This is a genomic window from Mesorhizobium sp. Mes31 (assembly GCF_024519675.1).
Lineage (GTDB): Bacteria > Pseudomonadota > Alphaproteobacteria > Rhizobiales > Rhizobiaceae > Mesorhizobium.
The window spans coordinates 54,881-110,467 of record NZ_JALJRL010000002.1 but is presented as its reverse complement, the minus strand read 5'-3'; the positions used below and the strand labels follow the sequence as shown (position 1 = coordinate 110,467).

The window sequence follows — 55,587 nt, the reverse complement described above, 5'->3', positions numbered from 1 at the left end:
CGAGCAGGTCGCCCGCCTGCAGCGGCAACAGCTCGATGATGGCTTTGCGGCCAAGCGCATTTTCCAGCGCCTCGACATAGGCGGTCAGCTTCACCGGATTGTTGTTGCCGATGTTGAAGATGCGCCAGGGGGCGCTGCTCGTCGCCGGGTCCGGATGGCCGGAGTCCCAGGCGGAGTTGCGGGCGGCCGGGCTGTCGCTGGCCCGGACGACGCCTTCGACGATATCGTCGATATAGGTGAAATCCCGCGTGTGATTGCCGTTGTTGAACAGCTTGACTGGCTCGCCGGCAAGGATGCTCCTGGTAAATAGGAAAAGCGCCATGTCCGGGCGCCCCCAGGGACCATACACGGTAAAGAAGCGAAGCCCGGTCGTCGGCAGCCCGAACAGGTGGCTGTAGCTGTGCGCCATCAGCTCGTTGGCGCGCTTGGTCGCGGCGTAGAATTGCAGCGGGTGGTCAGCCGGCCGATGCTCGGAAAACGGCATGTCGGTGTTGGCGCCGTAGACGCTCGAAGTGCTGGCATAGGTCAGGTGTGCAACGCCGCTGCCGCGGCAGGCCTCAAGCATGTTCGCGTAGGCGACGATGTTGCTTTCGACATAGGCATGCGGGTTTTCCAGGCTGTAGCGAATCCCGGCCTGGGCGGCGAGATGGATCACCCGGTCGAATGCGTGGTCGGCAAAACAGCCGTCGACCACGCTTTTGTCGGCGAGATTGCCGTGGATGAAATGATAGCCGGCGTTGGTCTTGCGGCTCGCCTCCTCCAGCAGCCGCAGCCTCGCCCGCTTGAGCTGCGGATCGTAGTAGCTGTTGATGCTGTCGATACCGACAACCTCGTCACCGCGCTCCAGCAGACGCCTGGCCACATGATAGCCGATAAATCCAGCAGCGCCGGTGACCAGAACTTTCATTGGAAGCATCCGTCCGCGACATTGTCGGGCAACAGCCCCCTGATGTCATATGACACTTGGCTTCCTGCTTCTTGCAGACTTCAGGAGCGCTTCAGCAACGACCACACGGCCGGCACCAGGCTGGCCGCAAGGGCAACCTTGATCAGGTCGCCGACGATGAACGGCACGACGCCGAACTGCCACGACTTTTCGGGGCCGATCAGCAGCGCCAGCCAGGCAAAGCCCATCGCCATCATGACGACTTCGGCAACCAGCATCGCGTTGAAGAGCTTGATCGGATGGCGATCCCAGCCCCGATCGGCGGCCCAGCCGACGATCGCCGCCATGACCACAAAGCCGGCAAGATAGCCACCGGTCGAGCCGAGCATGTAAGCAATGCCGATGCCCTTTTCCGGGGTGCTCTGGAAGACCGGGAAGCCCATCGCGCCCTCCGCCATATAGAGCAGCAGGGTGGCGACGCCGAGACGCATGCCGAAGGCGGCGGCAATCAGAAGCACAGCCAGCGTCTGCATCGAAATGTCGACCGGCCCGAGCATCACCTTGGTCTTGGCGGACAAGGTCAGCACCAGCGTACCGGCGATCGCGAGGAAAAGCTGCGTCGCCAGCCGCGACATGCCGTTTTCGGGCAAAGCCAGAGACACAAGCGGACGCATCGTTGTTGCAATTGCCATGATATTCCCCATCCGATTGCCGCCATCTTGTATTCGCGGCCACGCGTTCTCCTATATTGGCTTGCGTGTTATGCGGCAATCGGTTTTGCCGTTCCCTGAAACAAAGCACCGATCCGCCATGGCTCTCAAATTCGACACCGGCTTCGATCCCGCCTACGGCCAGGGGGTGAGCGTCGCGCCGGACGTCCAACGCATCACAGCTCGAAATCCAAGCCCCTTCACCTTTCACGGTACCAACAGTTACATCGTTGGCCGCGATACGCTGGCGGTGATCGATCCGGGGCCGGATGACGAGACGCATCTGCGGACCCTGCTCGATGTGATCGCAGGCAGGCCGGTCAGCCATATCTTCATCAGCCACACGCATCGCGACCACTCCCCTCTGGCGGCCCGGCTGAAAGAGCGCACCGGCGCCATCGTGCTGGCGGAGGGTCCGCACCGCCCCGCAAGACCCTTGCATATCGGCGAGACCAATGTGCTCGACGCCAGTGCCGACACTGCTTTCGCTCCCGATATCTCACTTCCCGACGGCAGGCTGGTCGACGGCGACGGCTGGTCGATCAGGACCGTTCTGACCCCGGGCCACACCGTCAATCACGCGGCATTCGCGCTGGAAGGAACCGGCATCCTGTTTTCGGCCGATCATGTCATGGCGTGGGCGACGTCGATCGTCGCGCCGCCGGACGGGGCGATGGCTGACTACATGGCCTCGCTGGATCGGCTGATCGAGCGAGGCGACCGCTTGCTATTTCCTGGCCACGGTGGACCGGTGACGGCACCACGCAGTTTCATGCGCGGATTGAGGACGCATCGCAAGATGCGCGAGCGAGCCATCCTGGAGCGGGTCAGGGCCGGCGACCGGACGATCGCGGACATGGTCAAGGCGATCTACAGGGATACCGATCCGCGGCTTCATGGCGCTGCCGGATTGTCGGTGCTTGCCCATCTGGAGGATCTTGTGGCGCGCGGCATGGTCTCGACAGACGCCGCACCGGCCATTGACGGCATTTTCACGCCGGCCACATAGGCATCTGCCGATGCCTATTCGGCCGGAGCCGCGCCAACCTGGCCGGCGACTTCCTGGTCCAGTTCCGCGAGGAAATCGGTGATGCGCGCGGCATTGTCACCGAGGTCGTAGCGACCGTAGCGGGAAGCCGACCGCATGTCGACGATGATGGAATCACCGTCATCGGTCACGCGGATAGCCACGTCGGCGGGAAGACCGAGGACAAAACCCTTGGCTGTCGCGGCAATGGTCACCTCGCTTTGCCCGCTGAGATCGGGATAGGGTTCGGTTAGATCCCAATCGCGGCGATCGAGCACGGTTTCGACGGCATCCACGACAGTGTCGAATGGCAGATTGTAGCTGCGCCCGCTGACCATCGGATAGCTCTCGGTCTGCAGCCGCTGTTCGCCGGGCGTGGGCGGGGAGAGCACGTTCATGTCCTTGGTCCGGTCGCTGACGTCGAGCGCCGGCGGATCGTCGAAATCCGTCGAGATATCCCTGAGCGGCGGATAGATCGTCGCCCAGTAGGCGGCAACGCCATAGGGTGTGAGCACGAGCAGCGCCAGCAGGACGCCGAGCGTCAGGTCGCGACCTCCGCGGTCGCCGAAATTCCACAGCCTCGAAAAGGCAAATCCGGCAAACAGGAGCGCCAGGGCCGCCAGCAGCGCGACAATGCCCAGTACCCACAGGAAGACAGGTGTTTCGACGAGATCGAAGCGATGGCCGATGAAGACGGTCAGCAGCAACACCGCCGAAAAGGCGGCGGTGCGTCGCGACCATCCGGCCGCCTTCGACGTCTGCCGTTCGGGAATGCTGACCATTGTTTTCCGCGCTGCCCCAACCCGAACGGAGACTTAGCGCATGCCCCCGAAAATCGGAATCGATTTTCGGGGGCATGCGCCAGTTAAAAATGCCACGGCGCCCCTTGCGCGCCCCAAAAAAGGGCGCGCGGCGCTATAGTGCCTTTTGGCGGCGGCTTGAAGCCGAAACACGCAACACCCAGTCAATCCGTAGGCAAGTGATAATCCTTGAACTGCTGGCGCAGGGTGATCTTCTGGATCTTGCCGGTGGCGGTATGCGGTATCTCGCCGACGAAAGCGACATCGTCCGGCATCCACCACTTGGCCACCTTGCCATCCATGAAATCGAGGATGTCCGCCTTGGTCGGTTCCTTGCCCGGCTTGGCAACGATGACGAGCAATGGCCGCTCGCCCCATTTCGAATGCTGGACGCCGATGGCCGCCGCCTCCGCGACGTCGGGGTGGCCGACGGCCAGATTCTCGAGGTCGATGGTCGATATCCATTCGCCCCCGGACTTGATGACGTCCTTGGCACGATCGGTGATCTGCATATAGCCTCCGGCATCGATGTGGGCGACGTCCCCGGTGTCGAACCAGCCGTCCTCGTCGAACTGCTCCGCACCCGCGCCGCCATAGTAGGCGCGGGCAACGGCCGGGCCGCGCACTTTTAGCCGGCCAAACGTCTTGCCGTCCCAGGGCTGCGCCTTGTTGTCGTCGTCGGTCACCTTCATTTCGACGCCGAAGGGCGGGTAGCCCTGCTTCTGCTGGATGTCGAGCCGGGCCTCACCCTGGAGGCCGGCATATTCCGGCTTCAAGGTGCACAGCGTGCCGAGTGGCGACATCTCGGTCATACCCCAGGCATGGATGACCTGGACATCGTAGTTCTGCTGAAACTTCGTCATGATCGCGCGCGGACAGGACGAGCCGCCGATGACGACCCTGTTCAGATGGGGAAGCTTCTTGCCGGTCTCTTCGAGGTATTGCAGCAGCATCATCCATACGGTCGGCACGGCGGCGCTGAAGGTCACCTTCTCGGTGTCGAGCAATTCATAGATCGAGGCGCCGTCCATCTTGCAGCCAGGCATGACCAGCTTGGCACCGACCATCGGCGCGCTCTGGCCAAGGCCCCAGGCATTGGCATGGAACATCGGCACGACCGGCAGGATCGTATCGCGCGACGACAGCCCCATCGCGTCGGGCATGGCGGCGATCATGGCGTGCAGAACGTTGGAACGGTGGCTGTAGACGACGCCCTTTGGATCGCCCGTGGTCCCCGACGTGTAACACATGCCGGCGGCGGTGCCTTCGTCGAAAACCTTCCAGGCGAAGTCGCCATCCGCCTCATTCAGCCAGTCCTCATAGGCGACCACATTGGGCAGTGTGGTCCGCGGCATGTGCGCTCTGTCGGTCAGCACGATCACCTGTTTCAGCGACTTGACGGCGCCGGCGATCTTCTCGAGCAGCGGCACGAAGGTCAGGTCGACGAAGATTGCCTTGTCCTCGGCATGGTTCATGATCCAGACGATCTGCTCGGGAAACAGCCGTGGATTGAGCGTGTGATAGATCGCACCGATGCCCATGATGCCGTACCAGGCCTCGATGTGGCGCGCCGTGTTCCAGGCCAGCGTGGCGATGCGGTCGCCCAAGCGATAGCCGTCGCGTTCCAGCCGCTGGGTGACCTTCAGGGCGCGGCGATGGATGTCCGCATAGGTAGTGCGCACGATCGGTCCCTCGATCGAGCGCGACACGATCTCGCGCACGCCATGCTGCCGCTCGGCATTGTCGATGAGTTTGTGGCACAGCAGCGGCCATTCCTGCATCAGTCCCAGCATTCGTTCCTCCCCTACGCTTTTGCGTTCTTGCTTTTCGCTCCATTGTGGAGCGAACCGGCGGTTTGTCCAGTCACCGGCCCGGGCAAGCGCTGCATTGATCGACGGGACCGGGAAAACCGCCACAATCCGGCCATCGTCGGCGTTAAGGTTCGTTAATGGGCACGGGGCGATTGGCGACTGAAAGAGGTTCGCATGGACGCGCAGCTCGACGACAAAGCTCTCGAAAGTACGCTTGCCGAAAGCCTGGCCGATCTGGTGCCGGATACAAAGACTGTTTCCGAAGACGAATTTGTTGAAGTTGTCGGCGGCGCGCTCGAAGCGGTCGGCGGCACATTGCTGTTCAAGATGTGCGTCCAGAACGAAGGCGAAGGCCAGCACGTAGCGGCCGCATCCGTCGGCGACGGCGGCAATCGCCAGTTCCTGCTGCTCACCTTGCCGACCGGCGGTGGCTCCTTGAAAGTCGAGACCGCGTCGCGAAGCAGCAACCCGGTGGCCGGTATCGCAGCCGCCTATGCCGGGCTCATGGATGCGTTCAAGGCCGCTGCTTGACTCTCGGCCGGACAGGGCGGTCTCAAAGGCGCGCACAGTCGACCCCAGCCTTGTGCAGGCGGCCTTGTGTGCAGCATGGCGACAGCAGGCCTTGCGCAATGCACTTGCACGACACACTTTAAAGTCGAGGCAAGGAGACCCCCGCATGGATCAGATCGCCAACCCGGCACCCGGCTTTCAACGCAATCCGGACAAGGTCATTGCCATCGAGCCCTACGTCGGCACCGTCACCGTGCGCGCCGGGGACACGGTTATCGCCTCCTCCACGAAGGCCAAGGTGCTGACCGAGACGCCCTATCCCCCAGTCTTCTACATTCCGTTCGCCGACATCGATTTCAGCAAGCTCGGCGGCACGGAACATTCTACCCATTGTCCCTACAAGGGCGATGCAAGCTATTGGAGCGTGCTGCCTGCCGGCGAGACCGGCCAGAATGCGATGTGGGCTTACGAGCGGCCATTCGACGAAATGACTGAAATCCGCGCTCACGGCGCATTCTACGCCAGCAAGGTCAGCATCGAAGCCAAACCAGGCTGAGCGGGCGGCAGCCACTCTTCGAATCCGCGACTGCCGTTAGTCCGTGGTGCCGTGATTGCCGATGCCGTCGGCATCGTCGAGCCGCACGAAGGTCAGACCTTTTTCCTTCAGCGCCAGCAGGCCCTGCACCACGCCTTCGCCGGCGGCATGGGTCGGCTGGTTGATGTGGGCGATGATGACGTCACCATCCCTGGCCGCAGCGATGCGCCTGGTGGTTTCCCTGGCACCGAGCAGCGAACCACCGTCACCGTTTATCGAGAAGCCTGCAATCTTGAAGCCAAGCTTGCGGATCATCGCGATCGCCGACGGGCTGTATTCGGCGGTTGCCCCACGAAACCATTTTGGCGCCGGCTCGCCGGTCCTGGCAAGGGCAGCGGCACCCGACTCGACCTCGGCCAGTACCGCGTCCGGGCTGCCGGCGCTGCGGATGCCGTAGATCTTCTGCGGCGTGTCGACCGCCGGGACATGATGGCCGCCGTGATTTTCCAGTTCGAACAGATCGGGATGCGCCCGCATGATCTCGACGGCGGCGGCGTTTCGCTTCAGCCAGATGCCGGTAACGAAAATGGTGGCGGGAATCTTGTTTTCCACCAGCGCCGAGAGAATCCGGTTGTCGGTCTGTCCGCCGCAGGCATCGAGCGTCAGCGCAACGCGGCCCGCCCCGGTTGCATCCGGCTGGATGTGCAGCGTGGGCTCGACCAGCGTCGCGGCATTGCCGCTGGATACCACCGCCAACGAGATGGCGAGCATGCAGAGATGTTTTTGCAGCAGGTGCATCAGTTCCCGACCGGTATTTTCAAGTGAGTGTCCCAAGACCTGCATGAAGGCGGAAATCGGGATGGTGCATAGCAGAAAAGCGCAAGGCGCGACAATTTGACTGTCCGCGTGGTGAGACGCGACGCCCGCCACGCATGATCTCAGATGGCGCGCTCCAGCTTCACTTCGGTGCGCGAAAGGAGTTCAAGCACCGCGTCGACGACAGGCTTGACCTCCAGGCGCCACACGCAGCAAGCCTTGCTGGGATCCGGCCAGCGGCACAGACCCCTGGCGACGCAGTTGCAAGGCATTGGTGGCCGAAGCGCAATGCTGGATACGCCCACGGGCCCCCAGCGCGACGGGTCCGTCGAACCGAACAGCCCGACAACCGGGGTTCCCACCGCCGCGGCCATGTGCATAGGGCCGCTTTCGTTGCCGAGAAACAGCCTGGCCTGCGCCAGCACCGCCAGCAGCCTTTCAAGCGACAGCTGCCCAACCAGATTGACGACCGATGGTGCTGTCCGGGCGACGATACGTTCGGCAATCCCGTGCTCGTCCGGGCCACCCACCAGGACGACGTCCAGGCCGGTTTCGCCTGTGATTTCGACGATCGCCGCGGCAAACCGCTCCGGCTGCCAACGCCGCCCCTCGAAGCTTGCACCCGCATGCACAACCACAAAGGCGTTTGGCCGCAGGTGATTCTTGCCCAGGAGTGCCAATGCCTTTGCCGTCTCGACCGGCAGCGGTTGAATGCGCGGAACCGCCACACGGAGACCGATGCCAAGCGCCTGGAGCGGCGAAAGATAGCGGTACAGATAATGCTGGCCACCAAACCCATATGGCTTGGCAAAGACATTGGCGGGCTGCCGCTCCAGCAGGCGCAGGGGCCTCTCCGGAGGGTCGTAGCCGACGCGGGTCTTGGCGTTGACGAACCCGGTAATGATGCGCGACGTCTTTGAATCGGTCAGGTCGATCGTCAGGTCGAAGCGGAAGCGGCGCAACGCCCGTACCATGGCGTAAAGCTCCTTTGCTCGCTCCAGGGTGGTGCCGCGCATGCGGGCTCGGCTGAATGTGACCACCTCGGAAGCGATGCCATGGGCGAGCACGAAGCTCTCGAAGCGGGCCTCGCACAGGAACACGAGCCTTGCGCCGGGGAATTCAAGCCGCAGGTTTTCCGCGAGCGCCGAGGCGAGGACGAGATCTCCCATGAACTTCGTTTGAATGACCAGGATCGATCGAAACGGCGCGGGTGAAGTCTGCAACATCAGTTTCCGGGAGCAATTGGCGGGACGTCCGCAAATTGGCCGGGAACAATGTCGAGATTGCGCGGTGCCGTCAGCACGTTCGCGTGAATTATCTTACAAAACGGTAAGCTCGATCTGGACGGGGTCCTATCCGTGGCCTGCCTTGGCGACCAGCACTGCCGCCTGCGCTGCCGCCAGCCTGGCGATCGGCACGCGATAGGGCGAGCAGGACACGTAGTCGAGGCCGACCTCTTCGCAAAAGCGGATCGAAGCCGGGTCGCCGCCATGTTCGCCACAGATGCCGAGCTTGATGTCCGGCCGCGTCGCCCTGCCCTTTTCGGCAGCCATGCGCACCAGTTCACCGACGCCGTCGATGTCGAGCGAGACGAACGGATCCTGCTCGATGATGCCCTTCTGCCGATAGGTTTCCAGGAACGAGGCCGCATCGTCGCGCGAGATACCGAAGGTCGTCTGGGTGAGGTCGTTGGTGCCGAAGGAGAAGAATTCGGCCGTGGCGGCGATGACATGGGCGCGGATCGCCGCGCGCGGCAATTCGATCATCGTCCCGGTCAGATAGTCGATCTTGACGCCGGTCTCCTCCATGACGCTCTTGGCGACGGCATCGATGCGCGCCTTCACATAGTCGAGCTCCTTCACGAGACCGACCAGCGGCACCATGATTTCGGGAACCACCAGCGCACCGGCCTTGCGGCCGGCCTCGACGGCGGCTTCGAAAATGGCACGTGCCTGCATCTCGGCGATCTCGGGATAGGACACCGCCAACCGGCAGCCGCGATGGCCGAGCATCGGGTTGAACTCATGCAGGGCCTCGGTGCGCTGCCTGAGCTTGTCTGGCGACACATTCATGGCGGTAGCGACTTCGGCAATTTCCTCCTCGGTCTTGGGCAGGAATTCGTGCAGCGGCGGATCGAGCAGACGGATCGTCACCGGCAGGCCTGCCATGATCTCGAACAGTTCGAGGAAATCCGAACGCTGCATGGGCAGAAGCTTGGCAAGCGCGGTGCGCCGGTCCTTTTCCGTGTCGGCCAGGATCATTTCGCGCATCGCGACGATCCGCTCACCGTCGAAGAACATGTGCTCGGTGCGGCAAAGCCCGATGCCTTCGGCGCCGAAGGAACGCGCCATGCGCGCATCCAGCGGTGTTTCGGCGTTGGTGCGCACCTTCATGCGGCGCACCGCATCCGCCCATTCCATGATGGCGGCGAAATCGCCGGAAAGTTCCGGCTGCAGCATCGGCACGGCGCCCTTCAGCACCTGGCCGTTACCGCCATCGATGGTGATGATGTCACCCTTGCGAAAGGTCGACCCCATCGCCATCAGCGTGCCGGCCTTGTAGTCGACACGTAGCGAACCGGCGCCCGACACGCAAGGCTTGCCCATGCCGCGCGCAACGACGGCGGCGTGGCTGGTCATGCCGCCGCGCGTCGTCAGGATGCCTTCCGCCGCATGCATGCCGTGAATATCTTCTGGGCTGGTTTCGATGCGCACCAGGATCGCCTTGCGGCCTTGAGTCTTGAGCTCCTCGGCGTCGCCAGAGGAAAAGACAATCTCGCCGGTGGCGGCACCTGGAGAGGCAGGCAGACCGATGCCGACAACGTCGCGCGCCGCCTTGGGATCGATGGTGGGATGCAGCAATTGGTCGAGCGAGGCCGGATCGATGCGAGCGACAGCTTCCTCCTTCGTAATCAGCTTGTCGCGGGCCATATCGACGGCGATCCTGAGCGCCGCCTTGGCGGTGCGCTTGCCGGACCTCGTCTGCAGCATCCACAACTTGCCGCGCTCGATGGTGAATTCGAGATCCTGCATGTCGCGGTAGTGTTTTTCCAGACTGTCGGAGATGGTGACGAAGGAATGGAAGGCGTCCGGCATCAGCTTCTGCAAGGATGGCTTGTCGGAGCCGGCGGCGATGCGCGCCGCCTCGGTGATGTTCTGCGGGGTGCGGATGCCGGCGACGACGTCCTCGCCCTGCGCGTTCACCAGGAACTCGCCATAGAGCTGCTTTTCGCCGGTCGACGGGTTGCGGGTGAAGGCAACGCCGGTGGCCGAGGTTTCGCCCATATTGCCAAACACCATGGCCTGGACATTGACCGCCGTGCCCCAGCTTTCGGGAATGTCGTGCAGACGCCGGTAGGTAATGGCGCGGTTGTTCATCCAGCTTGAAAAAACGGCACCGATGGCGCCCCAGAGCTGTTCATTCGGATCCTGCGGAAACGGCTTGCCGAGTTCTTCCTCGACCTTGGCCTTGTAGAGCGCGATGACGCCTTGCCATTCGAGGGCCGTCAGCTCGGTATCGAGCTCATGGCCGAGCCCGCCCTTCTGGTCTTCGAGGATTTCCTCGAACACCTCGTGGTCGAGGCCCATGACGACATCCGAATACATCTGGATGAAGCGGCGGTAACTGTCATAGGCAAAGCGCGCATCACCGGAATCGGCGGCGAGCGCCTCGACCGTCTCGTCGTTCAGCCCGAGATTGAGCACGGTATCCATCATACCAGGCATCGAGGCACGGGCACCCGAACGCACCGACACCAGAAGCAGTTTCGACGGGTCGCCAAACCGGCGGCCGGTCAGCCGGCCGATGTGATCGAGCGCCACCGCGACATCCGCTTCCAATCCCGCCGGATAAGTGCGGCCATTGGCATAATAGGCGTTGCAGACCTCGGTGGTGATGGTGAAGCCCGGCGGCACCGGCAGGCCCAGACTGCACATCTCGGCCAGGTTGGCGCCCTTGCCGCCCAGCAGATTCTTGTCGCCGGCACGGCCTTCCGCCGCACCGTCGCCAAAGGTGAAAACCCATTTGGTCATGCTTTGCTCTCCGGTTGCAGGAGATTGGAAAGATTGGCGAAACGTAAAGTTCCGCCGCGTCCGACTTCGGAGCGATATGATGCTGCAGTGCGAAAGGCAAGGCGTCAGGGAAGCCGTCCGGCCGCTACAATCGATTAAGAAAAAGTTGTGTCGGAAGATGCGGCAAAAAGACTTGCCACTCCAGAGCCTCGGGACTAGAACATACAGGGAACAAAGAGGTGCGCCATGAAACTGTCTGGAAAACTCGACTATCTGGAAATGCCGGCGACCGGTGGAACGCTGGACCGGCTCAAGGCTTTCTACAGTGCTGCCTTTGCCTGGTCTTTCACCGACTATGGGCCGACCTATTCGGCCTTTGCCGAGGGCCTGGACGGGGGGTTCCAGGCCGACACCGCGGAAGCGCCCGCCAAGCCACTGCCCGTGCTCTATAGCCGGGATCTGGAGGAAACCCTCAATGCCGTCGAGAATGCCGGCGGCACGATCGTCAAGCCGATCTTCGCGTTCCCCGGCGGCCGGCGCTTTCACTTTGTCGATCCGGCCGGGAACGAGATGGCGGTCTGGTCCGAATAGCCCGCTCGCTTGCCATCTGGGGACGACGACAGTTAGCGCATTCGGGCGTTCCCACCATCATTCATAAGCATTGTGCTTTTTGGCTGCTCTGCTAATAACGCGCCGCACAAGCGACTCTGACGGCAATTGGGGCGTCGCCAAGTGGTAAGGCATCGGTTTTTGGTACCGACATTCCCAGGTTCGAATCCTGGCGCCCCAGCCATCATATATTTTCATTTTTGATAATATAATCAGATACTTAAAGTGATGTCCACGCGGGCCTCCATTTGGCTGTTTTGCCCGCAAGGCATGATGCTGGCGGGCGTCTCGCAGGGTCCGTTGCTTTTCGAAACATCCGATGCAATCGTGGCGCGACGGCACCGCCCTGCCCCATCGGGTATTCCCGCAAAGGCCCGCCTGGATCTTCGAGCCGGCTTCGGCCTTCTCGGCGGTCAGGCACAGATTTGTTGTTGGAGCAGAATGGAATCTTATTCAGCCGCCGGACGGATCGCCTTTGTCGTTACCCTCATTGTCGTTCTTGTGCTTGCGCTGTTGCCGGTACCCCGTCTCGAGGAATTCGGCATCGACGTCGGTTTCCACTACGACAAGCTGAACCATGCCAGCGCATTCGCCGTCCTGACATTCCTGGGAAGCCTCGGCTGGCCCGAGCGCAAGGCAAGGCTGATCATCTTCCTTGCCCTGATTGGAGCCGCGATCGAAATTCTCCAGGGCACGACGCTGATAGAGCGTGATCTCGACGTGTTCGACTGGGTTGCCGATTGCGTCGGCATGGCGTTCGGTCTCGCGGTCGCGATGTGCGCAAACTGGATTTTGCGACGCGGAGACTGAAAATGGCCAATCGCTGCCAGATCGCCCAAGCGATCCAGGCAGCCGGGATGGTTCAGCTTGCCTCGCGCATCGCCTCGGCGGCCTGCAGATCGACCGACACGAGCTGGCTGACACCCTGCTCGGCCATGGTCACGCCGAACAGCCGGTTCATGCGCGCCATGGTGATCGGGTTGTGGGTGATGATGACGAAGCGCGTCTCGGTGGTGTTGGCCATCTCGTCCATGAGATTGCAGAAGCGCTCGACATTGTGATCGTCGAGCGGGGCGTCGACTTCGTCGAGCACGCAGATCGGCGCCGGATTGGTCAGGAACACGGCGAAGATCAGCGACATCGCCGTCAACGCCTGCTCGCCACCGGACAGCAGCGTCATGGTCTGCGGCTTCTTGCCGGGCGGGCGGGCCAGGATTTCGAGCCCAGCCTCGAGCGGATCCTCGGACTCGATCAGCTGCAATTCCGCCGTGCCGCCGCCGAACAGATGCGAGAACAGCCGCTGGAAATGGCCGTTGACCACGTCGAAGGCGGCGAGAAGCCGCTCGCGGCCTTCACGATTGAGGCTCTGGATCGCCTGCCGCAGCTTGCGGATGGCTTCGATGATGTCCTCGCGCTCGGAGACGATGGTCTCCAGCCGGTCGGACAGCTCCTTCTGCTCTTCCTCGGCGCGCAGATTGACCGCGCCAAGTCGCTCGCGCTCGATCTTCAACCGATCGAGCTGACGCTCGATCTCGGCCATTTCCGGCATCGGGCTGTCGGCTTCCAGACCGGTATGGCGGATGACCAGATGCGGCGGCGTGTTCAGCGTTTCCTGGATGCGCGCCTCGACTTCAAGCCGGCGTTCGTCGGCCGCCGTCAGCCGCTCCTCGGCGCGAACGCGCGTCTCGCGCGCCTCGGCCAGCGACTGGATGGCGCCGGTGGCCGCCTTGTCCAGTTCGGATTGCCTGTTCTCTGCCTCCTGCAAACGGTCGGCGGCCGCCATGCGCAAGGTCTCAGCCTCGGTGAGCTGCGACAGCAATGCACGCCGTTTGGCGTCGATTTCGTCTGGTGCATCGGCCAGTCGCTCGCGCTCGGCCTCGGCCTCGGCCTTGCGTTCGCCTAGCGATGCGATCTGCGTCGAGGCATTCTCGGCCCGCTCCAGCCAGTTGCTGCGCTCGGCGCCAATGGCCTCGAGCCTGCGTATGCGTGCCTCGGCCTCGCGCCGCAAACCCTCGTGCACGGCTCGCGCATCGGCAAGCGTGGCGCGGTCGCGCGCGACATTGGCCGAGGACTGTTCGAGCTGCAATTGCAGGTCGCCGAGATCGGGCGAGTCTTGCAGAAGCATCTCGGCCTCGACGAAAGCCGCCGACGTCTCCTCATGGCTGTCGACGATGCGGGCCCGCGCCTCGTCCAATGCGGCGCGCCGGCTCGACAATTCGCCGCCGGCCTTTTCGGCCTCCGCCAGTGCATTGCGGGCTGCGTCCAGCCGATGCTGGGCGTCACGTCCGGCCTGCCGCGCATTGCGCTCGGCCTCGCTTGCAAGGCGAAGCGTCTGTTCGGCCTGTGCCAGCGCCTCCTCGGCCTGGCGCAGGACAAGCGTCGCCTGCACGGCTTCGGCATCGAGTTCGGCCAGCCGGTTCTTCTGCGCCAGCCTTTGCGCGGCGGCGGTCGGCGCGTCGGCGCTGGCGGTAAAGCCATCCCAGCGCCAGAGCGCGCCCTCGCGGCTGACCAGCCGCTGGCCGGGCGCAAGAAGCGCCTGCAGCCGGCGGCCATCGCTGTCCGCAACGATACCGATCTGCGCCAGCCGGCGGGCGAGCTGCGCCGGCGCGTGAACCACGCTGGCAAGGCTCTTGACGCCCTCGGGCAAAGCCGCATCGCCGGGCTGGATCTGGCTTTCGCCCCAATGCACCGGCGCGCTGCGGTCGAGCGGCACGTCAAGATCTTCGCCAAGGGCGGCGCCCAGCGCCGTCTCGAAGCCGCGCTCGACGCTGATCTGTTCCAATACGGCCGGAAAGAGATCGCCGCTGGCTGCGTTGAGGATCTTGGCCAGCGTGCGCGCTTCCGTCTCGATCCGCGCCAGCTCCGCCCTGGCATCCTGGAGTGGCGGCCGGGCAGCGCTTTCGGTGGCGCGGGCATCGATGACCGACTGTTCGGCCCCCGATACCGCAGCCTCGGATTCTTCCAGCAGCGCGATGGCCTGTTCGACCAGGAGCTGTTTCTCGGCCGGATCTGGCAGTCCGGCCACCTTCGACAGGATGTCCGACAGCTCCCGGTCGACCTCGGCGAGCTGGCGCGCGAAGCGGTCGCGGCGCTCGGCGGTGTCGCGCAGCGTCCGTTCGATCTGGTTGCGCGAAGCGGCGGCCTCGGCCCGCTCGGCGGTCAGCGCGGCCAGCCTGGCTTCGCTTGCGACAAGCGTCGATGCCGCCTGTTCGAACGCTGCCCGGGTGCTGGCCTCGCGCTCGGCGGCACCGGCGTTTTCGGAATTGAGCGTGGCTTCTTCCGTGCGAAGGCGCTCGAGAATATCCGCATTGTCGCGGACCATGCGCTCCTCGCGGGCAATATCGCCGTCGAGTTGCTGCAGCCGGCGCTCGAGTTCGGCCTGGCGGGCGCGGATACGGCCGGCTTCCTCCTCGATCTGCGACTTGGCAATCGACAGGCGCTGGAAGGCGGCGGCAGCGGCGGCTTCCGCGTCACGCAGGTCAGGCAAGCGGTGAGCGCCGATGCCTTGCTCCTTGGCCGCATTCATCTGAGCGGCGGCGCGATCGCCGACCAGCGCCGTGGCAACCGCCAGCGCCGAGCGTGCCTCACCCTCCTGCGTCTTGGCTAGCGTCCAGCGCAGATGCAGCAGCGTCGCTTCGGCCTTGCGGATATCGGCCGACAGGTTCTTGAAGCGGGATGCCTGGCGCGCCTGGCGCTTGAGGCTTTCGATCTGGCTTTCCAACTCGCCGACGACGTCATCCAGGCGTTCGAGGTTCTGTTCGGCCGCCTTGAGCCGCAGTTCGGCTTCGTGACGACGGGTGTGCAGCCCGGAAATGCCAGCCGCCTCTTCGAGCAGCGCGCGGCGCGCCTGCGGCTTTGCCTGGATCAGTTCGCCGATGCGGCCCTGCCCAACCATCGACGGCGAGCGCGCGCCGGTCGACTGGTCGGCGAACAGAAGCTGCACGTCCTTGGCGCGCGCTTCCTTGCCGTTGATGCGGTAGAGCGAGCCCGCCTCCCGCTCGATGCGGCGCGACACCTGCAATTCGTCGGCATCGTTGAAGGCGGCGGGCGCGCTACGGTCGCTGTTGTCGAGGAAAAGAGTGACTTCGGCGGTGTTGCGTGCCGGGCGCGTGCCCGAACCGGAAAAGATGACATCGTCCATGCCGGACGCGCGCATGTTCTTGTAGGAGCTTTCGCCCATCACCCAGCGCAGCGCCTCGACCAGATTCGACTTGCCGCAGCCGTTCGGCCCGACAATACCCGTCAGGCCGCGTTCGATGACGAACTCGCCGGGCTCGACGAAGGATTTGAATCCGAGGAGGCGAAGGCGTGAAAACTTCATTCACGCCGCCCTATAAGGGGATTCCGCAAAAATGTTGCACGGTTTTGCGAAAGGTATCCGTGGCACAACAAGAGGCCGCGCATGCTGAAGCGCGGCCGCTTCGGCGCTGCCCGGGCGTCAGAGCAGAGGGTCGATGATGGCCGACATTTCCTCAATCGACATCGCCCCTTTGTAGGTCTTACCGTTGATGAAGAAGGTCGGCGTCGAGTCGACCTTGAATTCATTGGCGCCACGCTTCTGGACCGATCTCACATCGTCCAGAAGTTTCTGGTCCGTCAAGCAGGCCTCGAAGGACTCCTGTGTAAAACCGGCGAGCTTCGAGATTTGCAGCAGTGCGTCCTTGGTGTTGGCAACGCCAACCCAGTTCGCCTGCTGCCTGAACAGGACATCCACCATCGGGAAATAGTTATCCTTGGCGCAGCGCGCCAGCATGAAACCGGCCTCGGCGCTCGGATCGAACGGGAATTCGCGCAGGATGTAGCGGGCCTTGCCGGTGTCGATGTACTTCGTCTTCAGATCCGGAAAGGTGGTCTCGGCGAAATGCGCGCAGTGCGGGCAAGTCATCGAGGCGTATTCGACGATGGTGACCTTGGCGTCGTCCTTGCCAAGTTGCTTGTCGGGCAGCGCACCCGGCTTCAGCAATTCCGCCATGTCCACCGTGCCCTGTGCTTCCGGCGCGGTAGCGGCGGCCGGCGTGGCCGGCTTCGCGGGCGCGGCCGGGTCGGCAGGCTTCACATCCGCGGCCTTGGCTTGCTCGCCAGAGTCACTGCAAGCCGCGAGCAGGGCCAGCGCCGGAATGGCGGCCAGCGAAGACAGAACGTTTCTGCGAGACAAGCTTGCGCCAAACGGGGGACGGTTCATACGAATCACCTGACAAGGGTTGGATTTTGCAATGCAAAAGCACGAAAAGGCGAGAGTTGGCGCGAATTAAGGCATCCCTGTCCCCAATCCAATCGCGAAACCTGACAAGGGCGATCACGAATGCGCGAGATTGGCGACAAATCTATGACTTCCTTTCCCCAATAATGGTCGCGCCAAGTTTTTCCAACGAGGCGCGCAGTCCATCATCGTCGATCAGGCCGACCGTGCCCGACAATTTCGTCTTCTCGGCCGCGGTCAGCGGCCTCAATGTCGGTTTAGGCCGTCCTTTGTCCGCTGTCACCGGCTTCTGCAGGATCCTGATCCGGCTGATGGCGGTGAAGCCGAGGAAGGCGTTGACCCGGTTGATGATCTCGCCGGTCTCGTGCTGCAGGTGGAGTGCGGCCATGCCTTCGCAGGCGATGACCAGCACCGCCGGCTCGAATGGATCGTCCTCATGCATGCGGCGCGGCCACTGGATTTTCTCGGGACGAGAGCGGCTGGCGAGGCGCGGACCGGCGATCTCTTCCCACGACTGGACGAGGCCAATTGAAATGCCGGCCCGCTTGCGCAGCACCGGATCGAGGATTTCGGTTGCAAGATCGCTCACCGGGACGGGATTGCCGTAGGGCTTTCTCCCTGCCATGTACGTCCTCCAGCCACGACCTTCATCAGCATCGGCCAAGGCCAATTCCCGATCAATGGCACCAGCAGACCTGACCCGCAAGACCGCACCCAGAGATACCGGCGTAGCCGCATCTGGAGATAGCAGCACGGCTGCATCCAGAGATAGCAGCACGGCTGCATCCAGAGATAGCAGCACGGCTGCATCCAGAGATGGCAGCACGGCTGCATCTGGAGATACCGGCAAAGCAGCATCTGGAAGCGGCGATGACATCGCGTCCCGCCTGCTCGGCTGGTACGACGTCCATCACCGCGAGCTGCCGTGGCGTATCACGCCGCGCGAGCATGCGCGCGGCGCGCGGCCCGACCCCTATCGTATCTGGCTGTCCGAGGTCATGCTGCAGCAGACCACGGTCGAAGCCGTGAAGACTTATTTCCGGGCATTCGTCGAGAAATGGCCTGACGTCGAGGCGTTGGCCGCGGCACCGACCGAGGATGTGATGAAGGCCTGGGCCGGGCTCGGCTATTACTCCCGTGCCCGCAATCTCAAGGCATGTGCCGATCTGGTGGCCGAGCGCGGCGGCCGGTTTCCCGACACCGAGGCTGGCCTGAGGGAACTGCCCGGCATCGGCGCCTACACGTCGGCGGCCATCACGGCGATCGCCTTCGACCAGCCCGCCGCCGTCGTCGACGGCAATGTCGAACGCGTCATCTCCCGGCTGTTTTCGATCACCACGCCGCTGAGCGAAGCCAAGGCCGAGATACGCGCCCATGTCGAGCGCATGGTGCCAGGGACGAGGCCGGGCGACTTCGCCCAGGCGATGATGGATCTTGGAGCGACGATCTGCACGCCGCGCCGGCCACGCTGCATGCTGTGCCCGCTGCGCGAAGGCTGCAGCGCCACTGGTTCAGGCGATCCCGAGCACTTCCCCGTGCGCCTGCCGAAGGCCGACAAGCCGTTGCGCCGCGGCGCCGCCTTCGTCGCCGTGCGCGGCGACGGCGCCATCCTTCTGCGCAAACGGCCGGAAAGAGGCCTGCTCGGCGGCATGACAGAGGTGCCGACGACCGACTGGACGGCACGGGTCGACGGCGCGACCACCGAGGCGGCAGCGCCTTTCCCCGCCAACTGGCGGCCTGCCGGCCAGATTGCCCATGTCTTCACCCATTTTGCGCTCGAGCTCGACGTGTTTCGTGCTGAGGTGAACGGCGCCGCGCCGACGGGGCATTTCTGGTCGCTGGCCCACGAAATTTCCGGCGAGGCACTGCCCACTGTCATGAAAAAGGCAATCGAGGCTGCGATACCCGGCGCGACGAAGAAACCGTCGCCACACAGTGCAAAGAGGCCCCATGACTGAAGTCCGCCACATCGTTTTCGACATCGGCAGAGTGCTGATCCACTACGATCCCAACATTCCGTTCAGCCGGCTGATTCCCGACGAGAAGGAGCGGAAATGGTTCTTCGACAATGTCTGTACGCATGACTGGAACATCGAGCAGGACCGTGGCCGGACCTGGGAAGAGGCCGAGGCGCTGCTGATCGCCGAGCATCCCGATCACGCGGAAAACATCCGCAATTTCCGCCGCTACTGGCACGACATGGTGCCGCATGCCTATGACGACAGCGTCGCCATCATGGTCGGCCTGATCGAGAGCGGTCACGACGTGACCATGCTGACCAACTTCGCCACCGACACACTGGCCGAGGCGCGCAAGCGCTTCGATTTTCTGGAACGGCCGCGCGGCGTCACCATCTCCGGCGAGATCGGCATGATCAAGCCGGATCGAGGCATCTATGATCATCACGTCGCCACGTTCGGCCTCGAGCCGTCGGCCACGTTGTTCATCGACGACAGCCAGAAGAATGTCGACGGCGCCAAGGCCGCCGGCTGGCAATCGGTGCTGTTCACCGACGCGACGACACTTCAGGCGGACCTTCAGCGCCTCGGAATCAAAGCATGATTTGAATCGCTTGCAGCGATCCATTGAGGCTTTGAATCAACGCAAACTAGCAACAAGCGGCAGGGGCTCAGGCCCCTGCCCGCTCCATGCCCAGTCGCGCAATGCGGCGAAGCTCGTCGATCGGGGTCAGGCCGCCGCTGCGCTCATAGTGCCAGAAGGTCCAGCCGTTGCAGGCATCCAAGCCCTGCACTTCGGCGCCGATCTTGTGGATCGAACCGGCGCTGTCGCCGATCGCCACCGTGCCGTCGGCGCGCACCTTGGCAGCCCAGCGCTTCTTGGCATCGTAGAGCGTCGCACCGGGCGTCATCAGTCCGGTGTCGATGAGACTGACGAAGGCAACGCGCGGCTCGGCGCGCTTGCCGGTCAGCACGGTCAGATCAGCGCCGTCCAGCGGCCGCACCGCGTCGATGCGCTCATTGGCGGCGTCGATATAGGCCTGCTCACGCTCGATGCCGACGAAATGGCGGCCGAGGCGCTTGGCCACCGCGCCGGTGGTGCCGGAGCCGAAGAAGGGATCGAGCACGATGTCGCCCGGTTTGGTCGACGCCATCATGATGCGGGCGAGCAGCGCTTCCGGCTTCTGCGTCGGATGCAGCTTGTCGCCATTGTCGTTCTTCAGCCGCTCGCCGCCGGTGCAGATCGGAAACAGCCAGTCGGAGCGCATCTGGATGTCGTCATTCGAGGCCTTCATGGCTTCGTAGTTGAAGGTATAGCCCTTGCCCTTCTGGTCGCGCGAGGCCCAGATCATCGTCTCATGGGCGTTCTGGAAACGGCGGCCGCGGAAGTTCGGCATCGGATTGGTCTTGCGCCAGACCACGTCGTTGAGGATCCAGAACCCCAGATCCTGCATCTTGGCGCCGACCCGGAAGATGTTGTGGTAGGAGCCGATGACCCAGATGGTGCCGTTGGGTTTCAACACGCGGCGCGCCGCCAGCAGCCAGGCGCGGGTGAAAGCATCGTAGGCCTCGAAGCTCTCGAACTGGTCCCAGTCGTCGTCGACGGCATCGACCTTGGACTGGTCAGGGCGGTGCAGATCGCCATCAAGTTGCAGATTGTAAGGCGGATCGGCGAAAATGACGTCGATCGACTTTTCCGGCAGCCGGTCGAGCGCGGCGACGCAGTCGCCCTTCAGGATCGTATCCAGCCATTCGGATTGCTGGGGAGCGTGGGAAAGCTCGTCGAGAAGACGCACGGCAGACATTCTGACACCCAAGGCACGCGTTACTGTTTTACTCTCTGTTATGGTTACCGATCAGCGTAAATATTCGGTGAAGACCGCCGGGTTTGCGAAGGCCGACCTGTTGGTGTATGCCGCGCCGCCTGAGGCCTTCCGAGGCCCTTCTCCTCCCACCGTCCGGATCACCATGCCCCAGCCAGACCTTGTCATCTTCGATTGCGACGGCGTTCTCGTCGATTCCGAAATCATCGCCGCGCGTGTCGAGGCCGAGCTGCTGACCTTGGCCGGGTACGAAATCTCGGCCGAGGAAATCGCCGAAACCTATGCCGGCCTGACCTTCAAGGACATCATGATGCGGGTCGAGGAGAAGTCCAGCATCCCGTTCCAGGCCTCGCTCATCGACCGCGCCGAGGATCTGGTCGACCGCAAATTGCGCAGCGACGTCCGTGCTATCGATGGCGCGCGCGAGGCGGTCGCCGCGGTGACCGCGCCGTGCTGCGTCTGCTCGAATTCACGCACTGAGCGGATCGAGTTCATGCTGGAGAAAGTGCACCTGCTGCCGTTCTTCGCCGGCCACATCTTCTCGGCGCTGGAGATACCGAGCAAGAAAACCAAGCCCGCTCCGGACGTGTTTCTGTTCGCGGCGGAAAAACTCAACGCCAAGCCGGCGAACACCTTTGTCATCGAGGATTCCGTGCACGGCGTCCACGGCGCCAGGACAGCCGGCATGCGCGTGATCGGCTTCACTGGTGCCGGGCACAGCTATCCCGGCCATGCCGACGCGCTGACCGAGGCCGGCGCCGAAACGGTGATCCGGCGCTGGGCGGAGCTGAAAAGCGTGATCGCGGCGCTGTCGGAGTGGTCGGCCGATGCTTGAAAACGTGCGTCGGTCCAGACGCACGTTGGGCAGGCAACCGCTTAATTTGTCGCCACTTTCTTCCTGTGGGTCTTCTTCGGCTTGTCGGTTGTCGCCTTGGGTGCGGTCTCATCGTAGCCGGCATAGGCCTGATAATCCTGCGCCGTCGGCTCCGGAACGACGACATTGGAATCGGTGAAGACGAACTGTGTGGCGACCGAGGGGTCGGTCACCTGGACCTGATACTGGTGAAGCTGCGAGTAAAGCACTTCGGTGCCGTGCATCACCGCGGTGCGGATCGGCATGGTGATGGTGCCGGGCGAGAACTTCGGCCCCGGCACGATCCTGCCGGCGACCGCTATCTTCATCGTCAGCTGCCCGTTGGCGCGGCTGCAGTCGCGGGTCACGTCGCTGATCGAGGCCTGATAAATGATCCTCGCCGAATCGTCGGGCGGAGTACCAGCGGCGGCGTCAGCGGCAGCTTGGGCCGCGGCATCCTGCGCGGCATCGCCGGTCTTCTTGAGCTTGGGCTTGGACTTCTGGACGTCCTTGCCATAGGTGTTGAAGAAGGCCGTGCCATCTCGCACCGTCACTCGCGGACAGTAGGCCTGCAACTGGCTGGCCAGGACCTTGGGATCCTGCGGCGGCGGTGGCGCCGTCGGGTCCTTCTTGCCGATGCCGAGGTTCAGGATGCCATTGTCGCCCGATTGGCAGCCGGCGGCGGCAAGCATAAAGCCGGTGAGCGCAAGACCCGCCAAAAAGCGACCACTGAATGTACGAAACGCCATGAAACTGCACTTCCCTCTCGCAAAGCTGGTGACGTATATCAACCGCGCGGCAAAAATGCGACTGAGCCAGCGCAGAAATTAACCACCTTGTGGTGAACGGAAAAGCCAAGCGGCAATGGATTTGTGACGATGCAATATGTGAGTACCCGCGGGGAAGCGCCCGTGCTTGGATTTTCCGACGCCGTGCTGGCCGGCCTGGCGCGCGACGGCGGGCTCTATGTCCCGCGTGAGTGGCCGCGGTTCTCCGCCGCCGAGATCCGCGCCATGCGCGGCCTTGCCTATCCCGACCTTGCCATCCGCGTGCTGTCGCCGTTCCTTGGCGATGAAATCCCGACGCCGGTCTTCGAACGCCTGGTGCGCGAGGCCTATGCCACGTTCCGCCACGAAGCAGTCTGCCCGTTGGTGCAGACCGGCGCCAACACCTTCATCCTGGAACTCTTCCACGGCCCGACGCTCGCCTTCAAGGACGTGGCGATGCAGTTGCTCGCCCGGCTGATGGACCATGTTCTTGCCGAGCGCGACCAGCACGCCACCATCGTCGGCGCCACGTCAGGCGACACCGGCGGGGCGGCCATCGATGCCTTTGCCGGCCGCAGCCGCACCGACATCTTCATCCTTTTCCCACATGGCCGCGTCTCGCCGGTGCAGCAGCGGCAGATGACGACATCGACGGCTGAAAACGTCCATGCGCTGGCGATCGAAGGCAATTTCGACGATTGCCAGGGCCTGCTCAAGGACATGTTCAACGATCACGGCTTCCGCGACCGGGTTGCGCTGTCCGGGGTCAATTCGATCAACTGGGCCCGCATCATGGCCCAGATCGTCTATTATTTCTCCTCGGCGCTGTCACTCGGCGCGCCCGACAGGCCGGTGTCCTTCACGGTGCCGACAGGCAATTTCGGCGATATCTTCGCCGGCTACGCCGCCAAGAAGATGGGCCTGCCGATCGAACGGCTGGTCATCGCCACCAACGACAACGACATCCTGGCGCGCACCTTCGCGACCGGCGAATACCGCACCAAGGGCGTCTTTGCGACCACGTCGCCGTCGATGGACATCCAGGTCTCGTCGAACTTCGAGCGTTTGCTGTTCGAGGCATCCGGCCGGAACGCCGCGACCGTGCGGCGCTACATGGCCGGGCTCAAACAGTCCGGCGCCTTCACCATCGAAGCGGCGGAAATCGCCAGGATGCGGTCCGAATTCGACGCCGGCCGCGCAACGATGGACGAGGTCGCCGCCACGATCCGCTCGACGCTCGCGGCCAGCAACTATTTGCTCGATCCGCATACCGCGGCAGCCGTGCATGTGGCGGCGGGCAAGGCGGCCGGCGCCGTGCCGATGGTGGTGCTGGGCACCGCCCATCCGGCGAAATTTCCGGCCGCCGTCGAAGCCGCCAGTGGCGTGTCGCCCGCACTGCCCGCATGGCTAGGTGGGTTGATGACAGCGCACGAAAAATACACGGTACTTCCATCCGACCTGAAAATGGTGGAAGATTACGTCGGCCGCCGCGCGCGAGCGGCGCGTTAGGGAGTGCAAGCCATATGGGTGTTGAGGTAAGCCGTCTGTCGAACGGCCTGACAGTCGCCACCGAAACCCTTCAAAGCATCGAATCGGTTGCCCTTGGTGCCTGGGTCAAGTCCGGTGCCCGCAATGAGCGCGACGAAGAGCATGGCATGGCCCATCTGCTCGAGCACATGGCGTTCAAGGGAACGAAGCGGCGAAGCGCCTTCGAAATCGCCTCGGAAATCGAGGATGTCGGCGGGGAGATCAATGCGGCCACCAGCGTCGAGACCACCTCCTACTATGCGCGGGTGCTTTCCGACGACGTGCCGCTGGCTGTCGACATCCTGGCCGACATCCTGCAGGAATCCGAGTTCGACCCGCAGGAACTCGAACGCGAGCAGCATGTGATCCTGCAGGAGATCGGCGCCGCGCACGACACGCCCGACGACATCGTCTTCGACCGTTTCACCGAGACCGCCTTTCGCCATCAGACGATCGGCCGCTCGATCCTGGGCACGCCCGAAACCGTCAAATCCTTCACCTCGAAGCAGTTGCACGATTTCATCGAACGGCAATATGGCGCCGAACGCATGGTGATCGTCGCCGCCGGCGACATCAAGCACGACAATTTCGTGCGCGAGGTCGAAAAGCACCTCGGCGGCTTCCGCAGCAAGGCCGACAGCACCATCCCGCAATATGCCCAATATGTCGGTGGCGACTTCCGCGAGGATCGCGACCTGATGGACGCGCAGATCGTGCTGGGCTTCGAGGGCCGCGCCTATCACGTGCGCGACTTCTATGCCTCGCAGGTGCTGTCGATGATCCTCGGCGGAGGGATGTCGTCGCGCCTTTTCCAGGAAGTCCGCGAGAAACGCGGCCTGTGCTATTCGGTCTATGCCTTCCATTGGGGCTTTTCCGACACCGGCATCTTCGGCGTCCATGCCGCGACCGGCCAGAGCGACATCGCCGAACTGGTGCCTGTCATCATCGACGAATTGCAGAAGGCCGGCGAGAACATCCTGCAGGAAGAACTCGATCGGGCTCGCGCCCAGTATCGCGCCGGGCTGATCATGTCCGCCGAAAGCCCGGCCAGCCGCGCCTCGCAGATCGCACGGCAGCTGCTTCTGTTCGGCCGGCCGATCGGCAAGGAGGAACTGATGGAGCGGCTGTCGGCGCTGACGGTCGAACGGCTGACCGATCTGTCGTCGCGGCTGTTCTCGACCAAGCCGACGCTTACCGCGGTCGGGCCTGTGGGTACGCTGGCACCATACGAGGCGATCCTCGATTCGCTTGCGGGCACGCAGACCACGGCCCGCAAGCTCGCCGTCTAAGTCCCTCAAAGCGTCGTGTTCGCACTCCCTTTCTTTCGCCGTGACCTGCCGGCACTGAAGGGCGACCGCGTCACGCTGCGCGTGCCGTTCACGAACGACTACCGCGAATGGTCGGTACTGCGCGGCGAGAGCCGCGCTTTCCTGGAGCCATGGGAGCCGCGCTGGACCCCCGATGAACTCGACCGCACGGCATGGCGGCTGCGCATCAGCCGCTACCGCGAAGACTATGCCCAGGGAACCGCGATCGCCTTCTTCATCTTCGAGAAGAGCAGCGGCAAGCTGGCGGGCGGCATAACGCTCGGCAACATACGCCACGGCGTTTCGCAAAGCGGTCACGTCGGCTACTGGATCGGCGAGCGCTTTGGCGGCCGTGGCCTGATGACCGACGCGGTCAAGGTCGTGGCGCGCTTCGCCTTCGATACGCTGAGGTTGCACCGGATCGAGGCGGCCTGTATTCCCGACAACATCAGGTCGATCCGCGTGCTTGAAAAAGCCGGATTCCGGCGCGAAGGACTTCTGCGATCTTATCTCAGGATCAACGGCGTCTGGCAGGACCACTACCTCTACGCCCGGATCGCGGACGATCCGCCGGGTGCTGGAACGAAGGACTGATTTTTGACGAATTTCCTGCGAAACGGGCCGCTGTTCGCCTTTGTCCTCGCGACAATCCTGGCGCTGTGCGCGGCATCGTCGGCTTTCGCCGTCGAGCCGATCAAGATTGCCCGCGACGACGTCGCGCTCGACCTGTCGGGCGCCGTCGAGATCTACCGGAACCAGGGCGAGAATTTCCAGGTATCGACCGCTCCCGGACCGGACGGCATCGTGCGGCGCATCGAGGTCGAGGCCAATGACGCCCGCTCGACCGGCGACTGGGCGGTGTTCGCGCTTGCCAACACCACCGACCAGCAGCTCGACAGGCTGATCGTCGCGCCGCATTTCCGCCTGGTGAATTCCGGCATCTTCTGGCCGGATCTCGGCTCGACCCGCATCGCCGCCATCACGCCGAGCGAAGGCTTCGCGCTCGATCGTCAGACCAGCCCCGACGCCGACGTGTTCCGGGTGACGCTGAACCCCGGCACGGTGATCACCTTCATCGCCGAACTGGCCTCGCCGAAGCTGCCGCAGGTCTATCTGTGGGATCCGGAGTCCTACAAGGACTCGGTCAATTCCTACACGCTGTTCCGTGGCATCGTCATCGGCATCGCAGGCCTGCTGGCGCTGTTCCTGACTATCCTTTTCGTGGTCAAGGGGACGTCGATGTTCCCGGCGACGGCAGCGCTTGCCTGGGCGGTGCTTGCCTATATCTGCGTCGATTTCGGCTTCCTCAACAAGATCATAGAGATTTCGCCGGGCAATGAGCAGATGTGGCGAGCGGGAACGGAGGTGGCGCTGGCGGGAACCTTCGTGGTGTTCCTGTTCGCCTATCTCAACCTCAACCGATGGCACGGCCATTTCAGCTATGGCGCACTGGTCTGGATCCTTGGCCTGGTGCTGATCGCGGGTGTGGCCATCATCGATCCGGCGGTCGCCGCCGGGATCGCCCGCATCTCGTTTGCCGCCACCGCGCTGACCGGGCTCGGCCTGATCATCTTCCTCGGCATACGCGGCTACGACCGCGCCATCATGCTGGTACCCAGTTGGGTCATGGTGCTGTTGTGGCTATGCGGGTCGTGGATGGCGATCACCGGTATGCTCGACAACGATATCGCCCAGCCTGCATTGGGCGGCGGGTTGATCCTGATCATCCTCTTGATCGGCTTCACCGTCATGCAGCATGCCTTTGCCGGCGGTGCGCTGCATCAGGGCCTGTTCTCCGACCTGGAACGGCAGGCGCTGGCTGTCGCCGGATCGGGCGACACGGTGTGGGACTGGGATGTGCTGCGCGACCGCGTCGTCACCAAGCCCGATGTCAGCATCCAGCTCGGGCTGGCGCCCAACAGCCTTGGAGGTGCTGCCCGCAACTGGCTGCCGGTGCTACACGCCGACGACCGCGATACTTTCCGTACGACGCTCGACGTGGTGCTGGAACATCGGCGCGGCCGGGTGTCGCAGAATTTCCGCCTGCGCGGCGCCGACGGCCACTACCACTGGTTTTCGCTGCGCGCACGGCCGGTCATCGGATCCGACGGCGAGGTCATCCGCTGCGTCGGCACCATGGTCGACGTCACCGAGCAGAAGAAATCCGAGGAACGGCTGCTGCACGATGCCGTGCACGACAACCTGACCGGCCTGCCGAACCGCGAACTCCTGATGAACCGGCTGGAAGCGATCATCTCGATCGCACGCACCGAAGAGAAAGTGCGCCCGACCGTCTTCGTCATCGACATCGACCGCTTCAAGCAGGTCAATGACGGGCTCGGCATCTCGGCCGGCGACACCATCCTGCTGACCATTGCGCGTCGCCTGCACCGGCTGCTCAAACCGAAGGACTCGCTGTCGCGCTTTGCCGGCGACCAGTTCGCGCTGATGCTGCTTTCCGAACAGGACCCGGCCCGCATCGCCGCCGTGGCGGACGCCATCAAGCATGCCATCAACAACCCCATCACCTTCGCCAAGCGCGAGATCGTGCTGACGGCGTCGATCGGCTTGATCACCTGGAATTCGCCGCAGATGTCGGCGGAGGACATGGTCAAGGATGCCGAGCTCGCCATGCATCAGGCCAAGCGCTTCGGCGGCGACAGGATCGAGCCGTTCCGGCCCGCTTTCCGCACTGTCGGCACCGATCGGCTGCAGTTCGAATCCGACCTGCGCCGCGCCATCGAACGGCGCGAATTCACGCTTGCCTACCAGCCCATCGTGCGACTGGAGGATGGCAGCGTCGCCGGCTTCGAAGCCTTGCTGCGCTGGGACCACCCGCGCCGCGGCATGATCCCGCCGGCGGATTTCATCCCGGTCGCCGAGAGCTGCGGGCTCATCGTGCAGCTCGGCCTGTTCGCCATGCAGCAGGCGGCCGAGGATCTTGCCGGATGGCAAAAGCAGATCGGCGACGCGCCGCTATCGGTGTCGGTCAACCTGTCGAGCCGCCAGCTGATCCGCCGCGACCTGGTCAGCGACGTCCGCTCGGTTATCGCGCGGGCCAATCTGAAGCCGCGCTGCTTCCGGCTCGAACTCACTGAATCGCTGGTGATGGACAATCCCGAGCAGACCGCCCATGTGCTGACCAAGCTGAAGCAGCTCGGCATCGGCCTGTCGCTGGACGATTTCGGCACCGGCTATTCCTCACTGGCCTATCTGACGCGCTTCCCCTTCGACACCATCAAGATCGACAAGAGCTTCGTCGACGACAACACGCCCAAAAGGGCGGTGCTGCTCAAATCCATGGTCAACATGGCGCATGAGCTTGGCCTGTCGGTGGTCGCCGAGGGCATTTCGGACGAAAGCGATGCACTGGAGCTGCGCCAGATGGGCTGTGAATATGTGCAGAGCTTCATGTTCGGCGCCCCGATGCCGGGCGACCAGGTGCTGAAGACGCTGAAGGAGCAGTATCCGCTGACGCAAGCCTGAGAGCCTGTTTGGAAACTCGCTCTGAGATGAGGTTCAGGCGTGTCCGGCGGCGAGGCTGAGATGGGCCAGGTCGATGCCGATCGAGGCAAGTATCCGGTCGTATTTGCGCTCGATGTCGGTGTCGAACAGAAGCTCGGCGTTGGCCGGGCAGGTCAGCCAGCCATTCTCGGCGATCTCGGTCTCCAGTTGGCCGGCGCCCCAGCCCGAATAGCCGAGCGCCATCAGCGCGTGACGAGGGCCACGGCCAGACGATATGGCACGCAGTATGTCGACCGTGGCGGTCAGGCAGATGTCGTCCGAGACGGTCAGCGACGATTCCACCCGATAGTCGCCCGAATGCAGGACGAAGCCCCGGCTGCGGTCGACTGGCCCGCCATTGCGCACGACGAAATCACGCGCCTGCGCCGGCAAGCGGATCGCCTCCTGCTCGTTCATGATGCCCAGTTGCACGAGCAGGTCCGGAAACAACATCTGCTGTGTCTGGTTGATGATCAGGCCCATGGCGCCTTCATCGCTGTGCGCGCAGATATAGATGACCGAGCGCGTGAAACGGTCGTCCTTCATGCCAGGCATGGCAATCAGGAACTGATCGTCGAGAAAGCCGCGGCTGGCGGCTGTCTTCTTGTGGCGCAGCAAGTCCATGATCGAAGGGTAACGCGTTTCCAGAGCGCCGAAAAGATGCACCGTGCGGGATTCGACCAAAGCCCATGTAGCCGGCTCGCGCATTCTTGCGCTCGAGGTCACGCAAATATGATATCGGCAACACCATGAAAACATTGCGCGGCCACGAACGGACGATCAAATCACTGCCATGCAAAGCTTGAAAATCCTGCTGCTCGGCGTCGCGATCGGATCGGCAACCGCTCTTCCCGCCGCCGCCTCCTCGTCGGCGTGGTACAATAGCGAAGGCGGCAAGGTCCGGCTGGTGACGAGCGGCAAACCCGATGAGGCCGGTCGCATCCAGGGTGTTCTCGACATAGCGCTCAAACCCGGCTGGAAGACCTACTGGCGCGACCCGGGCGACGCCGGCGTGCCGCCACAGCTCGACATTTCGGCCAGCACCAACATCGCCGAGGCCAGACTTTCCTTCCCGGCACCGCAGCGTCACGACGACGGCTATGGCAAATGGGCGGGCTACGACTATCCGGTTTCGCTGCCGGTGGTGTTCACGCTGTCGGCGGCGAAGGATCCCGCCGTCATCGACGCCGACATTTTTCTCGGCATTTGTGAAACGATCTGTATCCCCGTGCAAACGCGGCTGACTGTCGACCCCGCCTCAGACCCGGACAATGCCGACGACGCGGCGCTGGTGGAGGCGGGTTTCACAGCATTGCCGGCGCCCGCAAGGCCGGATTTCGGCATCAACGTCCTGCCCGGCGACCACGAAACGCTGGTTGTCGAGGCGAGCTTCCCCGGCGATCCGCAAGCCGCGGATTTCTTTGTTGCCGGCGAGCGGGATTACATGTTCGGCTCTCCTGTCCGCAGCGAAAAGGACGGCAAGCTGATTTTCACCGTGCCGATCCTCGACCGCCCTTCGACGACGCCCACGGATGGCGGACTTCACTACACGCTGACGAGTTCGGCCGGCGCCGTCGAAGGGGTTCTGCCTTTCCCTTGATCCAGCTTGCCCAAACGATTGCAGGAAGCCGCTGAGTTCGCTACGCAAGCAAACATTCTTCCCCATCCCCCAAGCGAGGAACTCATGACCATTTCCGTTGGCGACAAGCTGCCCGAGGTGACCTTCAAGACGATGACCGCCGACGGCGCGAAGGCGATCACTTCGGCCGAGATCTTCTCCGGCAAGAAGGTCGTGCTGTTCGGCGTCCCCGGCGCCTTCACGCCGACCTGCAGCAACAACCACCTGCCCGGCTATCTCGAAAACCATGACGCCATCCTGGCGCGCGGCGTCGATACGATCGCCGTCGTTTCGGTCAACGACGTCCACGTCATGGGCGCCTGGGCGCGCTTCACCGGCGGCGAGGGCAAGATCCTCTATCTCGCCGACGGCAGCGGTGATTTCGCCAAGGCGGTCGGCCTCGACAACGACCTTTCGGCAGGCGGCATGGGGCTGCGCTCGAAGCGTTTTTCGATGATCGTGGAGGACGGCAAGGTGACGGCGCTCAATGTCGAGACCAAACCCGGTGTCGACAAAAGCGGCGCGGCTCACATTCTCGGACAGCTCTGAACATCCACGACAGCGTCGGGCCTGGGTACCGTCCAGACCTGACGTTTGCGCTTGTACTCCAGACCTGCCTGCTTTTGGGGGGACTTCGAACGATGTCTGATATCTTCTGGCGCGCGATCGTGATCGGCATCGGCGCCACGGCGCTGATGGATATCTGGGCGATTTTCCTGAACACGGTGTTTGCCCAACCGCGGTCGAACTGGGGACTGGTCGGCCGCTGGGTCTGGCATCTCAGGGAAGGCAAGGTCTTTCACAACGATATCGGCGATGCCGCGCCCTATGCGCATGAGACAGCGCTGGGCTGGGGCTTTCACTATTTGGTCGGCATCGTCTACGGCATCATCCTGGTGGCGCTGGCAGGAGCGGCCTGGCTGGCAACGCCGACATTCCTGCCGGCCTTCATCCTGGGCATCGTCACCGTCGGCGCCGGCTGGTTCCTGCTGGCGCCGGGCATGGGCGCTGGCTGGGCGGCTTCAAAGCGGCCCAATGCCATGAAAATCCGGGCGCTCAACCTCGTTTCGCACACCGTGTTCGCGCTCGGGCTTTACGGCACGGCGCTGCTGATCCGCTAAAGGCGGACGGATTCGCTCAATAGCTCTGTGTCGAGCGCCGCGCCTTTGCCACCGTCGGCCGCTTTGCCTGCGCTGCTGGCTCCGGCGCCGCGGCAGGCCTGAACGGGCCTTTCTTGAACGGCGCCATGCCTTCGCGCGCGAGTTCGTCGGCGCGCTCGTTCTCGGTGTGGCCGGCATGGCCCTTGACCCAGTTCCAGGTGACCTTGTGGCGCCGGTTGGCTTCATCCAGCGCCTGCCACAGCTCGCCGTTCTTGACCGGTTTCTTGTCGGCGGTCTTCCAGCCGTTCTTCTTCCAGCCGTGGATCCACTTGGAAATGCCGTCCATGACATATTTGCTGTCGGTATGAAGGTCGACGGTGCAAGGCTCCTTCAGCGCGTTCAGCGCCGAAATGGCGGCGAGAAGTTCCATACGGTTGTTGGTCGTCTCCGCCTCGCCGCCGGAAAGTTCCTTGGTGGTGCCGTTGAAGCGCAGGATCGCGCCCCAGCCGCCGGGCCCGGGATTGCCCGAACAAGCGCCGTCGGTGAAGATCTCAACCTGTTTGCTCATGCCAATCCATATTCCGAAGGAGATCTGATCGCCCGATGGAACCGCATCCTGCGGATATACTCGGTCGGGTCGCGTTTCATCACCAGCCCGCCATCGGGAACGGTCAACCAGTCGTAGAGCCGGGTCAGCATGAAACGCAATGCCGAGCCGCGCGCCAGGATCGGCAGCGCTGCCTTCTCCTGGTCGCTCAAGGGACGCACGCTCTGATAGCTCGCAAGCAACGCCCTGCCCTTGGTGAGGTTGAAGGAAAAATCCTTCTCGAAGCACCAGGCGTTGAGGCACGTTGCGACATCATAGGCGTAGAGATCGTTGCAGGCGAAATAGAAGTCGATAAGGCCGGAGAGTTTTTCGCCGAGGAAAAAGACGTTGTCCGGGAAAAGATCGGCATGGATGATGCCTCGAGGAAGGTTCTTCGGCCAGTTCCGCTCGAAGTCGGCGAAATCGGCGTCGACCTCTGCCGCCAGGCCTGGCTCAACCTCGTCGGCCCGCCCGTGGGACGCATTCCAAAGCTTGCGCCAGCCGTCGATGGCGAGCGCATTCGGACGGGTCATCGGAAAATCGGCGCCGGCCAGGTGCAGGGCCGCCAGCGCCTTGCCGACCTCCGCGCAATGCGCTGATGTCGGCCGCCGCAGTGAAAGCCCTTCCAGGAAGGTGATGATCACGGCCGGCCGGCCGGCGAGCGTGCCGATGACGCTGCCATCATGAGCGGTCACGGGCAGCGGGCAGGACACCCCTTTTTTGGCGAGATGGCCCATCAGGCCGAGGAAAAACGGCAGATCCGCCTTCTCGACGCGCTTTTCATAGAGCGTCAGGATGTAGGAGCCGCTCGAGGTGTGCAGCAGGAAGTTCGAGTTCTCGGTGCCTTCGGCGATGCCCTTGTAGGACAGGAGATCGCCGACCGGATAGCGCTTCAGGAATGCGCCGAGTTCGCCTTCCGCAACATCGGTGTAGACCGCCATGCGTTTTACGCGGCTCCATTGACGAAGGCCATGTCGGCCCGCGTCAGTTCGACGTCGCGCAATACTCGCATGACCGGAAAATCCTCCGTTTCCGTGGCCGTGATGGCCAGGTCGATCGTGACATCGAAGCGCTGGCGGAACGCGTCGATGATCTCGTTGACGATGATTTCGGGCGCCGACGCGCCGGCCGACAGGCCGAGCGTCGAGATGCCGGCGATGTCATTCCACGGAATCTCGGCGGCGCGCTGCACGAGAAGCGACATCGAGGCGCCGGCTCGCTCCGCCACTTCGACAAGACGCCGTGAATTGGATGAATTGGGCGCACCGACGATCAGGTAGAGATCGGCGCCGGCAGCGGTTTCCTTGACCGCTTCCTGGCGGTTGGTGGTGGCGTAGCAGATCGATTCCGCGGCCGGGGCTTGCAGGTCTGGAAAGCGATCCTGCAAGGCGCGGATGATACCGGCGGTGTCCTCCACCGACAGGGTGGTCTGGGTAACGAAGCCGAGCGCCCGCGGGTCGGCGGGCGCAAGCTTCGCGGCGTCGGCTTCGGTCTCGACCAGCGTCACCGCTCCCTCCGGCAGTTGGCCCATGGTGCCGATGACCTCGGGGTGTCCGGCATGACCGATAAGCAGCACATGACGGCCAAGCCGCTGGTGGCGCATCGCCTGCTTGTGGACCTTCGACACCAGCGGGCAAGTGGCGTCGAGATAGAAGAGGTTGCGCGCCTGGGCATCGGCCGGTACCGACTTCGGCACGCCATGCGCCGAGAACACGACCGGGCTCTGGCGATGTTCCACCGGAATCTCGGAGAGCTCTTCGATGAAGACCGCGCCAAGGCTTTGCAGCCCCTCGACGACGTAGCGGTTGTGCACGATCTCGTGGCGGACATAGACCGGCGCACCGTATTTCTTCAACGCCAACACGACGATCTGGATGGCACGGTCGACGCCGGCGCAGAAACCCCGCGGCTGGCAGAGCCGGATCGTCAGAGGAGGCTTGGTGGTTGTCTGAAGCATGAATCCGGGCCGGTTGATCAGAGCCGAAATGAGGTGCGCACCCCCGCCCTGTCAAGGGCGTCGGTAGAAAGGGGGGCGTCGGTCGCGTTCATTCCTCTTTCACGGGTCGGCGAAGCCGCAGGATGAGCACGGCGGCGAGTGCCGCGGCAAGCCCGTACCAGGTCACGGCATATTGCAAATGGCTGTTCGGCAGGTCGATGATGGTGACGCCGCCGACCGGCAGCCCGCCTGGATTGGGCGCCTTGCCGGCGTCGATGAAGATTGGCACCAGCGTGGCGCCCGCCGGCAGTCCGGCGCTCGCCGCCATCGCGTCGCGATCCTTCCAGTAGAAGATGTTCTTCGCCACGTCGTTGTCGGGAAGCATCATCGACGGCTTTGCCGGCAGCGGGTTGCGGGCAAGCCCCGTGATCGTCACCTTCCCCGCCACCTGCCCTTGCGAACGCTTGGCAGCATCTTTCAGGTCGTAAGGCACGAAGCCGCGATTGATCAGGACGAAGCGGCCATCGCCGAGGGCGAGCGGTGTGTAGACGTTGAAGCCGGCTTCACCTTCCCACGTTGCATAGAAATGCCGTTCGCCCGAATGCAGGAAGGTGCCGGTGACGGTCACCGGCGTATAGTCGACGTCCCCTGTGGAGGCGAACTCTTTCTCAACTTCGGCCAGCGGCCGTGGCGCCGAATGGGTGCGCTCGTCGATGGTCTGGAGAAGACTTTCCTTCCAGTGCAGTCGCTGCACCTGCCAGGTGCCAAGCGCCAGCAGGATCACCAGCAGCACCAAGCCGAGGCCGAGCAGCAAAGCGGTCCTTGGCCGCGAACGGCCGCCACCTCTAACGGACGCCTCGCTCATTCACCGCGATCCAGCCGGCCCTCGGCCGCCTTGTTGCGATATTGCAGGGTGAGCAACACGCCCTTGATCAGCCGGAGCGCCGTCAGGCACAGCACGATGGCCAGTGGGATCCAGAGCAGCAGATGCAGCCAGAGCGGTGGGCTCAGCGTGACCTCAACCCAGAGCGCCAGGCCGACAATCAGGAAGCCTATGATCAGGATGACGAAGACCGCCGGCCCGTCACCGGCATCGGCGTAGGAATAATCGAGGCCGCAATTGGAGCAGCGCTTGCCGACGGTGAGGAAGCCGGAAAACAGTCGCCCCTCGCCACAGCGCGGGCAACGGCCGTGCAGTCCGGCCGAAATCGGATCGATCGGAGGCCAGATCGCCTTGTCGTCGCTCATTGTCTACCACTCGATCTCGATGGTGTGCCATCGGCCGCCATCGCCCAGTTCTCGTCCATTTCGGAATCCGTAACCGCAATGCAGCCATCGGTCCAGCCGACCAATTGAAGCAGCCAGCCCACCAGCCAAAACTATTTGGTCGGCCCTGGATCGTATCGACCGGCGATCATTGCACTGAAAAGAAAAAGGCGGCCGCGTCGCCGCGGCCGCCTCCTTGTTTCCTCGGACCGGTATCAGTGGCCTTCGATCACCGCGCCGACCGATCCCCAGACGTAGATCGACGCAAACAGGAACAGCCAGACCACGTCGACGAAGTGCCAATACCAGGCCGCGGCCTCGAAGCCGAAATGCTGCTTGGGGGTGAAATCGCCCTTCATTGCCCTGATCAGGCAGACCAGCAGGAAGATTGTGCCGATGATGACATGGAAACCATGGAAGCCGGTGGCCATGAAGAAGGTGGCGCCGTAGATGGAATCCTTGAAGGCGAACGGCGCATGCATGTACTCGTAGGCCTGCACCATGGTGAACAGCATGCCGAGGCCGACAGTCAGGGCGAGACCGTTGATCAGCCCCTTGCGATCGCCATGGATGAGCGAGTGGTGCGCCCAGGTGACCGTGGTGCCCGACAGCAGCAGGATGACGGTGTTGTAGAGCGGCAGGTGGAAAGGATCGAGAACCTCCATGCCCTTCGGCGGCCAGACACCACCGGTGAACGCAGTACGCGCGTAATTCTGAACCTCGCTGGGGAACAGGCTGGCATCGAAAAAGGCCCAGAACCAGGCGACGAAGAACATCACTTCCGAGGCAATGAACATGATCATGCCGTAGCGCAGGTGGAGCGATACCACCCGTGTGTGATGGCCCTCATGCGCTTCCTTGATCGTATCCGACCACCAGGCGAACATGGTGTAGAGGACGATCGCCATGCCGATGAAGAACAGCCACGGATTGGCGATGTTGAAGCCGAAGATCGGGAAGTTGCCGGCCTTGAGATACTGCATCAGGCAGACGCCACCGATCGCGGTCACCAACGCGCCGACGGACCCCAGGAAAGGCCACGGGCTCGGGTCTACGAGATGGTAGTCATGGTGTGGTTTTGCGTGCGCGTCTGCCATATCAACCCCCGAGATTTGCTTCGGTATTCGAAATTGTCTTGCTGCCTTTGACCGGCACCGATGATGCAACCGGCTTGCTCTTCTCGACCGGGAACATCGTATAGGACAGAGTGATCGTTTTCACGTCCTTCAGTTCCGGCACGTTCACGATATCGGGATCCACATAGAACACGACCGGCATGTCCAGCGTCTGGCCGGGCTTCAGCGTCGTATCGGTGAAGCAGAAGCACTCGACCTTGTTGAAGTAGGGACCCGCGAGTTCCGGCTGCACATTGAAGGTGGCCCGGCCGGTAACGGGGCGATCAAACTTGTTGACGGCCTGGTACTGCGCCTGCACCGTCTCGCCGATCTTCATCGTCATCGATCGTTGGACCGGCTGGAATTGCCACGGCACGCCGGCAATGTTGGCATCGAAACGGACGGTGATGTCGCGGTCGAGCACGCGGCCGGCATATTGCTTCTCGGCACGTTGCGTCTTACCGCCATAGCCGGTCGCCTGGCAGAACATCTTGTAGAGCGGCACCGCGGCATAGGCCATGCCGATCATGCCGGTGAAGAAAGCAAGGCAGAGCGCCGCAACTATGACGTTGCCGTTGTTCCTGCCCGGTCTTTTGGACGTTTCGACGCTCATCACATCGTGCCCAGGTTGTGGCCGAACTTGACGATCGTCGCGATATAGAAAATGACGACCAGCACGGCCAAAGCCAGGCCGATGGCGATGGAACGGTTGCGCCTGGCCTTCCTCTGACGCTCGGTCAACGTGACCAGTTCGAGCTTTTCTTCGATCATGGTCATGCTCCACCCATGGCAAGGACACGCTCGACGACGCTGTCGGCAAGATAGGCGGCGAAGATGGCGAAGAGATAAAGCAACGAATAGGCGAACAAGGCCTTGGCCGGCTTCATCACGCGGTCGCCGTCGGCCATCGCCAGCACCTTCCACGCGTACCAGACGAAACCGGCGCCAAGCAGCACGGCGGCCACGCCATAGACGGGCGTGGTGTAGCCAAGCAGCCATGGCAGCACGCCAACAGGGGCCAGCACCAGCGCGTAGGCGAAGATCTGGCGGCGGGTTGAAGCCTGGCCGGCGACATTCGGCATCATCGGAATGCCGGCGCGTTCGTAGTCCTCGGACTTAAACAGCGCCAGCGCCCAGAAATGCGGCGGCGTCCAGAGGAAGATGATCAGGAACAGGATCAGGCTTTCGAGGCTGACCGTTCCGGTCACCGCTGCCCAACCAATGACCGGCGGAATGGCACCGGCAGCCCCGCCGATGACGATGTTCTGCGGGGTCCAGCGCTTCAGCCACATCGTGTAGACGACGGCGTAGAAGAAGATGGTGAAGGCCAGCAGCGTCGCCGACAGCCAGTTGACCAGAACGCCCAGCGTCATCACCGACAGCACCGACAGCACCAGGCCGAAGCTCAGCGCCTCGTGCGGCTGGATGCGGCCGGCCGGGACCGGACGGCTCGCGGTCCTGGTCATCACGGCATCGATGTCGGCATCATACCACATGTTAAGCGCGCCCGACGCGCCGGCGCCGATGGCGATCGACAGGATGGCGATCACCGCCAGCAGCGGGTTGACGGTCACGGGTGCGGCGACCAGGCCGACAAAGGCGGTGAACACCACCAGCGACATGACGCGCGGCTTCAGCAGGGCGAAGAAATCGCCTGCCGTCGCTTCCGACATGCGAAAGCCCGCTTCGTCAATCAATGGGTCGTCGACAAGGGCCATGCGTACTTAAGTCCATCATTCCGTTTGGCCAAAACCGCCGGCGGACCGGCGGCTTCGATTCCATGCAGGCTGCCGCCTTACTTGATCTTCGGCAGCTGCTCCCACTGGTGGAACGGCGGCGGCGAAGGCAGCTGCCATTCCAGTGTCGTCGCGCCCTCACCCCACGGATTGGCACCGGCCACCCGCTTCTTCTGGAAGGCTTCGAACACACCGTAGAGGAAGATCATGACGCCGACGGCCGAGATATACGAACCGTAGGAGGACACCATGTTCCAGCCCGCGAATGCGTCCGGATAGTCGATGGTGCGGCGCGGCATGCCGGCGAGGCCGAGGAAGTGCTGCGGGAAGAAGATCAGGTTGACGCCGACGAACGTGACCCAGAAGTGGGTGTTGGCGATAACCGGCGAGTACATGTAGCCGGTCATCTTCGGGAACCAGTAGTACCAGCCGGCGAAGATGGCGAAGACCGCACCCAAGGACAGCACGTAGTGGAAGTGCGCGATCACGAAATAGGTGTCATGCAGCGAGCGGTCGAGGCCGGCGTTGGCCAGCTGGACGCCGGTGACGCCACCAATCGTGAACAGGAAGATGAAGCCCAGCGCCCACAGCATCGGCGGCTTGAACGAAATCGATCCGCCCCACATCGTGGCGATCCAGGAGAAGATCTTCACGCCCGTCGGCACCGCGATGACCATGGTGGCGAAGACGAAATAGCGCTGCGTGTCGAGCGACAGGCCGGTCGTATACATGTGGTGCGCCCAGACGATGAAGCCCACCGCACCGATCGCCACCATGGCATAGGCCATGCCGAGATAGCCGAACACCGGCTTCTTCGAGAAGGTCGAGACGATGTGGCTGATGATGCCGAAGCCCGGCAGGATCAGGATGTACACTTCCGGGTGACCGAAGAACCAGAACAGGTGCTGGAACAGGATCGGGTCGCCGCCGCCGTCCGGTGCGAAGAAGGTCGTTCCGAAGTTACGGTCGGTCAACAGCATGGTGATGCCGCCGGCAAGCACCGGAAGCGACAGCAGCAGCAGGAATGCGGTGACCAGCACCGACCACGCAAACAGCGGCATCTTGTGCAGCGTCATGCCGGGAGCGCGCATGTTGAAGATGGTGGTGATGAAGTTGATGGCGCCGAGGATCGACGACGCGCCGGCAATGTGGATCGACAGGATCGCCAGATCCATCGCCGGTCCAGGCTGACCCGAGGTCGAAAGCGGCGGATAGAGCGTCCAGCCGCCGCCGACGCCAAAGGCGCCCGGCGCGCTCGGCACGAACATCGAGGTGAGCAGCAGGATGAAGGCCGGCGGCAGCAGCCAGAAGGAAATGTTGTTCATGCGCGGGAACGCCATGTCGGGCGCGCCAATCATGATCGGAACCATCCAGTTGGCAAAACCGCCGATCAGCGCCGGCATGACCATGAAGAAGATCATGATCAGCGCGTGCGCGGTGGCGAAGGCATTGTACATGCTCTTGCCGCCGTCGATCGCTGCATCACCGTTCATGCCGTAGACCATCTGCGCGAGGCCACTGAAAATCTGGATGCCCGGCTCCTGCAGCTCCATGCGGATAGCCACGGACAGGGCGCCGCCGATGATGCCGGCGAAGATCGCGAAGATCAGATAGAGCGTCCCGATGTCCTTGTGGTTGGTCGAATAAACCCAGCGGACCCAGCCGTGATAAGGCTTGTGGTCGTGCCCGTCGTGAGCTGCAGCGTCTGCCATGTTCCGCTCCGTTCCCTGATCTTTTCTGGCCGCGGCGTCAGTTGCCGGCGACCGCTACCTTGTTCTGGCCGTCGACCTCAGCCATCAGCGCCTTGTTGGCGCCGGGCAGATTGGTTTTGGCTGCTGCCAGCCAGCTGTTGAATTGCGCGTCGGACACCACGCGGATGGCGATCGGCATGAAAGCGTGATCCTTGCCGCAGAGCTGCGAGCACTGACCGTAGTAGAGGCCTTCCTTCTCCGCCTTGAACCAGGTCTCGTTGGTGCGACCGGGAACCGCGTCCATCTTGATGCCGAACGACGGCATGGCGAAGGAGTGGATCACATCGGTTGCGGTCACCAGCACGCGGGTCATGGTATTCACTGGCACAACCATCTCGTTGTCGACGGCAAGCAGGCGAGGATAGACCTTGCGATCCTCCTTGCCGGCAGCCGCCCGATCCGCGTCCTGGAGGACCGCGGAATTGAAGGAAAGCGTGCTCCCGGTCTGGTATTCGTAGTCCCAGTTCCACTGGTTGCCAGTCGCCTTGACGGTCAGCTTGGCTTCCTCCGGCGGCGTATATTGCGCCGTCAAAAGCTGGAACGAAGGTATGGCGAGGCAGAGCAGGACGACGACCGGACCAACAGTCCAGACCACCTCGATCAGCGTGTTGTGGCTGGTCTTCGAGGGGACCGGGTTTGCACTCGCACGGAATCTGACGATGCAGTAAGCGAGAAGAAGCAGCACCAGGACGGTGATCGGGATGATGAACCACATCGTGTAGTTTCCGAACCACTCGATCTGCCGCATGATGTCGGTAGCCGGCGCCTGGAAGGTGGTCTGCCATGCCACCGGCTGGTCGGCATTGGCGGGTGTGCCGGCGAAAAACGTGGCAGCGGCCCCAGCACTTGCTAGAAACTTGGCGCTTGCTAGGAATTTTCTCATCGCCCTCATCGTCTCCCAGTTCCTCGCGGTTGCGGTGCGAGAATATCGAACAATGCCGGGACGGGAATCCCGACAGTCTCAAGCTGGTTCAAACCATACTCTTTTTCCCTCCGCAAGAAAGGAGCGGACGAAACCGTGCGGCATTTTTGCGCGCAAGCCAGGATGAGCCCTTGAAGGCAGCAGCGGAGGCCCCGAATCGCATATGTTCGGCCACTGGCCGCATTCTTGCGGGCCCTGCGTAGCGAACGTCGCAATTCGGGCGAAATTGGCTAGGAAAAGCGCCGTGTTGGCTTTTTCGGGGCAGACCGGTTGCGGTCTCATCCTTTACTTGGCTTTGGCGCGGCTTAAAGTGCCGTGATTCGCAATGGAGCCGTCATGAACTCTTGGCTTTCGAGACTTGGGCTTTCGAGAACCTTGGCGAAGGTCAGCTTTCTCGCCGCCTTGTCCGTGATGGGCTTGTCTGCAATCGGCTTGTCCGGCACCAGCCAGGCCAATGCCGCGCAGCCGAGCGGCACTGTCCGCTCGACGCATGGCGCGTGGTCGATCATCTGCGACACGCCGGCCGGCGCCACCTCGGAGCAATGCGTGATGATGCAGAACGTCGTCGCCGAGGATCGCCCCGAGATGGGGCTGTCGGTCGTCGTGCTGCGCACCGCCGACAACAAGGCGGAGATCCTGCGCGTGCTGGCGCCGCTGGGCGTGCTTTTGCCCAACGGGCTCGGCCTCAATGTCGACGGCAAGGATATCGGCCGCGCCTATTTCGTGCGCTGCTTCCAGGACGGCTGCTACGCCGAGGTCATTCTCGAAAAGCCTCTGCTCGACACGTTGAAGACCGGCACATCGGCCACTTTCATCGTCTTCCAGACCCCGGAAGAAGGCATCGGCATTCCGGTCGACCTCAAGGGTTTCGCCGACGGTTTCGCCGCCCTGCCCTGAGCAGTTCTCTTCCTGAGAGACTTTTTTGCACGGACGCGCGTGCACCATCGCTTTGCCGTAGCGCATTGCCGAAACGCCCGGCCGCGCCTACATCGGCAAAAGAAAACTTCTCCAGGGATGCGCCATGAACAGCCTGATAGGCCAATTTGACATTTCCGACGACCGCATCAAGCAGATCGTCGCCGACACCATCAATGGCGCGGACGACGGCGAGCTGTTCCTCGAATACAGCGAGAGCGAGGCGCTGATGTTCGACAATGGCCGGCTGAAGACCGCCAACTTCAACACGGACCAGGGCTTCGGGCTGCGTGCCGTTGCCGGCGAAGCCAGCGGCTATGCCCATTCCAGCGATCTCTCGGAAGCCTCGCTGCTACGCGCGGCCGATGCCGTGTCCACCGTCAAGGGCGGCTATTCCGGCACGCTTGCCGCGGCCCCCGCCCGTACCAATCGCCATCTCTATGGAGACGAGAACCCGATCCCCTCGCCTTCCTTCGAGGTCAAGGCGAAGCTGCTGCAGGAAATCGACGCTTGGCTGCGCGCCGAGGACCCGCGCGTTCGCCAGGTTTCGGCATCGCTCGCAGCCTCCTGGCAGCATATCGAAATCGTGCGCGCCGACGGCCAGGTGGTGCGCGATATCCGCCCGCTGGTCCGGATCAACGTCTCTGTCGTCGTCGGCAATGGTGATCGCCAGGAGAGCGGCTCCTACGGCATGGGCGGACGCAAGGCTTTCGGCGACTTTCTCGTCGAGGACAGCTGGAAGCACGCCGCCAAGGAGGCGCTCAGGCAAGCGCTGGTCAACCTCGAGGCCATTCCGGCGCCGGCCGGGACCTTCGACATCGTGCTGTCCAGCGGATGGCCGGGCGTCATGCTGCACGAGGCCGTCGGCCATGGCCTCGAAGGCGACTTCAACCGCAAGAAGACCTCGGCCTTCGCCGGCCTGCTGGGTCAGCAGGTCGCCGCCAAGGGCGTCAGCGTCGTCGACGACGGCACCATGCCCGAGCGGCGCGGCTCGCTCACCGTCGACGACGAAGGCACGCCTTCGGCTCGCAATGTCCTGATCGAGGACGGCAAACTGGTCGGCTACATGCAGGATCGCCAGAACGCCCGGCTGATGGGCATGAAGGCCACCGGCAACGGTCGGCGCGAAGGCTATGCGCACCAGCCGATGCCGCGCATGACCAACACCTACATGACAGCGGGCGACATGGAGCCGGACGAAATCATCGCCTCGGTCAAGAACGGCATCTATGCCGTCTCCTTCGGCGGCGGCCAGGTCGACATCACCTCGGGCAAATTCGTGTTCGGTTGCACCGAGGCCTACATGATCGAGAACGGCAAGGTGACGCAGCCGATCAAGGGCGCCATGCTGATCGGCAACGGGCCGGATGCCATGCACCGCGTTTCGATGGTCGGCAACGACATGAAGCTCGATACCGGCATCGGCATGTGCGGCAAGGCCGGCCAGGGCGTACCGGTCGGCGTCGGCCAGCCGCATCTCAGGATGAACCAGATGACGGTGGGTGGCACGCGGGTTTGATCGAGGAAACCTAGGCTCGCATCGAACCTTGGTTGCCTTGCTTGCTTCGACCTCAGCGACGGCGCTTCGGCTTCTCCAGCAGCGCCACCGCCTCGACGTGGGATGACCACAGGAACTGGTCAATCGGCGTCACGCTTTTCAAGGTGTAGCCGCCGTCGATGAGGATGCGCAAATCCCGCGCCAGCGTCACCGGATTGCAGGACACCGCGGCAACGAACGGAACATCCGAGCGGGCGATCTGCTTCGACTGGTCCTCAGCGCCGGCGCGCGGTGGGTCGAACACCAGACCGTCGAAGGCGTTCAGTTCCTTGAACGTCAGCGGCCGGCGGAACAGGTCGCGGCGTTCGCCCGTCACCCGCTTCAGTCCGGTCGCGAAGCGTGCCCCCCGGTCGAGCGCCGACAGTGCCGCCGCGTCGCCTTCTACAGCATGGACTTCCGACTTCGCCGCAAGCCTGAGCGCAAAGCTGCCGCAGCCGGCGAAAAGATCGGCGACCTTCTTGGCACGTTTCACATGTTCGCCGACGATATCGGCCATCGTCTGTTCGGCGGCCGCTGTCGCCTGCAGGAAAGCGCCCGGCGGAACGGCGACCGCGACGCCGCCGAACATGACCACCGGCTTCTTCGGCTCGATGACGATTTCGTCGTCGATCGAAAGCCGGGCAAATCCCTGAGCCATGACGAAGTTGGAGGCGACCCGACGCTGGTTCTCACCCAGTTTCCCGGACTCATAGACCGCGATGTCAAGGCCCGACCCCGTCACGGTGACCGCCATCCGGAACGATTTGGTGGTGGCGCAAACCAGTTCGGCGAGTGCCTTCAACCGGTCGAGCGCGGCGACGATCTCTGGCAGAGAGATCGGGCATTCCGATATCGGGATGATTTCCGGCGACAGGTGGCGATTGAAGCCGAGCAGCATGCCCGTTTCGGCGCGCCGGCCGGCGAGCACCACACGGCGCCGCGTGTGCGGCGCGCAGGCGACCAACTCGCCAATCTGGCAATCGATGCCCCTCAAGGCGTGCACCACCTTGTCGCGTTTCCATTGGCGATAGGCTTCGGCTTCGAGATGCTGGAGAGCGCAACCGCCGCATTCGGTGAAATGGCGGCAGGCGGGATCGATGCGCAGCGGCGAGGTCTCCAGCACCGCCATCAGCGTGGCGCGGTCCCTTTCGCGCGCCGCGGTGACGGTTTCGCCGGGCAATGTGAAGGGAATGAACAGATCGCCGCTCTCGGTTTCGGCGATGCCGTCGCCCTGGGCGCCAAGTTTCCTGATGGTGAAGCGCGTGCTCATCGATCCTTGATCCCACCGAGCAGGAATTCGCGATTGCCGTCGCCACCCTCTATCGGCGACAGGTGCAGCCCGAGCGAGCGCCAGCCGGGAATGGTGTCCAGCCAATCCTGCAGCAGGCCGGCGACACGGGAGGCATCGTAGGGATCTTTCAGCAGGCCACCCTTGCCGATCGCTTCGCGACCCGCCTCGAATTGCGGCTTGACCAGAAACACGGCGCCGGTACCAGCCTTCGCAATGGCAAGCGCCGGCGGCAGCGCCAGTTTCAGCGAAATGAAGCTGACATCGGAGACGATGAAGTCCGGAATACGGCCGGCAAGATCGGCGGCCGCGAGGTCGCGGGCGTTCAGGCCCTCGATGACCGTTACCCGCGGATCGCCGCCGACATCGGGATGCATCTGGCCATGACCGACATCGATCGCGGTGACATGAGCAGCGCCGCGCTCAAGCAGGACCTGGGTGAAGCCGCCGGTCGAAGCGCCGATGTCGAGTGCCTCGCGGCCAGCCGGATCGAGGCCGAAATGGTCGAGCCCGCCGATCAGCTTGAGTGCCGCGCGCGACACGTAGCCTTGTGCCGGATCGTCGATGGCAATCAGGCATTGCGGCAAGACGTTCTGACCGGGCTTGCGGGCAATCACGCCGTCAACCGTGACGGCTCCGCGTTCGACCGCGTCGCGGGCACGCGAGCGACTGGCAAACAGCCCGCGCTGGACGAGCAGTTCGTCGAGCCGCTGGCGTGTGCTGGCTGGCAGAGGCGAGTTCATCGGCCTTCATGGCGAAAGCCGGCGGCGAAGGCAAGGATATTGGGCGGGACAAGGAACATCGCCGGAAAGCGGAACGCATCAAGCCACTCGGTGGCTTGTCGAGTATCGCATCGGGTCCGGCACAATGTTAAGGAGGAGAGCAGCTTGCTGTCGGAACTCGAAGGAGGACGGATGCTGACGGGAACCTGCCATTGTGGTGCGGCCCACTGGACCCTGGAGGGCGATCCCGGACCCATCACAGCCTGCAATTGCACGCTTTGCCGTCGCTATGGCGTGCTCTGGGCTTACGACTATGTCGACGAACGCATTCGCGTCGCCGGACCGACGAGCAGCTATACGCGTGCCGGGAAGGATGCCCCTTCGCTCGAGATCCTGTTCTGCCCGACCTGCGCCTGCGTGCTCGCCTGGCGTGGCTTGCGCTCGAGTGCCGGCGGTCGAACGCGAATCGCCATCAATGTGAGGCTTGCACCACCCGAGGCAGTCGCCGACTTGCCGATCGACCATTTCGATGGCCTCGACACCTACGACGACCTGCCGCGCGACGGTCGCTGCGTGCGCGACTTGTGGTTCTAGAAAACGGTTCGCGAAACCTGGCGCTCGACGGCCGGAGACAGACCGTCGTCCCGATCCCCCGAAGCTTGCTCGCGTGGATGCTCGGTCGCAACCGCGGGCGCCGGAACAGGGTCGGGGAGGACGACAAGCTGCGGTACCTGCTTGTAGGAAAAGCCGCCGCGAATGTCGCCCATCTTGCCGGCGACGATGCCCATGGCAGCCTTTTCTAGGTTGCGATCATAGCGCGTTTCGGCGGCGGCCGACGCGACAATGACCGCCAAGAGGGCCACGCCACACAGAAGCGTTCTCATTATCGTTATCTCCCTGCCTGATCATGATCTAGCAGGGCGCCATTGAAAAACGGCCAAGAGACACGGTAACCAAAGCGCCAAACGGCAGCGTAAACAATATGTTACGAATTCAAGCCGGCAAATCGATTCAAGCCGTTGAGGTTTTGATTCAGGCGCGCTGGGCGCGAACCGTGTGCCCAAGCGCTGTGAATACGGTGCGCACGATGCCGGCGGCGTCGAGACCGGCATCGGCATACATCTTTTCCGGCTTGGCGTGGTCGGTGAACGCGTCGGGCAACACCAGCGGGCGCACCTTCAGCCCGCTTTCCAGCAGGCCCTCATGGGCGAGGAACTGCAGCACGTGGCTGGCGAAACCGCCCACGGCGCCCTCCTCCACCGTCACCAGAACTTCGTGCGAGCGGGCCAGCCGCCGGATCAGATCCTCGTCCAGCGGCTTGGCAAAACGGGCATCGGCGACGGTGGTGGAAAGCCCGGCCGCGCCAAGCTCCTCGGCGGCGATCAGGCAATCCTGCAGACGCGTACCGAAGGACAGCAGCGCGACCTTGCTGCCTTCCCTGACGATGCGGCCCTTGCCGATTTCGAGAACCGAGCCGCGCTCCGGCATGTCGACACCGACGCCGTTGCCGCGCGGATAGCGGAAGGCGATCGGGCCTTCATCATAGCTCGCCGCGGTCCGCACCATGTGACGCAATTCCGCCTCGTCGGCCGCAGCCATCACCACGAAGCCCGGCAGTGTCGCCAGGAAGGTGGTGTCGAAAGCGCCGCAATGGGTGGCGCCATCGGCGCCGACGAAGCCGGCGCGGTCGATGGGGAAGCGCACCGGCAGTTTCTGAATCGCGACGTCGTGCACGACCTGGTCGTAGGCGCGCTGCAGGAAGGTCGAATAGATGGCCGCGAACGGCTTGTAACCTTCCGTGGCGAGGCCGGCGGCGAAGGTCACCGCATGCTGCTCGGCAATGCCGACATCGAAGGTCCGAGCAGGAAATACCTCGCCGAACAGGTCAAGGCCGGTGCCGCTCGGCATGGCGGCGGTGACGGCGACGATGCGGTCGTCCTCGCGGCCTTCCTGGATCAGGCTTTCGGCGAATACCTTGGTGTAGGCCGGCGCGTTGGCAGGCGCCTTGGCCTGCGCGCCGGTGATGACGTCGAACTTGTTGACACCATGATACTTGTCGGCGGCGGCTTCCGCCGGCGCATAGCCCTTGCCCTTCTGGGTGACGACATGGATCAGCACCGGGCCTTTGCCATTGTCGCGGACATTCCTTAGCACCGGGATCAGATGCTCGAGATTGTGACCGTCGATCGGCCCGATGTGGTAGAAGCCGAGCTCCTCGAACAGTGTACCGCCGGTGACGTAGCCGCGCGCATGCTCGACCGCCCGGGTGATCGCGCGGTCGGCGCGTTTGCCGAGATAGGAGGTCAGTTTCTTGCCGAAGTCACGCAGGCCGATATAGGCCTTGCCCGACGCCAGACGCGCCAGATAGGCGCTCATGGCGCCGGTCGGCGGAGCGATCGACATGTCGTTGTCGTTGAGGATGACGATGAGACGGGCATCGAGCGCGCCGGCATTGTTCATCGCCTCATAGGCCATGCCAGCCGACATGGCGCCGTCACCGATGACGGCGATGACATTGTTGCGGCCGCCGGATAGGTCGCGGGCGGCGGCCATGCCGAGGCCGGCCGATATAGATGTCGAGGAATGGGCGGCGCCGAAGGGATCGTACTCGCTCTCGGCGCGGCGGGTGAAGCCGGACAGGCCGCCCTCCTGCCGCAAGGTGCGGATTCGGTCGCGGCGGCCGGTGAGGATCTTGTGCGGATAGGCCTGGTGGCCGACATCCCAGATCAGCCGGTCATCCGGAGTGTTGAAGACATAGTGCAGCGCCACCGTCAGCTCGACCACGCCAAGGCCGGCGCCAAGATGGCCGCCAGTGCGGGACACGGCGTCGACCAGTTCGGCACGCAGCTCGGATGCCAGTTGCGGCAGCTCGCTCTCGGCAAGCGTGCGCAGGTCGGCCGGAATGCGGACCTTGTCGAGAAGCGGCGTATGCAGCGTTGCGTTCACGGGCTCAGGCTCTCTATTCATCGGCGAAATAGGCCGCCGGCCAGCGAATGTAAATGCGTGTCGGTGACGCGCGCCGGGCCTTGGGCCTTAGTCCATCATGTCGTTCTCCCAAAACCGAGGCCACTTTTGGGCGATATGGACTAGTTTTCCGGCAGCGGGATGAACTCTTCCTCGTCTCCAGGAACGATATCGAAGCGGCCGGTCTTCCATTCCTGCTTGGCCTGTTCGATGCGCTCCTTGGACGACGAGACGAAATTCCACCAGATGTAACGCTGGGAGCCGAGCGAAGCGCCGCCAAACAGCATGAAATGCGCGCCGCCCTGCGACGACACGACGATCTCGTCACCGGGCCGGAACACCAACAGGCGTTCCGGCGGAAACACGTCGCCTGAAATCGCGACCTCACCTTCCAGCGTGTAGATGGCGCGCTCTTCCGCATCGGCTGGAATTTTCACGCTGGCGCCGGGCGCCAGGCGCAGGTCGGCATAGAGCGTGTCGGAATGCGCCCTGACCGGAGACCGCATTCCCTGGAAATCACCGATGACGACGCGCCCACTGACGCCTTCGGCATCGATCTCGGGGAGAAGCATCGCGCCAGTGTTTTCGAACACCGGTGCCACTTCTTCCTTGCCGTCCGGCAGCGCCAGCCATGTCTGCAGGCCGGAGATCGACATCGGTGCACCGCGCAATTCCTCGGGCGTGCGCTCGGAATGGACGATGCCGCGGCCGGCGGTCATCAGGTTCACGTCACCGGGCTGGATGACCATCTCGGTGCCGAGCGAATCACGATGCCTGATCTTGCCGTCGAACAGATAAGTGACCGTCGACAGGCCAATATGCGGATGCGGGCGGACATCGAGCGCCTGGCCGGCGCGCAGGATGGCCGGGCCCATGCGGTCGAAGAAGATGAACGGCCCGACCAGCCGCCGCTTGGCGGTCGGCAGGGCGCGGCGCACCTGAAAACCGCCAATGTCCTTGGCGTTCGGGATGACCATCAGTTCGATCTGGTCGCTGGCGAAGGCATCGCCGGCCTGTGGGTCGTTTCCGGGAAAGAAGCTCACGAGATCTCCTTGTCGGCGGTCAACGACCGCATTGGACGCCTCAGGCAAACCGGATCGCCGCCTTGGCCCGTAATTTGGCCGCCACCTCTTCGCGATTGCGAGGATGCTGATGGGTCTCGAGAGAATCGAGCAGTTCGCGCGCTGACGCGGCAATCGCATCGACAGCGTGGTCGAATGCATGCTGGTTCTGCTTCGAAGGCCGCGTCGTTCCGCTCAGCTTGCGAACGAACTGAAGTGCCGCGTCGCGGACCTCGTCGTTGGTTGCCGGCGGATCAAAGTTGAACAGGGTCTTGATGTTTCTGCACATCGTTTCCGAACCTCCTCTTGTCCTGGAGCCGTTTCAATCGGGACGCGGCCCATCCTCGATCATGATCGTGTCCAAAAACCGGTGAGGCAAGACCATCGTTCGGGCCGCGCCTCAGTCCGCGTCGAGCGGCTCCGTTCCAACCGGCTTGCCGTCGCGCGACAGCCGGATCTTCTCGACCTTGTCCTCGGCGGCCTTCAGCAGCCGGTCGCAATGCGCCTTCAGTGCCTCGCCGCGCTCGTAGATCCTGATCGACTGGTCGAGCGGCACGTCGCCACGCTCCAGATCATCGACGATCTTTTCCAGCGCGTCGAGTGCCTGTTCGAAGCTCATCGCCTTGACGTCTTCGTTGGTCTCACCAGCCATCATTCATCCTTTCATCAGTCGCCCGACATGGGCGGCGACCGAAAATGCCAGTCCCTGCAGATCGTATCCGCCCTCGAGCAGGCTGACGAGCCGGTTGCCGCTGTGGCGTGTAGCGCGCTGCATCAGTTGTCCCGTCGCCCAGTCGAAATCGTCCTCGGTCAGATTGATCTCGGCCAGCGGATCGCGGTGATGCGCGTCGAAACCGGCTGAAATGATGATCAGGTCGGGAGCGAAATTGTCCAGCGCCGGCAAAACGCGCGACAGGAAGGCATCGCGAAAGACCTCGCTGCCGGTCTGCGGCGCCAGCGGCGCGTTGACGATGTTGCCGGCGCCGGTTTCACCCTTTGCCCCGGTGCCGGGATAGAGCGGCATCTGATGCGTCGAGCAATAGAGCACCGACGGATCGTCCCAGAAAATATCCTGCGTGCCGTTGCCGTGGTGCACGTCCCAGTCGACGACGGCGACGCGCTCGACGCCATGCTTCTTCTGCGCATAGCGCGCCGCGATCGCGGCGGTGTTGAAGAGGCAGAAGCCCATCGCGGTGTTCTTTTCGGCATGGTGGCCGGGCGGCCGGGCGGCGACGAAGGCGTTGTCGGCGCGGCCCGTGAAGACGTCGTCGACGGCAGCGTTGGCGGCGCCGATCGCCGTGATCGCCGCCTGCCAGCTCTTCGGGCTGGCGGTGGTGTCGGCGTCGATGCGGGCGATGCCCTCGTCGGGAATGGCGGCGCGGACGCGGGCGACGAAATCAGCGGGATGCGCGTAGAGGATGGTCGCCTCGTCGCCTTCCGGCGCCTTGACGCGGTCGAGCGCGGCAAATGCCTCATCGTCGAGCACGCGCTCGATGGCGCGCAAGCGGTCCGGCCGCTCGGGATGGCCGGGCGGCGTGATGTGCTCGAGGAAGATCGGATGGGTGTAGAGACGGGTAACCATCGTCCTAATCTAGTGGCCCCGATCGACAAAGGCCATGAGCAGGCGGCTGATGGCTGGGGAAAATCACGCCTGCGTCCATTCGTGTCGCCGTGGGCATTGGCGTCGCCGGCGCTTCGGCGTAAGGTCGCCGCACTGCCTGGTGCCCGCCGCAAGCGGGAGAATCGGGAACACGGTTGAACTCCGTGGCGTGCCCAACGCTGTGAGGGGGACCGCGCCGGTAAATGCCACTGTCGATGGACGGGAAGGCGCCGGACGTGGGTTGATCCCAAGCCAGAAGACCGGCCTGGCAGGCATCGTCATCCGCATGGTCAGGCGGCTGGCATTGATTGCAATCGCAAGGGGACAAGCGATGCCGGAAACCATGACCGCTCCTGTTGGCGACGGATTTGATCAGTTGGCGCGCGATGCGGTTTATCGCGCCATGTTCACGCGGCGGGACGTGCGCAGCCATTTCCTGCCGACCGCGCTCGACGATGAGGTGCTGGCGCGGCTGTTGCTTGCCGCCCATCACGCGCCGTCGGTCGGCTTCATGCAGCCATGGAATTTCATCCTCATCCGCGATGCCGGACGACGCGAAAAGGTGCGCGACCTGTTCCTGGCAGCGCGCGAGCAGGAACTGCCGGCCATCGAGGCAGAACGGCAGGCGCTCTACCGCAAGCTCAAGCTGGAAGGCATTTGCGAAAGCGCACTCAACATCTGCATCACCTGCGACCGCGAGCGCTCGAAGGATTCACCGCTGGGACGCTGGCACAATCCGGAGATGGATCTCTACAGCACGGTCTGCGCGGTGCAGAATTTCTGGCTGGCGGCGCGCGCCGAAGGCGTTGGCGTCGGCTGGGTCAGCATCATCGAGGCGCAAGCGCTGAAAAGCCTGCTGTCCATTCCCGAGCATGTGACGCCTGTCGCCTATCTCTGCGTCGGCCGCGTTTCCGAGTTCGCGCCAAAACCGGACCTCGAAACGCATGGCTGGGGTCGCCGGCTGCCGCTGCCCGAGCTGATCATGAGCGAGACGTTTTCCGGGCAAGGTGAGGCGCCGCTCAAATCGACCGTGGAGCGCCTCAATACCGTCGATGCCACGGCGGCGATCGCGGGCCCCGCTGATCAGCGTGTCGCGCCAGCCGTGCCCCAGCGCGAGCCGCCGAAGGAAGCCAGCGCCTTGTCCTTGAGCTCCCTGAACTTCGACGATGCCTCGGCCAGCCGGGCGTCCCAGTCGGGGTCGGGCACCTGGCCGGCGATGGCCTTGAAGTAGACCTGCATCAGGCAGGCGATGGCGAAGGGTTCGATGAAGGCTGCCTTGAAGGCCCAGGCGAAGACGATGGCGAGCGCGAAGGCCCAGCCGGCGAGTTGCCCAGGCATCATGAAGAGAATGGCGGCGGCAGGGGCCAGCATAGCCAAGAAGATGACGAAGGACACGCCCCACATGATGACCGCCAGCCAGACGGCGTTCTTGACCATGATCTTGCCGTTCTGGGCGTAGAGCACGACGCCTTGCCGCGCCGTCTCGAAGGGCGAGGCGGAATTGATGCGGATGTTGTAGCCGAGGATGATCTCGTCGACATAGGTCAGCGACAGGCGGATCACCGTGTTGATGAAGGAGACCAGGCCGCTCAAACCCGGGATCGGCAGGAAGGCGGCGATGCCGCCGAGCAGGCCGGTGATGGCGCGGATGGCGCCCTTGACCAGCTGGTCGACGACGAAAAGGATGTTTGCCTCGGCGAAACGCTGGGTGACGACTTGCCGGGCATAGGCGATCTGGTCCTGGCCGTCGGGAATGTCGCGGCCGTCGATCAGATGCACCATGACGGCGACATGGCCGGCCTTGACGACGTAGAGGATGTATTCACGGATCCAGTAGACGGCGATCGAAACGACGCCGAAACCGACCACGCCGCCCCACAAGGCAAACGACAACGGCCCGTCGGGATCGGTGGAGATATGGCCGACGCCATAGCCGACGGAGGCCCCGGTGCCGGTCGCCACGATATAGGCCAGCGTGATGCCGAAATAGACGATCATGCGAAAGACAATGAAGGGCCAGGTCCGCATCATGATGGACACCGACCTGCCGATATCGAAATCCCACATGCCCGAATCTCCCCTCAGAGATGGTGGGAGAGGATGCGCTCAACCCGGCTATTGTCAATTGCAATAGCAGTGCCAAGCCGCCAATGGTGCCTTCAGCCAGGTTGCGAACCCGGCCTTTTGAGCAGGCCCTCGAGCAACTGCTTGAAGGCCGCTACCGCCATTTTCGACGTCGCTTCAGGGGGCGCTACCCTCTGCGACTGACTTTCAGAGAATCTCGGTCTTGGCGATGTGGATGCCAAAGCCTTCGAGGCCGACATAGTGGCGTTCGCGCGAGGCGATCAGGTTGATCGAGGAAATGCCGAGATCCTTCAGGATCTGTGCTCCGAGCCCGATCTCGCGCCATTCGTTCTCGCGGCGGCGCGCCTCATCGTGATCCTCCCGGTCGCCAGAGGCGGGACGCTTGCGTTCCTGATGGGCGACGCCGACCGAGCCCTCACGCAAGTAGACAATGACGCCGCGCCTGCGATCGCCCATCGTTTTCATGATGCCGTCGAGCCGATGGCTGGTGCCGAAGACGTCGGTCACCACATCCTCGGAATGCAGGCGCACCGGGACATCCTCGCCATCGCGGATGTCGCCGAAGACGATGGCGACGTGGTGCATGGAATCCCACGGCAGCGTGTAGGTGAAGACCTGCGCCTTGCCGCCCGGCGTTTCAATATCCGAACAGGCGACGCGTTCGACCAGCGTTTCCTTGCGCTGCCGGTAAGCGATGAGGTCGGCAACCGAAACCTGCTTGAGACCGTGCTGCTCGGCAAAAGCGGCAACCTGCGGGCCGCGCTTGACCGTGCCGTCGTCGTTCACCAATTCCGAGATCACCCCGACGGGCGGCAGGCCGGCGAGCTTGCACAGGTCGACCGCAGCCTCGGTATGGCCGGAGCGCATCAGCACGCCACCCTCGCGCGCGATCAGCGGAAAGATATGGCCGGGACGGACGAAATCCGAACCACCAACATTGCCGTTGGCGAGGTTGCGAACGGTCAGGGTGCGGTCCTCGGCCGAAATGCCGGTCGTGGTGCCGTGCTTGAAATCGACACTGACGGTGAAGGCGGTGGTGTGCGCCGAATCATTGTCGGCAACCATCGGCTGCAAGTTGAGGCGCTTGGCCTCCTCGCGCGGCATCGGCGTGCAGACGATGCCGGAGGTGTGGCGGACGATGAACGCCATCTTTTCCGGCGTGCAATGGACGGCGGCGACGATCAGGTCGCCCTCGTTCTCGCGCCCGTCATCGTCCATGACGACAACGATCTCGCCGCGCTCGAAAGCACGCAGGGCTTCGACGATCTTCTTCTGGTCGTAAGGCATGGGCGGCTCGCTTCGCTCGCAGGGAATAAGGCAGTAAGGCAGTTGGGAAAAGAAAGGGCTGTATCGGGTGGCCTACTGCCTATTCCCTACTGCCTATTCCCTTACCCGTCTGTCCGCGATGACGCAGATAATGATCGGCAATGGCGCACGCAACCATCGCCTCACCGATCGGCACCGCGCGGATGCCAACGCATGGGTCGTGGCGACCCTTGGTCATGATCTCGACGTCGTTGCCGTCCTTGTCGATCGACTTTCGCGGCGTCAGGATAGAGGACGTCGGCTTGACGGCGAAACGGGCGATGATCGCCTGACCGGTCGAAATGCCACCAAGGATGCCGCCGGCATTGTTGGACAGGAACACCGGCCTGCCGTCATTGCCCATGCGCATCTCGTCGGCATTCTGCTCGCCGGTGATGCGGGCTGCCTCGAAGCCGTTGCCGATCTCGACCCCCTTGACCGCGTTGATCGACATCAGCCCGGATGCGATGTCCTGGTCGAGCTTGGCATAGATCGGCGCGCCGAGGCCTGCCGGGACGCCGTCCGCAACGATCTCTATCACGGCGCCGACCGAGGAGCCGGCCTTGCGGATGCCGTCGAGATACTGCGTGAAGACGGGAACGGAAGCCGGATCCGGGGTGAAGAATGGATTTTCCGTGTCGCCGATGAAATTCCAGTTCCAGTTGGCGCGGTCGATCGATTTCTCGCCCATCGAAACCAGCGCACCGCGCACCACCATGCCGGGCACCACCTTGCGGGCCAAGGCACCGGCTGCCACCCGCGCGGCCGTCTCGCGGGCCGAGGAGCGGCCGCCGCCGCGATGGTCGCGCACGCCATATTTGACATCATAGGTGTAGTCGGCGTGGCCCGGCCGGTATTGGCGGGCGATCTCGCCATAATCCTTTGAACGCTGGTCGATATTCTCGATCAGCATCGACACCGGCGTGCCGGTGGTGATCATCGTCTCGCCGTCCTCGTCGAGGACGAAACCTGAAAGAACCTTCACTTCATCAGGCTCGCGACGCTGGGTGACGAAGCGTGACTGTCCCGGCCGGCGCTTGTCGAGTTCTGCCTGGATCTCGTCGCGCGTAAAGCGGATGCCGGGCGGACAGCCGTCGACGACGCAGCCGAGTGCGGCGCCATGGCTTTCGCCCCAGGTGGTGACGCGGAAAAGATGGCCGAAGGTGTTGTGAGACATGAAATGACCCTGCCCGGCATTGGAGCCGGCTCAAGGCAGCCTTCTATTGGCGTTTTTCACAGGGGTCAAACCGTGATCCGGTGGATTTAGTTTTGACACATTCGGTTGGTTTCTGCTCTGCTCCATCCGCCGTTGAACGCCCGCCGCCATGCCGGTGCAATGATAAAGAGGAACGATTATGCGTACCCTGATTGGCGCCGTTGCCGCCACACTGCTGCTTTCCACCGCCGCTTTCGCCGGTCAGACCGAA

General features: G+C 63.4%; 54 protein-coding genes, 1 tRNA gene, 1 pseudogene and 1 riboswitch (2 of these 57 only partly in view). Of the genes and pseudogenes, 21 read left to right on the top strand and 35 right to left on the bottom strand.

Features of this window, described 5'->3' with window-relative positions:
• On the bottom strand, positions 1-907 hold the 5' portion of the coding sequence (locus NR193_RS03220; protein WP_256749439.1) for an NAD-dependent epimerase. It extends 119 nt beyond the left edge of the window; 907 of the gene's 1,026 nt are visible here — the first part of the coding sequence; its start codon is at positions 905-907; the stop codon falls past the left edge of the window.
• Positions 908-987: 80 nt separating this feature from the next.
• Positions 988-1,578 carry a biotin transporter BioY gene (locus NR193_RS03215; RefSeq protein ID WP_256749438.1) on the bottom strand — a complete coding sequence of 197 codons (591 nt, stop codon included), beginning with the start codon at positions 1,576-1,578 and terminating at the stop codon, positions 988-990.
• A gap of 118 nt (positions 1,579-1,696) precedes the next feature.
• Here NR193_RS03215 and NR193_RS03210 point away from each other — a divergent pair, with 118 nt between their 5' ends.
• Positions 1,697-2,605, top strand: coding sequence for an MBL fold metallo-hydrolase (locus NR193_RS03210; protein ID WP_256749437.1), 909 nt, complete (start codon positions 1,697-1,699; stop codon positions 2,603-2,605).
• A 14-nt stretch (positions 2,606-2,619) separates the two neighbouring features.
• Here the strand turns inward: NR193_RS03210 and NR193_RS03205 are convergent, their stop codons facing one another.
• Together NR193_RS03205 and NR193_RS03200 are read right to left on the bottom strand one after the other, a co-directional pair.
• Positions 2,620-3,405 carry a DUF1499 domain-containing protein gene (locus NR193_RS03205; protein WP_256749436.1) on the bottom strand — a complete coding sequence of 262 codons (786 nt, stop codon included), beginning with the start codon at positions 3,403-3,405 and terminating at the stop codon, positions 2,620-2,622.
• A 182-nt stretch (positions 3,406-3,587) separates the two neighbouring features.
• Entirely contained in the window at positions 3,588-5,216 is a 1,629-nt protein-coding gene (locus NR193_RS03200) for a fatty-acid--CoA ligase (protein ID WP_256749435.1), read from the bottom strand.
• Between the two features lie 192 nt (positions 5,217-5,408).
• On the opposite strand from NR193_RS03200, the gene NR193_RS03195 reads away from it, so the two are divergent.
• Positions 5,409-5,765 carry a hypothetical protein gene (locus NR193_RS03195; RefSeq protein ID WP_256749434.1) on the top strand — a complete coding sequence of 119 codons (357 nt, stop codon included), beginning with the start codon at positions 5,409-5,411 and terminating at the stop codon, positions 5,763-5,765.
• 145 nt (positions 5,766-5,910) lie between these two features.
• Positions 5,911-6,300 (top strand): DUF427 domain-containing protein, encoded by a 390-nt coding sequence (locus tag NR193_RS03190; RefSeq protein ID WP_256749433.1) that lies wholly within the window; start codon positions 5,911-5,913, stop codon positions 6,298-6,300.
• A gap of 36 nt (positions 6,301-6,336) precedes the next feature.
• On the opposite strand, the gene NR193_RS03185 is transcribed toward NR193_RS03190, so the two are convergent.
• The 3 genes from NR193_RS03185 to ppdK form a co-directional block, all read right to left on the bottom strand.
• Positions 6,337-7,077, bottom strand: a complete 741-nt coding sequence (locus NR193_RS03185) for a polysaccharide deacetylase family protein (protein ID WP_256749432.1) — start codon at positions 7,075-7,077, stop codon at positions 6,337-6,339.
• A gap of 140 nt (positions 7,078-7,217) precedes the next feature.
• Positions 7,218-8,321, bottom strand: coding sequence for a glycosyltransferase family 9 protein (locus NR193_RS03180; RefSeq protein ID WP_256749431.1), 1,104 nt, complete (start codon positions 8,319-8,321; stop codon positions 7,218-7,220).
• A gap of 126 nt (positions 8,322-8,447) precedes the next feature.
• The gene (gene ppdK, locus NR193_RS03175; RefSeq protein WP_256749430.1) at positions 8,448-11,126 is read right to left on the bottom strand and encodes a pyruvate, phosphate dikinase; all 2,679 of its coding nucleotides are present in this window, start codon (positions 11,124-11,126) and stop codon (positions 8,448-8,450) included.
• Positions 11,127-11,351: 225 nt separating this feature from the next.
• Here ppdK and NR193_RS03170 point away from each other — a divergent pair, with 225 nt between their 5' ends.
• From NR193_RS03170 to NR193_RS03160, 3 genes are all read left to right on the top strand, one after another.
• Positions 11,352-11,696, top strand: a complete 345-nt coding sequence (locus NR193_RS03170; protein ID WP_256749429.1) for a VOC family protein — start codon at positions 11,352-11,354, stop codon at positions 11,694-11,696.
• Positions 11,697-11,823: 127 nt separating this feature from the next.
• Positions 11,824-11,898, top strand: a tRNA-Gln gene (locus NR193_RS03165).
• 257 nt (positions 11,899-12,155) lie between these two features.
• Complete coding sequence (locus NR193_RS03160) at positions 12,156-12,524, top strand: hypothetical protein (RefSeq protein WP_256749428.1); 369 nt, start codon at positions 12,156-12,158, stop codon at positions 12,522-12,524.
• A gap of 52 nt (positions 12,525-12,576) precedes the next feature.
• Here NR193_RS03160 and smc read toward each other — a convergent pair whose 3' ends face one another.
• From smc to NR193_RS03145, 3 genes are all read right to left on the bottom strand, one after another.
• Positions 12,577-16,035: a chromosome segregation protein SMC gene (gene smc / locus NR193_RS03155; RefSeq protein ID WP_256749427.1), complete on the bottom strand. Its 3,459-nt coding sequence runs from the start codon at positions 16,033-16,035 to the stop codon at positions 12,577-12,579.
• 117 nt (positions 16,036-16,152) lie between these two features.
• The gene (locus tag NR193_RS03150; protein ID WP_256749426.1) at positions 16,153-16,896 is read right to left on the bottom strand and encodes a DsbA family protein; all 744 of its coding nucleotides are present in this window, start codon (positions 16,894-16,896) and stop codon (positions 16,153-16,155) included.
• Between the two features lie 142 nt (positions 16,897-17,038).
• Entirely contained in the window at positions 17,039-17,539 is a 501-nt protein-coding gene (locus NR193_RS03145; RefSeq protein WP_256749425.1) for a DUF721 domain-containing protein, read from the bottom strand.
• Positions 17,540-17,594: 55 nt separating this feature from the next.
• On the opposite strand from NR193_RS03145, the gene mutY reads away from it, so the two are divergent.
• Both mutY and NR193_RS03135 read left to right on the top strand, forming a co-directional pair.
• Positions 17,595-18,872 carry an A/G-specific adenine glycosylase gene (mutY, locus tag NR193_RS03140; RefSeq protein ID WP_256749424.1) on the top strand — a complete coding sequence of 426 codons (1,278 nt, stop codon included), beginning with the start codon at positions 17,595-17,597 and terminating at the stop codon, positions 18,870-18,872.
• Positions 18,865-19,476 carry an HAD family phosphatase gene (locus tag NR193_RS03135; RefSeq protein ID WP_091576341.1) on the top strand — a complete coding sequence of 204 codons (612 nt, stop codon included), beginning with the start codon at positions 18,865-18,867 and terminating at the stop codon, positions 19,474-19,476. Before mutY ends, NR193_RS03135 begins: the two co-directional genes overlap by 8 nt.
• Before the next feature lie 67 nt (positions 19,477-19,543).
• Here NR193_RS03135 and NR193_RS03130 read toward each other — a convergent pair whose 3' ends face one another.
• A complete protein-coding gene (locus NR193_RS03130; RefSeq protein ID WP_091576343.1) occupies positions 19,544-20,677 on the bottom strand; it encodes a site-specific DNA-methyltransferase in 1,134 nt (377 codons plus the stop codon).
• A 163-nt stretch (positions 20,678-20,840) separates the two neighbouring features.
• On the opposite strand from NR193_RS03130, the gene NR193_RS03125 reads away from it, so the two are divergent.
• Complete coding sequence (locus NR193_RS03125) at positions 20,841-21,530, top strand: HAD family phosphatase (protein WP_256749423.1); 690 nt, start codon at positions 20,841-20,843, stop codon at positions 21,528-21,530.
• A 41-nt stretch (positions 21,531-21,571) separates the two neighbouring features.
• On the opposite strand, the gene NR193_RS03120 is transcribed toward NR193_RS03125, so the two are convergent.
• Positions 21,572-22,297 carry a hypothetical protein gene (locus NR193_RS03120; RefSeq protein WP_256749422.1) on the bottom strand — a complete coding sequence of 242 codons (726 nt, stop codon included), beginning with the start codon at positions 22,295-22,297 and terminating at the stop codon, positions 21,572-21,574.
• A 129-nt stretch (positions 22,298-22,426) separates the two neighbouring features.
• Between NR193_RS03120 and thrC the strand changes: the two genes are divergently transcribed.
• From thrC to NR193_RS03100, 4 genes are read left to right on the top strand one after another with little or no spacing between them, the layout of a single operon-like run.
• The gene (gene thrC, locus NR193_RS03115; protein ID WP_256749421.1) at positions 22,427-23,824 is read left to right on the top strand and encodes a threonine synthase; all 1,398 of its coding nucleotides are present in this window, start codon (positions 22,427-22,429) and stop codon (positions 23,822-23,824) included.
• 14 nt (positions 23,825-23,838) lie between these two features.
• Positions 23,839-25,131, top strand: coding sequence for a pitrilysin family protein (locus tag NR193_RS03110; RefSeq protein WP_256749420.1), 1,293 nt, complete (start codon positions 23,839-23,841; stop codon positions 25,129-25,131).
• 15 nt (positions 25,132-25,146) lie between these two features.
• Positions 25,147-25,743, top strand: coding sequence for a GNAT family N-acetyltransferase (locus NR193_RS03105; RefSeq protein ID WP_256749419.1), 597 nt, complete (start codon positions 25,147-25,149; stop codon positions 25,741-25,743).
• Between the two features lie 3 nt (positions 25,744-25,746).
• The gene (locus tag NR193_RS03100; RefSeq protein ID WP_091576353.1) at positions 25,747-28,635 is read left to right on the top strand and encodes an EAL domain-containing protein; all 2,889 of its coding nucleotides are present in this window, start codon (positions 25,747-25,749) and stop codon (positions 28,633-28,635) included.
• Positions 28,636-28,668: 33 nt separating this feature from the next.
• On the opposite strand, the gene NR193_RS03095 is transcribed toward NR193_RS03100, so the two are convergent.
• Positions 28,669-29,277 (bottom strand): YqgE/AlgH family protein, encoded by a 609-nt coding sequence (locus tag NR193_RS03095; protein ID WP_256749819.1) that lies wholly within the window; start codon positions 29,275-29,277, stop codon positions 28,669-28,671.
• A 169-nt stretch (positions 29,278-29,446) separates the two neighbouring features.
• Here NR193_RS03095 and NR193_RS03090 point away from each other — a divergent pair, with 169 nt between their 5' ends.
• The 3 genes from NR193_RS03090 (at position 29,447) to NR193_RS03080 (ending at position 31,392) form a co-directional block, all read left to right on the top strand.
• Positions 29,447-30,253, top strand: coding sequence for a protein-disulfide reductase DsbD domain-containing protein (locus NR193_RS03090; protein WP_256749418.1), 807 nt, complete (start codon positions 29,447-29,449; stop codon positions 30,251-30,253).
• Between the two features lie 84 nt (positions 30,254-30,337).
• On the top strand, positions 30,338-30,820 hold the full coding sequence (locus tag NR193_RS03085; RefSeq protein WP_256749417.1) for a peroxiredoxin: 483 nt from the start codon (positions 30,338-30,340) through the stop codon (positions 30,818-30,820).
• A 92-nt stretch (positions 30,821-30,912) separates the two neighbouring features.
• The gene (locus NR193_RS03080; RefSeq protein WP_256749416.1) at positions 30,913-31,392 is read left to right on the top strand and encodes a DUF2938 domain-containing protein; all 480 of its coding nucleotides are present in this window, start codon (positions 30,913-30,915) and stop codon (positions 31,390-31,392) included.
• A gap of 16 nt (positions 31,393-31,408) precedes the next feature.
• Here NR193_RS03080 and rnhA read toward each other — a convergent pair whose 3' ends face one another.
• The 11 genes from rnhA to coxB all read right to left on the bottom strand — a co-directional run bounded on the left by rnhA (position 31,409) and on the right by coxB (position 40,644).
• Positions 31,409-31,939: a ribonuclease HI gene (gene rnhA / locus NR193_RS03075; RefSeq protein ID WP_256749415.1), complete on the bottom strand. Its 531-nt coding sequence runs from the start codon at positions 31,937-31,939 to the stop codon at positions 31,409-31,411.
• Positions 31,936-32,898 carry a homoserine kinase gene (locus NR193_RS03070; RefSeq protein ID WP_256749414.1) on the bottom strand — a complete coding sequence of 321 codons (963 nt, stop codon included), beginning with the start codon at positions 32,896-32,898 and terminating at the stop codon, positions 31,936-31,938. The genes rnhA and NR193_RS03070 overlap by 4 nt, the downstream gene beginning before the upstream one ends.
• A 5-nt stretch (positions 32,899-32,903) precedes the next feature.
• Positions 32,904-33,914 (bottom strand): 4-hydroxy-3-methylbut-2-enyl diphosphate reductase, encoded by a 1,011-nt coding sequence (ispH, locus tag NR193_RS03065; RefSeq protein ID WP_256749413.1) that lies wholly within the window; start codon positions 33,912-33,914, stop codon positions 32,904-32,906.
• Positions 33,915-34,002: 88 nt separating this feature from the next.
• Positions 34,003-34,758, bottom strand: coding sequence for an SURF1 family protein (locus NR193_RS03060; RefSeq protein ID WP_256749412.1), 756 nt, complete (start codon positions 34,756-34,758; stop codon positions 34,003-34,005).
• Complete coding sequence (locus NR193_RS03055; protein ID WP_256749411.1) at positions 34,755-35,141, bottom strand: DUF983 domain-containing protein; 387 nt, start codon at positions 35,139-35,141, stop codon at positions 34,755-34,757. Before NR193_RS03055 ends, NR193_RS03060 begins: the two co-directional genes overlap by 4 nt.
• Before the next feature lie 233 nt (positions 35,142-35,374).
• Entirely contained in the window at positions 35,375-36,256 is an 882-nt protein-coding gene (locus tag NR193_RS03050) for a cytochrome c oxidase subunit 3 (RefSeq protein WP_256749410.1), read from the bottom strand.
• Between the two features lies 1 nt (position 36,257).
• Positions 36,258-36,887 (bottom strand): cytochrome c oxidase assembly protein, encoded by a 630-nt coding sequence (locus NR193_RS03045; RefSeq protein ID WP_256749409.1) that lies wholly within the window; start codon positions 36,885-36,887, stop codon positions 36,258-36,260.
• On the bottom strand, positions 36,887-37,045 hold the full coding sequence (locus tag NR193_RS03040; protein WP_256749839.1) for a hypothetical protein: 159 nt from the start codon (positions 37,043-37,045) through the stop codon (positions 36,887-36,889). Before NR193_RS03040 ends, NR193_RS03045 begins: the two co-directional genes overlap by 1 nt.
• A 2-nt stretch (positions 37,046-37,047) precedes the next feature.
• Entirely contained in the window at positions 37,048-37,992 is a 945-nt protein-coding gene (locus NR193_RS03035) for a heme o synthase (protein WP_256749408.1), read from the bottom strand.
• A 77-nt stretch (positions 37,993-38,069) separates the two neighbouring features.
• Positions 38,070-39,722, bottom strand: a complete 1,653-nt coding sequence (gene ctaD / locus NR193_RS03030) for a cytochrome c oxidase subunit I (RefSeq protein ID WP_256749407.1) — start codon at positions 39,720-39,722, stop codon at positions 38,070-38,072.
• Positions 39,723-39,759: 37 nt separating this feature from the next.
• Positions 39,760-40,644: a cytochrome c oxidase subunit II gene (coxB, locus tag NR193_RS03025; RefSeq protein WP_375162679.1), complete on the bottom strand. Its 885-nt coding sequence runs from the start codon at positions 40,642-40,644 to the stop codon at positions 39,760-39,762.
• A gap of 375 nt (positions 40,645-41,019) precedes the next feature.
• Here coxB and NR193_RS03020 point away from each other — a divergent pair, with 375 nt between their 5' ends.
• On the top strand, positions 41,020-41,580 hold the full coding sequence (locus NR193_RS03020; protein WP_256749405.1) for an invasion associated locus B family protein: 561 nt from the start codon (positions 41,020-41,022) through the stop codon (positions 41,578-41,580).
• A gap of 124 nt (positions 41,581-41,704) precedes the next feature.
• Positions 41,705-43,117, top strand: a complete 1,413-nt coding sequence (tldD, locus tag NR193_RS03015) for a metalloprotease TldD (protein WP_256749404.1) — start codon at positions 41,705-41,707, stop codon at positions 43,115-43,117.
• Positions 43,118-43,169: 52 nt separating this feature from the next.
• On the opposite strand, the gene NR193_RS03010 is transcribed toward tldD, so the two are convergent.
• The gene (locus tag NR193_RS03010) at positions 43,170-44,405 is read right to left on the bottom strand and encodes a class I SAM-dependent RNA methyltransferase (RefSeq protein WP_256749403.1); all 1,236 of its coding nucleotides are present in this window, start codon (positions 44,403-44,405) and stop codon (positions 43,170-43,172) included.
• On the bottom strand, positions 44,402-45,166 hold the full coding sequence (locus NR193_RS03005; RefSeq protein WP_256749402.1) for a TlyA family RNA methyltransferase: 765 nt from the start codon (positions 45,164-45,166) through the stop codon (positions 44,402-44,404). Before NR193_RS03005 ends, NR193_RS03010 begins: the two co-directional genes overlap by 4 nt.
• 171 nt (positions 45,167-45,337) lie before the next feature.
• Between NR193_RS03005 and NR193_RS03000 the strand changes: the two genes are divergently transcribed.
• Entirely contained in the window at positions 45,338-45,739 is a 402-nt protein-coding gene (locus NR193_RS03000; RefSeq protein WP_256749818.1) for a GFA family protein, read from the top strand.
• Here NR193_RS03000 and NR193_RS02995 read toward each other — a convergent pair.
• From NR193_RS02995 to NR193_RS02970, 6 genes are all read right to left on the bottom strand, one after another.
• Positions 45,736-46,029, bottom strand: coding sequence for a hypothetical protein (locus NR193_RS02995; RefSeq protein ID WP_256749401.1), 294 nt, complete (start codon positions 46,027-46,029; stop codon positions 45,736-45,738). The genes NR193_RS03000 and NR193_RS02995 overlap by 4 nt on opposite strands.
• A 148-nt stretch (positions 46,030-46,177) precedes the next feature.
• Entirely contained in the window at positions 46,178-48,112 is a 1,935-nt protein-coding gene (gene dxs, locus NR193_RS02990; protein ID WP_256749400.1) for a 1-deoxy-D-xylulose-5-phosphate synthase, read from the bottom strand.
• A gap of 119 nt (positions 48,113-48,231) precedes the next feature.
• On the bottom strand, positions 48,232-49,152 hold the full coding sequence (locus NR193_RS02985; RefSeq protein ID WP_256749399.1) for a pirin family protein: 921 nt from the start codon (positions 49,150-49,152) through the stop codon (positions 48,232-48,234).
• 40 nt (positions 49,153-49,192) lie between these two features.
• Positions 49,193-49,459 carry a DUF2277 domain-containing protein gene (locus NR193_RS02980; RefSeq protein WP_013532791.1) on the bottom strand — a complete coding sequence of 89 codons (267 nt, stop codon included), beginning with the start codon at positions 49,457-49,459 and terminating at the stop codon, positions 49,193-49,195.
• Positions 49,460-49,570: 111 nt separating this feature from the next.
• Positions 49,571-49,822 carry an exodeoxyribonuclease VII small subunit gene (locus NR193_RS02975; RefSeq protein WP_013532792.1) on the bottom strand — a complete coding sequence of 84 codons (252 nt, stop codon included), beginning with the start codon at positions 49,820-49,822 and terminating at the stop codon, positions 49,571-49,573.
• A 3-nt stretch (positions 49,823-49,825) separates the two neighbouring features.
• Positions 49,826-50,752, bottom strand: a complete 927-nt coding sequence (locus NR193_RS02970) for a histone deacetylase family protein (protein WP_256749398.1) — start codon at positions 50,750-50,752, stop codon at positions 49,826-49,828.
• A 120-nt stretch (positions 50,753-50,872) separates the two neighbouring features.
• Positions 50,873-51,054, top strand: a riboswitch (cobalamin riboswitch).
• A 2-nt stretch (positions 51,055-51,056) separates the two neighbouring features.
• Here NR193_RS02970 and bluB point away from each other — a divergent pair.
• Positions 51,057-51,731 (top strand): annotated as a pseudogene (gene bluB / locus NR193_RS02965) (5,6-dimethylbenzimidazole synthase); the annotation flags it as partial.
• A gap of 122 nt (positions 51,732-51,853) precedes the next feature.
• Here the strand turns inward: bluB and NR193_RS02960 are convergent.
• The 3 genes from NR193_RS02960 to aroC form a co-directional block, all read right to left on the bottom strand.
• The gene (locus NR193_RS02960) at positions 51,854-52,837 is read right to left on the bottom strand and encodes a hypothetical protein (protein WP_256749397.1); all 984 of its coding nucleotides are present in this window, start codon (positions 52,835-52,837) and stop codon (positions 51,854-51,856) included.
• Positions 52,838-53,041: 204 nt separating this feature from the next.
• Positions 53,042-54,142 carry a 3,4-dihydroxy-2-butanone-4-phosphate synthase gene (ribB, locus tag NR193_RS02955; RefSeq protein WP_256749396.1) on the bottom strand — a complete coding sequence of 367 codons (1,101 nt, stop codon included), beginning with the start codon at positions 54,140-54,142 and terminating at the stop codon, positions 53,042-53,044.
• A 79-nt stretch (positions 54,143-54,221) separates the two neighbouring features.
• Entirely contained in the window at positions 54,222-55,337 is a 1,116-nt protein-coding gene (aroC, locus tag NR193_RS02950; RefSeq protein ID WP_256749395.1) for a chorismate synthase, read from the bottom strand.
• A gap of 178 nt (positions 55,338-55,515) precedes the next feature.
• Between aroC and NR193_RS02945 the strand changes: the two genes are divergently transcribed.
• Positions 55,516-55,587, top strand: partial view of a DUF1344 domain-containing protein gene (locus NR193_RS02945; protein WP_256749394.1) — the start only. Its footprint extends 189 nt past the window's final position; the window shows 72 of its 261 coding nt (coding positions 1-72); the start codon lies at positions 55,516-55,518; its stop codon lies beyond the right edge, outside the window.

What these genes read in the sequence shown, in the direction of transcription:
- NR193_RS03130 (WP_091576343.1), bottom strand. Translation starts at nt 20,677, where the DNA reads ATGTCTGCCGTGCGTCTTCTCGACGAGCTTTCCCACGCTCCCCAGCAA.
- ppdK (WP_256749430.1), bottom strand. Translation starts at nt 11,126, where the DNA reads ATGACCAAATGGGTTTTCACCTTTGGCGACGGTGCGGCGGAAGGCCGT.
- NR193_RS03135 (WP_091576341.1), top strand. Translation starts at nt 18,865, where the DNA reads ATGACTGAAGTCCGCCACATCGTTTTCGACATCGGCAGAGTGCTGATC.
- NR193_RS03180 (WP_256749431.1), bottom strand. Translation starts at nt 8,321, where the DNA reads ATGTTGCAGACTTCACCCGCGCCGTTTCGATCGATCCTGGTCATTCAA.
- tldD (WP_256749404.1), top strand. Translation starts at nt 41,705, where the DNA reads ATGAACAGCCTGATAGGCCAATTTGACATTTCCGACGACCGCATCAAG.
- mutY (WP_256749424.1), top strand. Translation starts at nt 17,595, where the DNA reads ATGGCACCAGCAGACCTGACCCGCAAGACCGCACCCAGAGATACCGGC.
- NR193_RS03085 (WP_256749417.1), top strand. Translation starts at nt 30,338, where the DNA reads ATGACCATTTCCGTTGGCGACAAGCTGCCCGAGGTGACCTTCAAGACG.
- NR193_RS03010 (WP_256749403.1), bottom strand. Translation starts at nt 44,405, where the DNA reads ATGAGCACGCGCTTCACCATCAGGAAACTTGGCGCCCAGGGCGACGGC.
- NR193_RS03170 (WP_256749429.1), top strand. Translation starts at nt 11,352, where the DNA reads ATGAAACTGTCTGGAAAACTCGACTATCTGGAAATGCCGGCGACCGGT.
- smc (WP_256749427.1), bottom strand. Translation starts at nt 16,035, where the DNA reads ATGAAGTTTTCACGCCTTCGCCTCCTCGGATTCAAATCCTTCGTCGAG.
- NR193_RS03150 (WP_256749426.1), bottom strand. Translation starts at nt 16,896, where the DNA reads ATGAACCGTCCCCCGTTTGGCGCAAGCTTGTCTCGCAGAAACGTTCTG.
- NR193_RS03160 (WP_256749428.1), top strand. Translation starts at nt 12,156, where the DNA reads ATGGAATCTTATTCAGCCGCCGGACGGATCGCCTTTGTCGTTACCCTC.
- rnhA (WP_256749415.1), bottom strand. Translation starts at nt 31,939, where the DNA reads ATGAGCAAACAGGTTGAGATCTTCACCGACGGCGCTTGTTCGGGCAAT.
- NR193_RS03005 (WP_256749402.1), bottom strand. Translation starts at nt 45,166, where the DNA reads ATGAACTCGCCTCTGCCAGCCAGCACACGCCAGCGGCTCGACGAACTG.
- NR193_RS03185 (WP_256749432.1), bottom strand. Translation starts at nt 7,077, where the DNA reads ATGCACCTGCTGCAAAAACATCTCTGCATGCTCGCCATCTCGTTGGCG.
- NR193_RS03090 (WP_256749418.1), top strand. Translation starts at nt 29,447, where the DNA reads ATGCAAAGCTTGAAAATCCTGCTGCTCGGCGTCGCGATCGGATCGGCA.
- NR193_RS03050 (WP_256749410.1), bottom strand. Translation starts at nt 36,256, where the DNA reads ATGGCAGACGCGCACGCAAAACCACACCATGACTACCATCTCGTAGAC.
- NR193_RS03190 (WP_256749433.1), top strand. Translation starts at nt 5,911, where the DNA reads ATGGATCAGATCGCCAACCCGGCACCCGGCTTTCAACGCAATCCGGAC.
- dxs (WP_256749400.1), bottom strand. Translation starts at nt 48,112, where the DNA reads ATGAATAGAGAGCCTGAGCCCGTGAACGCAACGCTGCATACGCCGCTT.
- NR193_RS02980 (WP_013532791.1), bottom strand. Translation starts at nt 49,459, where the DNA reads ATGTGCAGAAACATCAAGACCCTGTTCAACTTTGATCCGCCGGCAACC.
- thrC (WP_256749421.1), top strand. Translation starts at nt 22,427, where the DNA reads ATGCAATATGTGAGTACCCGCGGGGAAGCGCCCGTGCTTGGATTTTCC.
- NR193_RS03040 (WP_256749839.1), bottom strand. Translation starts at nt 37,045, where the DNA reads ATGATCGAAGAAAAGCTCGAACTGGTCACGTTGACCGAGCGTCAGAGG.
- NR193_RS03145 (WP_256749425.1), bottom strand. Translation starts at nt 17,539, where the DNA reads ATGGCAGGGAGAAAGCCCTACGGCAATCCCGTCCCGGTGAGCGATCTT.
- NR193_RS03095 (WP_256749819.1), bottom strand. Translation starts at nt 29,277, where the DNA reads ATGGACTTGCTGCGCCACAAGAAGACAGCCGCCAGCCGCGGCTTTCTC.
- coxB (WP_375162679.1), bottom strand. Translation starts at nt 40,644, where the DNA reads ATGAGAAAATTCCTAGCAAGCGCCAAGTTTCTAGCAAGTGCTGGGGCC.
- NR193_RS03125 (WP_256749423.1), top strand. Translation starts at nt 20,841, where the DNA reads ATGCCCCAGCCAGACCTTGTCATCTTCGATTGCGACGGCGTTCTCGTC.
- NR193_RS03045 (WP_256749409.1), bottom strand. Translation starts at nt 36,887, where the DNA reads ATGAGCGTCGAAACGTCCAAAAGACCGGGCAGGAACAACGGCAACGTC.
- NR193_RS03205 (WP_256749436.1), bottom strand. Translation starts at nt 3,405, where the DNA reads ATGGTCAGCATTCCCGAACGGCAGACGTCGAAGGCGGCCGGATGGTCG.
- NR193_RS03060 (WP_256749412.1), bottom strand. Translation starts at nt 34,758, where the DNA reads ATGAGCGAGGCGTCCGTTAGAGGTGGCGGCCGTTCGCGGCCAAGGACC.
- NR193_RS02960 (WP_256749397.1), bottom strand. Translation starts at nt 52,837, where the DNA reads ATGTGGGATTTCGATATCGGCAGGTCGGTGTCCATCATGATGCGGACC.
- NR193_RS03020 (WP_256749405.1), top strand. Translation starts at nt 41,020, where the DNA reads ATGAACTCTTGGCTTTCGAGACTTGGGCTTTCGAGAACCTTGGCGAAG.
- NR193_RS03215 (WP_256749438.1), bottom strand. Translation starts at nt 1,578, where the DNA reads ATGGCAATTGCAACAACGATGCGTCCGCTTGTGTCTCTGGCTTTGCCC.
- aroC (WP_256749395.1), bottom strand. Translation starts at nt 55,337, where the DNA reads ATGTCTCACAACACCTTCGGCCATCTTTTCCGCGTCACCACCTGGGGC.
- NR193_RS03200 (WP_256749435.1), bottom strand. Translation starts at nt 5,216, where the DNA reads ATGCTGGGACTGATGCAGGAATGGCCGCTGCTGTGCCACAAACTCATC.
- ispH (WP_256749413.1), bottom strand. Translation starts at nt 33,914, where the DNA reads ATGCTTCAGACAACCACCAAGCCTCCTCTGACGATCCGGCTCTGCCAG.
- NR193_RS03070 (WP_256749414.1), bottom strand. Translation starts at nt 32,898, where the DNA reads ATGGCGGTCTACACCGATGTTGCGGAAGGCGAACTCGGCGCATTCCTG.
- NR193_RS03080 (WP_256749416.1), top strand. Translation starts at nt 30,913, where the DNA reads ATGTCTGATATCTTCTGGCGCGCGATCGTGATCGGCATCGGCGCCACG.
- ribB (WP_256749396.1), bottom strand. Translation starts at nt 54,142, where the DNA reads ATGCCTTACGACCAGAAGAAGATCGTCGAAGCCCTGCGTGCTTTCGAG.
- NR193_RS03195 (WP_256749434.1), top strand. Translation starts at nt 5,409, where the DNA reads ATGGACGCGCAGCTCGACGACAAAGCTCTCGAAAGTACGCTTGCCGAA.
- NR193_RS02970 (WP_256749398.1), bottom strand. Translation starts at nt 50,752, where the DNA reads ATGGTTACCCGTCTCTACACCCATCCGATCTTCCTCGAGCACATCACG.
- NR193_RS02995 (WP_256749401.1), bottom strand. Translation starts at nt 46,029, where the DNA reads ATGAGAACGCTTCTGTGTGGCGTGGCCCTCTTGGCGGTCATTGTCGCG.
- NR193_RS03055 (WP_256749411.1), bottom strand. Translation starts at nt 35,141, where the DNA reads ATGAGCGACGACAAGGCGATCTGGCCTCCGATCGATCCGATTTCGGCC.
- NR193_RS03110 (WP_256749420.1), top strand. Translation starts at nt 23,839, where the DNA reads ATGGGTGTTGAGGTAAGCCGTCTGTCGAACGGCCTGACAGTCGCCACC.
- NR193_RS02975 (WP_013532792.1), bottom strand. Translation starts at nt 49,822, where the DNA reads ATGGCTGGTGAGACCAACGAAGACGTCAAGGCGATGAGCTTCGAACAG.
- ctaD (WP_256749407.1), bottom strand. Translation starts at nt 39,722, where the DNA reads ATGGCAGACGCTGCAGCTCACGACGGGCACGACCACAAGCCTTATCAC.
- NR193_RS03210 (WP_256749437.1), top strand. Translation starts at nt 1,697, where the DNA reads ATGGCTCTCAAATTCGACACCGGCTTCGATCCCGCCTACGGCCAGGGG.
- NR193_RS03035 (WP_256749408.1), bottom strand. Translation starts at nt 37,992, where the DNA reads ATGGCCCTTGTCGACGACCCATTGATTGACGAAGCGGGCTTTCGCATG.
- NR193_RS03000 (WP_256749818.1), top strand. Translation starts at nt 45,338, where the DNA reads ATGCTGACGGGAACCTGCCATTGTGGTGCGGCCCACTGGACCCTGGAG.
- NR193_RS03120 (WP_256749422.1), bottom strand. Translation starts at nt 22,297, where the DNA reads ATGGCGTTTCGTACATTCAGTGGTCGCTTTTTGGCGGGTCTTGCGCTC.